This is a genomic window from Paraburkholderia sp. BL23I1N1 (assembly GCF_003610295.1).
Classification (GTDB): Bacteria; Pseudomonadota; Gammaproteobacteria; order Burkholderiales; family Burkholderiaceae; genus Paraburkholderia.
The window spans coordinates 1,374,991-1,429,129 of record NZ_RAPV01000001.1 but is presented as its reverse complement, the minus strand read 5'-3'; the positions used below and the strand labels follow the sequence as shown (position 1 = coordinate 1,429,129).

Below are 54,139 nucleotides of genomic sequence, written 5' to 3'. Positions count from 1 at the left end.
ATAGTGGCCGAGGTGCAGCGACCCGGTGGGCCGCATGCCAGAGAAGATACGGTCTGGGAACATGGTTATTTAGAAAAGCGAAACAAGAGGAGTCAGAATTGCGGTAATGGCACCGTAGCCGAGCGTCACGAGCGGGCTAAGCCAATAACGCGTGAGCGTGCCCGTCATGACCAGCGCCATCACGATGAAAAAGCCGTACGGCTCAAGGCGCGACAGCGCGATCGATTGCCGCGGCGGCAACAGCGCCATCAGCACACGGCCGCCGTCGAGCGGGGGCAGCGGAAACAGATTGAGCACGCCGAGCACGAGGTTCACGCCGACGCCGGCTGCCGCCATGCGCGTGAAGAAAGGCTCGTCGACGCTCAGCACCGCAAGCGCGACGCCGACCAGGCCCCACACCAACGCCTGCACGAAATTGCAGGCCGGCCCGGCGGCCGCGACCCACAGGCTGCCCCAACGCGGATTACGCAGATTGCCGAAGGCAACCGGCACCGGCTTCGCGTAGCCGAACATGAACGCGCCGCTGGTGGCGAAGTACAACAGCAGGGGAATCGCGATCGTGCCGAGCGGATCGATATGCCTCATCGGATTGATGGAAACGCGGCCGAGCACGTACGCGGTATTGTCGCCGAGCCAGCGCGCGACGTAGCCATGCGCGGCTTCATGCAGCGTGATCGCGAAAATCACCGGCAACGCGTAAACCGCAATGGTCTGTATCAGGGAAGAATCCATAACTCACTATTGTAACAACGCGATTGCGTGCGTCTGTCCGCTTTCGCTCATGCCGTCTCTTCGAGACCGAATGGCGCGAGAGAACCGCGCCCTGCCCGCACCAGCACCGGCTCCGCGCCGGTCAAATCGATCACGGTAGACGGCTCGCACACACATGGGCCGCCGTCGATCACCAGATCCAGTTGTTTTTCGAGCCGCTCGCGGATTTCTTCCGGGTCGTTCAGCGGCTGGGTTTCGCCCGGCATGATCAGCGTGGAGCCGAGCAGCGGCTGGCCGAGTTCTTCGAGAATCGCCAGCGTGATGGCGTGCTCCGGCACCCGCAGCCCGATGGTCTTGCGCGACGGATGCGACAGGCGCCGCGGCACCTCTTTGGTGGCCTGCAATACAAACACGTAAGGGCCCGGCGTGACCGACTTGATCAGGCGGTACTGCCGGTTGTCGACCATGGCGAAGTTCGCCAGCTCCGACAGATCGCGCACCAGCAGCGACAGCAATTGCTTCTCGTCGAGTCCGCGAATCCGCCGCAAGCGCTCGACCGCGTCCTTGTCGTCGAGATGACAGGCGACCGCATAGCTGGAATCCGTCGGCAGCGCGACGACGCCGCCATCATTGATGATCTGCACAGCCTGCTTGACGAGGCGCGGCTGTGGGTTATCCGGATGAAGCCGAAAGTATTGGGACATTTTTGACTATCGGTGGCTACGGGTGACGGTGCAGAAAAACTCGGATGGAAAGCCGGGTGGAAGATCGGGCGAATGCACGCACTCCGGGCAACGGTTGTCGCGCAAATCGTGCCGCTGCGGCACGGCGCGCGATCACAACCAGCGTTCCCAGACGGGCTTGAGATCGGAAGGAAGCGGCGGCAGCGTGCCGAGATCGACGCGGCCCTCGCCGGGTGCGTGGAAGTCGGAACCGCGCGAGGCCTCGAAGCCGAAGCGGCGCGCCACGTCCGCGTATTCGCGGTACTGATCCGGTGTGTGGCTGCCCGTCACCACTTCGATCGCCTTGCCGCCGAGGTCGATGAATTCAGCAAAAAAACGCGTCGAATTCGACTGGCGAGTATGCATAGCGACCTGGGTGCGCGATGACCGCCTCGCCGCCGGCCGCCTGGATCCAGCCCACCGCGTCCGCCAGTTTTGCCCAGCGATGCGACACATAGCCGGGCTTGCCGTCGCCGAGGAAGCGCGTGAACACGTCTTGCGTCGAGCTGGCGTAGCCGCTTTCGACCATGAAGCGCGCGAAGTGCGTGCGCGAAATCATGTCCGGGTTCGAGACGTATTTGAGCGCGCCTTGATAGGCGTCGGGAATGCCGAGCGCGGCCAGCTGTTCGCCCATTGCTTCGGCGCGCGCCGCGCGGCCGTTACGGGTGCGCGCAAGGCCATCGATCAGCGTCGCGCTCGTAGGATCGACGCCGAGTCCGACGATGTGCACCGTGCGCGAAGCCCATGTCACCGAGATTTCCACGCCGCTCAGGTAGTCCATGCCAAGCGCCTCGGCGGCGCTGCGCGCTTCGTGCTGGCCACCCAGTTCGTCGTGATCGGTCAACGCCCACAGCGTCACGCCGCCCGCGTGCGCGCGGCGCGCGACATCGGCCGGCGCGAACTGGCCGTCGGAAACGGTGGAGTGACAGTGGAGGTCGGCGTTCATCTTTGTCTTGAGAAGGTTCAGCACACATTTTACTGCAACGCAGTAAATGCCCGCAGCGCTATCTCACGATAGCGGATCTCGCACCGAAGCCTATTTGCAAGGTTCAGGCGCAGAAGCCCTCGATCAGCGCGGCGACCTGCTCCGGCTGGTCGTGATGAACCATGTGCCCCGCTTCGTCGATGATCTTCTCGCGCCAGTTCGGAAAAGCCTGGAAACGCGCCTTGAATTCGTCGAGCGGAATCTCGCCGGCGATCTGTGCGAGCGTGGGCGAGTTGGCGGCCTCGACGTGCAGCACTTTGGCGGTGACCTTGCGCCACACGGCCATCACTTCGTCGAGGCGGTATAGCGTCGGGCCGCGCAGTTTGTGCGCCGGATCGGCGAGCAGCATGAAGCGCCCTTCTCCGTCCGGCTTGGACCAATGCTGCGCGAGGAACTGGGCGTGCTGCAAAGCGAGACGCGGATTGGTCTTGATCAGGCGCCCGGCGACGTCATCCAGCGACGCGTAGTGCTTGAGCTGCGGCGGATCGCGCAACTCGTCGAGCCAATTGCGCAAACGCTTGGGCGCTTGCGCCGAGTGCGAAGGCGCGAGGCCGAAACCTTCCAGATCGACCACGCGCCGCACCCGTTCCGGCCGTACGCCCGCATACAGGCAGGCGATGTTCGCGCCCATGCTGTGGCCGACCAGATTGACTTCGCCGGTCGGGGCGTAGTGATCGACCAGTGCGTCGAGATCGGCGAGGTAGTCCTGGATCCAGTAGTTGCCGCCGCCGCGCTCTGCGACCGGCCAGTCCGACAGGCCGAAGCCGCGCATATCGGGCGCAATTACCTGCCAGTCGCCGCCCAATGAGTCGACGACGAACTGGAACGACGCCGCCACGTCCATCCAGCCGTGCAGCATGAACAGCATCGGCGCATCCGGATTGCCCCAGCGCCGCACGTGCAGACGGATGCCGCGCACGGCGACGAACTCAGACTTGGAGGTATTCATGAACGGCACGCCCAAAAAAAGAATGGTCGTTCGATTATAACGAGATAGCCGGACGATGCGTGGGCTCCGACCATGGAAGAAGGCTTCAGTCGCTCAGGGTCAACGGGGCCGGCCGGGGCGGTTGCTCAGCGTCGAGGCCGGCCAGGGCAACCAGCGCGGCCAGTTCGGCTTCGTCGAATCCGGCGTCGCGGCGCGCCTCGAAATTGAACGGACCACGTAATTTCGGTGCGTGATACTGGTCGGCGAGACGCGTGTAGGTGGCGTGCGGATCGAGCCCGTTCTCGTCGCACAGATGACGAAACCAGCGGTTGCCGGTCAGCACGTGGCCGATTTCGTCGCGCAGGATCACGTCGAGAATCGCCGCGGATGCATGGTCGCCTGCCTGCTGCAGGCGGGCGCGGATCGGCGGCGAAGCGTCGAGGCCGCGCGCTTCGAGGGTGCGCGGCACCAGCGCCATGCGCGCCAGCACGTCGGCGCGGGTGCGCTCGCACATGTCCCAGAGCCCGTCGTGGGCGGGGAAATCGCCGTAAGCATGGCCGAACTCCGCAAGCCGCGCGACCAGCAGCGAGAAGTGATGCGCTTCTTCGGCGGCAACTTTGAGCCAATCGGTGTAGAACCCGGCGGGCATGCCGGCAAAACGCCAGACGGCGTCGAGCGCGAGATTGATGGCGTTGAATTCGATGTGCGCAAGCGCGTGCAGCAAGACGGCCCGCCCTTCAGGCGATTGCATGCTGCGGCGCTTCAGCTTGCGCGGATCGACCAGTTCGGGGCGTGCGGGGCGGCCCGGCAAGTCTGCCGGCTCGGCGATTTCGAGGTTTGCGGGGCATGCGAGACTGCCGTCGAGCACGGCGGCGTATAACGCACGGGCCGCGACTGCCTTGGTTGCCGGGTCGACTTCACACAATGCGGCCAGCGCCGCAGTGCGCGCGCAGTTCGCGCGATCCGGACAAATCTCAGGATTCGATATCGGCGCAACGGGTGAAGTAGACGGAGCAGCGGAATTCATGGCAACGAGGTTGGCAAAGGGCACGGCACGAGGCGAGACGGAAGGCAGCAGACGGAAGACGCGGCGTTCGCCAAGGCTGGGCGCCGCACGGCTGGTGGCACCGCTTGTGGTACCGCTTGTGGTACCGCTTGTGGTACCGCTGGGGTACCACTTTAAGCACCGCCAGGCGGCCTAACCACACAACCGTTTACAATACTCGATTCGACCATCTCGCGTGCCAATCGCGCGGGGCCGGCCAGACAACCCAGTCCAGCGGGACGCTTTCGGGCATTTTGCAGCCTCTTTGCGGCCACTACTTTGCAGCCCGTTACCGCCCCAACCCGCCCTCGCAGCGCATAGCGACCGATCAAGAGGAGACACTGTGACAATTTATAAGCTTGGCGAGGCAGCCCCGACCATCCACGAAAGCGTGTTCGTCGCGGATTCGGCGAACATTATCGGCAATGTGACCCTCGAGGAAAATTCAAGCGTCTGGTTCGGCGCAACGCTGCGCGGCGACAACGAGCCGATCACCCTCGGCGCCGGCAGTAACGTTCAGGAAAACGCGGTGCTGCACACCGACCCGGGCTTCCCGCTGACGATCGAGCCGAACGTGACGATCGGCCACCAGGTCATGCTGCACGGCTGCACGATCAAGGAAGGCTCGCTGATCGGAATTCAGGCCGTGGTCTTGAATGGTGCGGTGATCGGCCGCAACTGTCTGGTCGGAGCGGGCGCCATCGTCACTGAAGGCAAAGTGTTTCCCGACAATTCGCTGATTCTCGGCGCGCCCGCCAAAGTGGTGCGGGAACTGACCGAGACGGACATCGCAAATATGCAGCGCGGCACGGCAAGCTATGCCGAGCGCCGCGATTATTTCAAGGCGCAGCTCGTGCGCATCGGCTAATCAGCCGGAGCGCGCGGCGCGCACGGCGCAGCCCAGGCTGCGTCATTCGACCGAGGAAAAGTTGTGAGCGACCAGTTGCAAAAATTCATGTTCAGCGCGGCGCCGGTGCGTGGCGAGATCGTTTCGCTGCGCAATACGTGGCAGGAAGTGCTGACGCGCCGGGACTATCCGGCCCCTGTCCGGACGATTCTCGGCGAGATGATGGCCGCGTGCGCGCTGCTTTCGGCGAATCTCAAGTTCGACGGCACGCTCGTCATGCAGATTTTCGGCGACGGCCCGGCCAAAATGCTGGTGGTGCAGTGCAGCTCCGACCTGTCGATGCGCGCCACCGCCAAGCTTTCCGGCGAAACGGGCAATACGATCGACGACACCGCCTCCATGATCGAACTGGTCAACGCGAGCGGCCATGGCCGTTGCGTGATTACGCTCGACCCGCGCGAAAAGAAGCCTGGCCAGCAACCGTATCAAAGTATCGTGCCGCTCTCGGGTGTGGACGGCCCGCTCAAGTCGATGTCCGAAGTGCTCGAACACTACATGCATCACTCCGAGCAGCTCGACACGCGTTTGTGGCTCGCGGCGAACACCGAACGCGCAGTCGGCATGCTGCTGCAAAAGCTGCCTGGCGACGGCGGCATTGTTCCGCATCCTGGCGATCTGGATGTGGACACGTGGGAGCGCGTCTGCACACTCGGCGGCACGATGTCGCAAGACGAGCTGCTGAAGGAAGAACCCGCAACGATTTTCCGCCGTCTGTTCTGGCAGGAAAATGTGCAGCATTTCGAACCGGCCACGGCGCGCTTCGAATGCAGCTGTTCGCGCGAAAAAGTCGGCGCGATGCTGAAGATGCTAGGCCGCGAAGAAGTGGACGGCGTGATCGAAGAGCGCGGTCACGTCGAAATTCATTGCGAATTCTGTAATCAACGGTACGAGTTCGATCCGGTCGACGTGGCGCAACTTTTCGTCGCCAATGCGCTTTCACATGGCGTGACGCCGGCTGCTGACCAGCGGCACTGAAGCGGCCCGGCGGCGAGCCCATTTCGCCTGTGTCAAAGCAGTAAAATGACACGTCGCCGGCTGCCTTTTTCGAGGCTCGGGCGGCGCGTTATCGTCGATCGTTGCGTTGGATCATTAGCGCTGCATGCTGTGCATGTTTTGCTTAGGTATCCGACTGATGGAGATCAAAATGAACATCCCTGCTTCGCTAACGCATTGCATGCGCTCGCTCACCGTGCTGACAGTCATCGCCGGCAGTGCTGCGCTTACGGGTTGCGTGATGGACCCGCCGGGCCCATCGCCGATTTATAGCCGCCTTCCGGCCGACCAGTCGGGCATGACGAGCACCGCCCGGCCGCTCACGCCGGAAGAACGCGAACGCTATGACGCGATCGACCGTCAGGTGTTATCCGATCAGAATCAGGCCATTGCCGCCGAGAACGCGGCTCAAGCGTATTCACGTTATTACTCGCCGCCCGTGAGCGTGTATGGCAGCTATTACGGTGGCGGTTGGGGGCACGGCTGGGGTACGGGTGTTGGCGTAGGCTATTCGCCGTACTGGGGCTGGTAAGTCGAAGCGGGCTCAGCCCGCCTGACTATGGCTACACTCAGTGTGTGGCCTTCTTGTCTTTGACCGTCTTGCCGCCATGCTTGCGATCCGGTTTCGCGCGCGACTCCGGGTTCGGCACCACATGCAGCGGTGCCGCCGAGACTTCACCACGCGTAGACGTGGTAACCGACGGCGTGTTCGTATTCGGCAACGGCGCATTCGGCGCCACGAACTGCACGAACACTTCGCCGTCCTTCACCATGCCCATTTCGTAGCGAGCCCGCTCTTCCACGGCGGCCGTACCGTTCTGCAAATCCTGCACTTCACCCTGAATGCGCTCATTGCGGAGCTTCGAATCGGCGTTCTTCTGCAGTTGCTGCGCCAGTTGCTGCTGCAACTCATGCACGCGCAACCAGCCGCCGTGCCCCCACCAGAGCGGGTACTGGATCAGCGCCAGTAGAACGATCAGGACAGCAGTGACAAGCCGCATGAAGTAAGCACAATAAATACACGCCGCCCTGCGCTATACGCAGGGCGGCGGGGTCAATCAGAAACGAAGGATAACCGGCTCATCGGTCGGCGCTTGCAGCCAGACCATCAGCGCAGATTGTAGAACGCCGACTTGCCCGGGTAGCTGGCGATATCACCGAGGTCTTCTTCGATGCGCAGCAACTGGTTGTACTTCGAGATGCGGTCCGAACGCGACAGCGAACCCGTCTTGATCTGACCGGCGTTCAGGCCAACCGCGATGTCCGCGATGGTCGAATCTTCGGTTTCGCCCGAGCGATGCGAGATCACAGCCGTGTAGCCGGCGCGCTTGGCCATTTCGATAGCCGCGAAGGTTTCCGTCAGCGTGCCGATCTGGTTGATCTTGATCAGGATCGAGTTGGCGATGCCCTTCTCGATGCCTTCCTTCAGGATGCGCGTGTTGGTGACGAACAGATCGTCGCCCACCAGTTGCACCTTCTTGCCGAGCTTGTCGGTCAGCGTCTTCCAGCCTGCCCAGTCGCTTTCGTGCATGCCGTCTTCGATCGAAACGATCGGGAACTTGTCGGCCAGGTTCGCCAGGTAGTCGGCAAATTCGGTCGACGACAGTTGCAGGCCTTCGCCGGCCAACTGGTACTTGCCGTCGTGGTAGAACTCGCTTGCCGCGCAGTCGAGCGCGAGCAGCACGTCTTCACCTGCGCGGTAGCCGGCCTTTTCAATCGCTTGCAGAATGGTGGACAGGCATTCGTCGTTGCTGCCGAAGTTCGGCGCGAAGCCGCCTTCGTCGCCCACGGCCGTGCTCATGCCGCGGTCGCTCAGAATCTTCTTCAGCGCGTGGAATACTTCGGCGCCGCAGCGCAGTGCTTCGCGGAAGGTCGGCTGGCTGACCGGCACGATCATGAATTCCTGGATGTCCAGGCTGTTGTTCGCGTGCGCGCCGCCGTTGACGATGTTCATCATCGGCACCGGCAGTTGCATGGCGCCCGAGCCGCCGAAGTAGCGGTACAGCGGCAGGCCGGCTTCTTCAGCAGCGGCCTTCGCGACCGCCATCGAAACGGCCAGCATCGCGTTCGCGCCGAGGCGCGACTTGTTGTCCGTGCCGTCGAGTTCCAGCAGGGTTTTGTCGAGGAAAGCCTGCTCGGAAGCGTCGAGGCCCATGATCGCTTCGGAGATTTCGGTGTTGATATGCTCGACAGCCTTCAGCACGCCCTTGCCGCCGTAGCGGCCGGCTTCGCCGTCGCGCAGTTCGATCGCTTCGCGCGAACCCGTCGACGCGCCCGACGGCACCGCGGCGCGGCCCATCGTGCCCGACTCGAGCAGCACGTCGCATTCGACGGTGGGGTTGCCTCGCGAATCGAGAATCTCTCGACCGATGATATCTACGATAGCACTCATGGTTTCCTCAAGAAATGACGTTGAATTCTCTACTGTGAAACGGCATCAGGAGCTGCTGGTCTCCCCAGCACACTACTCACCCTGATGCTTTCGACGACCATTACGTGCATTCGCCTCGCGCCGATCATAAAGCCCAATCGTGACACGCCGCGAATGCCTGAATCAGTTGAAATCGCTTTCGAGGAACGGCGCGCGCTTGACCGCCTGATCGAGCGTCACGAGCGTTTCGAGCAGATCGGCCATGCGATGGAGCGGCACGGCGTTCGGACCGTCCGACTTGGCTTCGGCCGGATTCGGGTGAGTCTCCATGAAGAGACCCGATACGCCGACGGCGACCGCGGCACGCGCCAATACCGGCACGAATTCGCGCTGACCGCCCGAGCTCGTGCCCTGCCCGCCCGGCAACTGCACCGAGTGGGTCGCGTCGAACACGATCGGCGCATTGGTTTCGCGCATGATCGCAAGCGATCGCATGTCCGACACGAGGTTGTTATAGCCGAACGACACGCCACGCTCGCACGCCATGAAACGGTCTTCCGAGAGACCGGCTTCGCGCGCCGCATCACGCGCCTTGTCGATCACGTTCTTCATGTCGTGCGGTGCGAGAAACTGGCCTTTCTTGATGTTGACCGGTTTGCCCGAACGCGCACAAGCGTGAATGAAGTCGGTTTGACGGCACAGGAAAGCAGGCGTTTGCAGGACGTCGACCACCGACGCAACCTGCTCGATCTCGTGCTCGGCGTGCACGTCGGTCAGCACCGGCAAGCCGAGCTGACGCTTCACTTCCGACAGGATGCGCAAGCCTTCGTCCATGCCCAGACCGCGGAACGACTTGCCGCTGCTGCGGTTGGCCTTGTCGAACGACGATTTGTAGATGAACGGAATGTTCAGCTTCGCGCAGATTTCCTTCAGCCGGCCAGCCGTGTCGATCGTCATCTGTTCCGATTCGACGACACAGGTGCCCGCGATCAGGAAAAACGGCTTGTCGAGCCCGATTTCGAAATCGCCCAGTTTCATGCTTTCTCCCCGACTTCGCTCGTCACGCGCGGCTGCTGATGCGCGAGCGCCGCTTCGACGAACGACTTGAACAGCGGATGCCCATCACGCGGCGTGGACGTGAATTCCGGGTGGAACTGCACGCCGACGAACCACGGGTGCATGCTGCGTGGCAATTCCATCATTTCCGGCAGATCTTCACTCGGGGTACGGGCGCTGATGATAAGGCCACCGGCTTCGAGCTGGGGCACGAAGCGGTTATTGACTTCATAACGGTGACGATGACGTTCATTCACATCCTTGCCATAGATCTCTTCGGCCATCGTGCCGGGCTTGATCGGGCAACGTTGCGAACCGAGGCGCATCGTGCCGCCCAGATCCGATTCTTCGGTGCGCTTCTCGACACGGCCTTCACGGTCGTACCACTCGGTGATCAGCGCGACCACGCGGTTCGGGGTGTCCTGATCGAACTCGGTGCTGTTCGCGTCTTTCAGGCCGACCACGTCGCGGGCGAATTCGATCACGGCGAGCTGCATGCCGAGGCAGATCCCGAGATACGGCACTTTCGCTTCGCGTGCATAGCGGATCGCGGCGATCTTGCCCTCGGTGCCGCGACGGCCGAAGCCACCCGGCACGAGCACGGCATCCAGATGCTTGAGGCTCTCGACGCCTTGCGTCTCGATCTCTTCCGAGTCGATGTACTCGATGTTGACCTTGGTCGACGTATGCATCGACGCATGGCGCAGCGCTTCGATCAGCGACTTGTACGATTCGGTCAGATCAACATACTTGCCGACCATGCCGATCGTGACTTCATGCTTCGGATGCTCGAGTTTTTCGACGAGATTCGACCACATGGACAGATCGGCCGGCTGCGGCGTGAGCTTGAGCTCTTCGCAGATGATCGCGTCCAGACCCTGGTCGTGCAGCATCTGCGGAATCTTGTAGATGCTGTCGGCGTCCCACACGGAAATCACCGCGTCTTCGGGCACGTTCGAGAACATCGAAATCTTCGCACGCTCGTCGTCCGGAATCGGGCGGTCGGCACGGCACAGCAATACATGCGGCGAGATACCGATTTCACGCAGCTTCTGCACGCTGTGCTGGGTAGGCTTGGTTTTCAGCTCGCCCGCGGTCGCGACCCAAGGCACCAGCGTGAGGTGCACGAAGCACGCGCTGTTGCGGCCCATGCGCAGGCTCATTTGACGGGCGGCCTCGAGGAACGGCAGCGATTCGATGTCGCCTACGGTGCCGCCCACTTCGACGATGGCGACGTCCGGCTCACCGCACGTCGCGGAAGCCGCGCCGCGTTCGATGAACGCCTGGATTTCATTCGTGATGTGCGGGATGACCTGCACCGTCTTGCCAAGATAATCGCCGCGGCGTTCCTTGCGGATCACCGATTCGTAAATCTGGCCCGTGGTGAAGTTGTTGGCCTTGCGCATCTTCGTGCTGATGAAGCGCTCATAGTGGCCGAGGTCGAGGTCAGTCTCCGCTCCGTCTTCCGTTACGAACACTTCGCCGTGTTGAAACGGGCTCATCGTGCCGGGGTCGACGTTGATGTAGGGATCGAGCTTGAGGAGGGTGACTTTAAGACCGCGCGATTCGAGGATCGCGGCGAGGGAAGCGGCGGCAATACCCTTGCCGAGGGAAGATACTACGCCGCCGGTGACGAAAACATATTTGGTCATCGCTGGATGCTCGCGGGAAAAACGGATTATACCGTAAAGCAGGGTCTCAACCCAGCGAATTCCTGGCGACATCGGTACGAAAGCGTGCCATGGCGATGGCAACCGCCGTTCGCCGATCACGCACCGTTTTTTTGCGGCGCCGGCCAACCGCATTGCGGGCCGCGCCGCCGCCACGGCCGGTGCGGCGCCTCCCGCATTACCTCTTATATAAGCAGGCTGCCGCACCGGTGAACGCGCGCGCCGCGTCGCGCATCGCCCTAAGCCTGCCGCTCCAGTTCGCGCAACATCCGCTGCACGGCGCGCGCGGTTTCGAGAGGCTTTTCCATCGGATACAGATGGCTGCCTTCGATCCATTCCACATGACCGCCTGTCGCGCGACGGGTGGCGTCCAGCCCCGCCTGGCGCACCTCCTTTGAATGCGTGCCGGCGATGAACCCCACCGGCACCGGCGCACCGCGCGCGAGGCGAGGCCCAAGTGTATGCGGCAAGGTCTTATAGATCTGATACTCGGTGCGCCGGTCGAATGCGAGCGAGCGGCCGCCGTCGGGCGAGCTCTGCGGGATGCCGAAGTCGATGTAGTCGGACAGCATGCGTTCGTCCCAACGCGCGAATGCCGGCTTCGAATGAAAGTGCCGCCACGCCTCGTCACGGCTTGCCCACTGCGTGCGGCGCGTGCGGGTGGCGGCCGCGGGCGACAGGCGTTCGTCGAGCCCGGTCCATTGCGACACCCTCAGCATGCTGCTGCGCCAACCGGCGATCACGGGCGAATCGAGCATCACCACGCCCCTCACCCACTGCGGCTTTTTCAGCGCTGCCATCAACGACAGATAGCCGCCAAGCGAATGACCAACCAGCCACACCGGCTGCTCGTACGACCGGCCCACGTCGTCGAGCAACTGCTCGACCAGATGCGGCCAATCCTGCGTGACCGGATAACGCACGTCGTGACCGATCCGCTCGATCGAGCGCAGTTCGTAGTCGTCGGCGAGTTCGGCGAAGATCGTCCGGTAGGTCGACGCCGGGAACCCGTTCGCATGCGAGAAGTGGATGACGTTTTTCAACTGCGGCTCTCTCCGTTCTGTTTTAGCGCGCGGGCTTCAGGCCTGACTTTTCACTCAAGCTCCGAGCCCGGCGGCGCATTTGTTCTGTCTGTGCGGGCGGCAATTCATCAGCGATCCATCCAGTAGCGGCGCTGCGTGTCGCGATAGCGCTCGAGTGTCAATGCGGCGCCGTTCAGGCCCGGAGCGCTTTGCGGCGCAACTTCCGCGTTGGCTTCGATACTTCCCACGGGCCCGAGGCCCGGGTTGAGACCTGGGCCGACATCCGGGTTGACGTCGACCCGCACCGCGCCGTCCGTATCGCTGCGTGCAAGCTCGATATGCCGCGCCTTGTAACGCTCGAACACCCCCGCATTCGGATGATGAAATCGGTTGCGATAGCCTACCTGAAATAGCGCGATGAGCGGGTCGATAGAGTCGAGGAACGGCTCGGTCGACGAGGTCTTGCTCCCATGATGCGGCACGACCAGTATCTGGGCGCGCAATACGTCGCGATCGCGCGCGAGCAGGATGCGTTCGACCGGCGCTTCGATGTCTGCCGCTAACAAGGCTGACATGCGTATAGGCGCGGTTTGAGCCTGTCCCGCCGACGTGCTCTCCACAGCCGCTCTGCCTTCCGCGAGCGACATGCTTTTCACAGCCGGCGGCCTTTCCGCTGCAAGCGGGCTCTCCGTGGCGGGCAGCTTCACCGCAGCCGCCATCGCACTCACCCGCAACACGCAGCAATGCGCATTCGGCTTGCCTTGCAGCGGCCCGGCGTCCGGCCAGAGCATGGCGAACTCGACGCCGTCCCACTGCCAGCGTTGCCCGGCCGCACAGGGCAGCGTATCCGCACCGCGTTGCCCGGCTTGCGCCCACAGCGGATTCGAAGGCGCCAAGGCGGCCCCCATTTGACGCACCTCGATCGCGTCCAGCACAGCGGGCGCGCCGCCCGAGTGGTCGGAATCGGCGTGGCTGATGATCAGCGTATCGAGCGCCGTGACGCCGTGCGCCTGCAAAAACGGAACGACAACCCGCTCACCCGCATGCGTCGATTCCGGCCCCGGCCCGGCGTCGAACAGCAGCGTGTGATGCGCCGTTTCGACCAGCACCGAGCTGCCTTGCCCGATATCCAGCGCCGTCAGCCGGAAACTGCCATGCGGCGGCCCGGGTGGCGCCGGCATCAGCAGCGGCAGCCACGTGAGCGGTGCGGCCCAGCGCAGCGGCCAGCCACGCGGCGCCAGACACCAGAGAACACCGACCGCCGCGGCGGCGAGCGTCCACGCGTCGGGCTGCGGCAACCGCCAGAGCGTCCACGCCGGACCGGACAGCATCTGCAAACCCTCGGCCAGCAGGTCGAGCAAGGTATGCGCGGCGCGAAAAGCGTAGGCATCGAAAGGCGTGGGCAACGCGACGCCCGCCAATACCGCCGGCGTCACCAGCAGACTCACCCACGGAATCGCGAAGGCATTGGCGAGCGGACCAATCAACGGAATCTGCGCGAACCAGTAGACGGTGAGCGGTGCAAGCGCGACGGTCACCGCGAACTGCACATGCGCGGCGCTCCGTAGGCGTTCACCGAAAGCACGAGCGCGGCGACAGAGCGCGGACCACAGGCTCAAGAACCTGGATGGCATCACACCGCGCTCACCCTCTTCGTCACGGCGCTGCTCGTGATCCTGCACGCGGGGCCGTCCCGACATCGCGAACAGAATCGCCGCCACCGCGCAGAACGACAGCCAGAATCCCGCCGACACCACCGCCCACGGATCGATCAGCAGCACCAGCCCCAACGCCCACGCCAGCACCACCGATCGTGGGAGGTTGCGCCCGCTGACAAACGCGAGCGCCACCACGCCCGCCATCCATAGTGCGCGCTGCGCCGGCACGTTGAACCCGGCCAGCGCGGCATGCAGCCCCGCGAACAGCGCGCCGCCGGTCACCGCGACGATCTGCGCGGGTACCAGCAACGGCCAGTTGCGACCGATGAACCCCGAGCGCCGCCACACTGCACCGGCAAGCCACGCCGCAAGGCCCGCGGCAAAGCCAATATGCAAACCCGAAATCGCGACCAGATGACTGGTGCCCGTGCCGCGCATCAGCAGCCAGTCGGCGGCGCTGACTTCGTCCTGCGCGCCGATGGCGAGCGCCACCACAATCCCACGGTGCGGTGCGTCGGCGAGCACCGTGTCGATGCGTGCGCGCAGCGCGGCACGCCAGCGATCGACTGTCACGCTGATGCCACGCGCGTTGCCTGGTAGACGCAATGCATGAGCCGGGGCGCTCACGTAGCCGGTAGCGCGCACGTTGCGCGCCAGCAAACTCGCTTCGGCATCGCGCACGCCGAAGTTCGCGTTGCCATGCGGGCGCTTGAGGCGCACGGTCAGACGCCAGCGCGCGCCCGGTTCAAGCAACGGCGGCGGCGCATCCTCGGCAATCCATGACAGTTGAATCACGCGTGGAAAAGCGGCGATCGGCGCATCGGCCGACTCGACTTCGAAGCGAAAGCGCGCGCCCTTGTCGTCGCGTGACGGCAGACCTTTGATGCTGCCGACGACGTCGATATCGCGGCCCTCCCAAGCGCTCGGCAAGCTCACCGCGAGCCGGGTTTCAGCGCGCCACGCGGCATAGCCAACGCCTGTACATAAGGCCGCGATCCACACCGCGCCCCAACCGACGTATGAGCGCACGCGCACGCTGAACAAGGTCCGGCACATGCGCGAAATTGCAGCTAACGCACGCGCGCCCTCGATTATCGGAGCAACGCACGATCCATCCGAAGCACCGCCGCACACTGCATCCGAAGTACCGCTGCGCAGCTCATTCCGCGCACCGCTACGCCATTCGCCCGAAGCACCGCCGCGTTCGCCCGGAGAACCGCCGTCCCTCTCGCCTCGAGCACCGCGCCGCACTCCCCACGCCGCCACAAGAATTGCAACGCTCCCAAGCAGCACCAGCCCACACCACCCACCCCAACCCGGCAATGCCGCCTGCCGCTGCAACCAGATCACCCCCAACGCAAACCCGCACCACCATGCCCGCATCCACCCTCCGCCGCTTCCACCCCTTTCGCCCCGCCATCGCCGGACGGCGCAACGCACAGCGAGCAGGCGTGAGCAAGCCCGCCGGGCGTGTGTTCCGCCCGGCGCGAACCACTCAAACCATCGGGATCAATTATGCAGAGGAAAGCGCGAGCCGCGGCAGCGCGGCGAGCGCGTTAGCCGTTGTGCCTAGGGCGGCTTCGTCGGCAGTCATGCCGCGCAGTTGCGCGAGGCCCGCGCCGATGCCCGGAATCTGCTCCGGCGAGTTGCGCTGCTTGTACATCCAGGAAGGCGCGATGTCCGGCGCGTCGGTCTCGACGACCAACGCCTCGAACGGCAATTGCCCGGCAAGGCGGCGGATTTGCCGCGCCCGCTCGAAGGTCAGATTGCCGCCGAAACCGAGATGCATGCCCTGGTCGATATACGCCTGAGCCTGCTGGAAACTGCCGTTGAAAGCGTGCGCGATGCCGCGATGAATCTGATGCCGCCGCAGCCCTTTGATCACCTGATCCTGCGATTTGCGGACGTGGCAAATCACCGGCAGATCGAATTCGCGCGCCAGTTGAAGTTGACCGTTATAGAAAAACTGCTGGCGCGCATCGTCGAGACCTTCGACGAAATAATCGAGGCCGATCTCGCCGATGCCGACGAACAGCGGATCGTCAAGACTCGCCTCGATTTCCATGCGCAGCAGGTCGAGATCGCTCTCCTGCGCCTCCGGCGTGAAGAGCGGATGGATGCCGAGCGCATACGCGCCGCCGTCGATGCGGTGCGCGAGTTCACGCACCGCCGTGAAGTTCTCGCGGCCGATCGCGGGAATCACGATACGCCCGACGCCGGCTCGACGCGCCGCATCGGCGACTTCATCGCGATCGGCGTCGAATTCGGAAGCGTCGAGATGACAGTGCGTATCGATCCACATGGCGCGCCTAGTTAGCGGCAGAGCAAGCCCGAGCACGGCAAAGCATCGCTCACGTTCCGCGCGGTGATTAAACCGGCACAGACGGCTCTTCGTGCAAGACGCCGTCGCGCAGCCGCATGATCCGGTCGCAACGTCCGGCCAGTTCCGGATCGTGCGTGACGATCACGAAGCTGGTGTCGAACGTTTGCGACAGTTCGAGCATCAGGTTGAACACCTTGTCGGCGGTGCCGCCGTCGAGATTGCCGGTGGGTTCGTCGGCGAGTACGCAAGCGGGCTTCGTCACCAGCGCCCGCGCGATGGCCACACGCTGACGCTCGCCGCCCGACAGCTCACCCGGACGATGCTTAGCCCGATGCCCCATGCCGACGCGTTCCAGCACCGCGAGCGCCTCGCGCCGCGCGGCTTCGGTCGTCATGCGGCGAATCCGCAGCGGCATCGCGACATTGTCGAGCGCGGTGAATTCCGGCAGCAGATGGTGGAACTGGTACACGAAACCGAGCGCGCGATTGCGCAGGTCGTTACGTTCGCGCTCAGAGAGCTTCGTAAAAGGCTTGCCCATGACTGAGACATGACCGGCACTCGGATCGTCGAGGCCGCCGAGCACGTGCAACAGCGTGCTCTTGCCTGAACCCGACGCGCCGACGATCGCCAGCTTTTCGCCGCGCGGCACGCTCAGTTGCGCGTTGTTGAGCACCTGCACATTGAGGCCGCCCTGCACGAATGATTTCGAAATGCCGGTTGCTTCCAGCACATAGGGATGCAGCGCGGTGTCTTCAGAAGCCATGGATACGCTAACGGAACGGTCATTCATAGCGCAGTGCCTCCGCAGGACGGACTTTCGCACCACGCCAGCTCGGATAAAGGGTCGCCAGCGCCGACATCGCAAACGCGATGACACCGATCCGCGCCACGTCGGCGGGAATCAGCTCAGACGGCAATTCGCTGATGAAATATACGGACGGCGGCAGGAACTGCACGCCGAGCATATGCTCGATCATCGGTACGAGCCACGGAATGCTCCACGCGATCAGGCAGCCGAGCGCGACGCCGGTCGCCGTGCCGATAAAGCCGATCGTCACGCCCTGCACGACGAAAATCTTCATGATCGAGCCGGGCTGCGCCCCGAGCGTGCGCAGAATCGCGATGTCAGCCTGCTTGTTGGTCACCGTCATGACGAGCGACGACACCAGATTGAACGCCGCCACCGCGATGATCAGCGTGAGGATGATGAACATCATGCGTTTTTCGATCTGCACCGCCGAGAACCAGGTCTTGTTCTGCTGGGTCCAGTCGCGGATGTACAAATCCCCGGACAGGCTGCGCGCCAGCTGATGCGCGACCTCCGGCGCCCGCTGCATGTCGGTCAGGCGCAGCCGCACCCCCGTCGGCGCGGGCAACCGGAACAGCGCCTGCGCGTCCTTGATATTGATCAGCGCGAGCGTGCTGTCGTATTCGTAATGCCCCGACTCGAAGATGCCCACCACCGTGAACTGTTTCAGCCGCGGCAGCATGCCGGCGGGCGTGATGGTGCCCTCGGGCGCGACCAGGGTGATCTTGTCATTGACCGTTACGCCGAGATTGGTCGCGAGGTCCGCACCCAGCACGATGCCGAAGTCGCCCGGCACGAGGTCGGTCAGCTTGCCGCCCTTCATTTCGCGGCCGATGTCGGACACTTCAGGCTCGAGCGACGGTTCGACGCCGCGCAGCGCCACGCCACTCACGGCATCCTGGCGTGTCAGCAGCGCCTGCGCTTCGACATACGGCGCGGCGCCAATCACTTCCTTGTTCTGGCGCGCTTCCTGGGCGGTCAATTGCCAGTTGGGCATCGAACCGGTCGGCGAAAAGATTTCGACGTGCGCGAGCACCGACAACATCCGGTCGCGCACCTCTTTCTGGAAACCGTTCATCACGGACAACACGACGATCAGCGCCGCGACGCCAAGCGCGATACCCGACATCGACACGAGCGCGATGAAGGAAATGAAGCCGTTACCGGTCGTGCGTTTGCCCGCGCGGGTGTAGCGCCAGCCAATCTGCCATTCGTAGGGAAATTTCAAGCGAATCCTTTTCTGCGTTCTTCGTCTGCTGCTGGCCTTTTGCCGCGCATGACGGCGGCAACTTGCAACTGTCGCGCCTGTCATGCGGCCTGAGCACCGTGATCATTGGTGTCGCGGCAACCCGGATGGTTCCGGTATGACATTCCGGGGCTCCCGGCAAACCCCCGCGCCACCGAAGCCGGCACCCCGTCATGGCTACCGCTGCCGCCACTGCCGTCAATCAAGCGCGAAGTTTGCCATACAATGCCGCGAACTCGCGAGAAAGGCATTGCGCGCGGGGCACAGCCCCCCGCGCCCTACCGCAGGTTGTAGCGGCCCCGCAGATCGTTGATGATCCCGGCCGCCTCACTGGTCGCCACTTCCCGCACGTTCGCGTCCTTGCGGTCGCGGTGCAGATGGGTGATATCCCAGTTGCAGCCCTCCTCGTCCTCGACGGTCTCGTGAAATCCGGTCGGAATCCAGCCGGCCGTGACCGGATTGGCGTCGAGCGCTTTCACGACCAGTGCCAGCAGTTCCTGCTCGGTTTTCAATTCACGCGACATGTCGGTCTCCCTCGTCATGGGCGCGGTGCCGCCGCGCTCGGCTGCTGCGATCGGCGGAGCTTGGGTGCTGCGCCTGGATCCGCCGATATGGTCTGAATACTCGCACTCTTTGCCCTTCAATCCTGTCTTTCCCCGCAAAAGCTTACGCAGCAAAGCGGGCAATTCAAAATGTTGTACCTCTATATGAGGATACTGCCGCACGTAAGCCTTTGATTTGTAGTGGTTTGGCTTTTCTTAATAGTACAGGCTGGCGCGTCAGAATGCTCGCGATATACTGTTTATTCATACAGTGTTTTGAGCATGCCTTGACTCTGCCCCCTTTTGCCCCGCCTACGCTCGCCGAACTGCGCGAGTGGTATCGACTGCGCAAGGATGACGAGGTCATCTGGCGACTGATCCTCGAGGTTCAGCACTCGCGAGAGACGCTAGTGCGCCTGAACACATTGCTCGAACAGACGACACGCGCCGCTCAGAGAGCTGAGTTTGGAAGACTGACCGGAGAGGACGCGCCACTGCGCGCCGCTTGCAAATACATCGAGGGAGAGCTGTTTCGCATCGGACCGGTCGGAGGAAAAGGCAAGCCGGGACGCGCGCCGCCGCGGCTGACGGGCGGTGCGGAAGGCTTCGACTACGATCCAGATGATCCAGCGGACCGCGCGGCGATGATGATCGCGCGGCGCCACCAGAAGAGACGTTAGGCAGTCACCGCCGCCATTTGCGCAAGCGCAGCTTTCGTTGCGGCGTACCCGTCGTCGAAGAGACGCTGCCGGAGCTCGAGCGGCATATTGCGATCGAGCGTCGACGCGTAGCCCGTCTCCACAAACGCCATTCGCGCGCCGGCGGCCTGCGCCGCGCTGACGTGCGTCGACTCGCACGCGGACAGCATGAGATCGATCAGCCGCATAGCGAACTGGAGAGGCCAGAGCCGCGCCTTCGGCTTCAGCGAGAGGTCCATGCTCACGAGCTGCACGCCAAGCCGAGGCACCTCGTCCACCTTCAGACGATCCACCGGAATGTTGTTCACCATGCCGCCGTCCGACAGCAGCGCGTCGGCGATGGACACCGGTTCGAAAACGAATGGGATCGACGTCGACGAGCGCACCGCGAGCGCAACCGGAACGTCGGGCGTCGCCGCGCGCGAAAAACTCGAATGGGCCTTCGTTGGCCACGTTCGACGCCACGGCCGTGAAGTCGATCGCCAGATCCGCGAACGTCTTGCCGCCGGTGTGCTCGAGCATCCACGCGAGCAGCGTTTTGCCGTCGCAGAACCCACGCATACGCAGCGCCGCGAGCGGGCTGAACGACATCATGTTCGACCAGTCGTGCGTCAGCGCCAGCGTCTTCATGTCGGAAAGCGACATGCCGGCGGCAAAGAGAGCCGCGCAAATGCTGCCGCCGGACGTCCCCGCCAGCTCGATCGGCCGGTAGCCCGCGTCGACGATCGCCTGCAAGGCGCCGGCGTGAGCCGGCACCTTGAAGCCCGAACCGCTAAAAGCGACACGGATCGGGTGGTTCACGATGCGATAGTCCCGCTCGCCGGCGTCGGCGCAGGCGTCGTGGTGATCGGTGCCGACTGCAGCGAAAGAGCCGTGTTGATGCCGGTCACCACGACGCCAACCGCGAGCGTCGCCTGCAGCTTCTGCTGATCGGTCAGGCTGGAATTACCGATCGCTGTCACCACAATCGGGAACGTGGCCTGCACCAGATTCCGAATGTTGACCACAGTCACCGTCGCGCCTTGGGCGCATACCGCATCAACGTCGGGCTGAACCTGATTGGTCAGCGTCGCCTGCGCGCCGCCGGTGAACACCCCGGACTGTTTCAGGGTACCAATCTCCGATTGCACACCCGGACAGATGTTCTGGGCAATCTGCGCCGGCGTTTGAGTCGAAAGCGCGGCACAACCTACGAGCGACGTGGCCGCGACAAGACCTGCCGCGAGCAGCATGGAAAAACGTTTCATGATGGGTTCCTTACTTGGGAGCGAACTTTGCGGCCGTGACGGCCGCACTGGTGACGGCGGCCGAGACGTCGGACGCGCCGATGGCGGCTGCTGCGATCGGCGCCGAGGCACTGACGCCGGTTTCAACGAAGTGAATGAGGTAGGTGCCTCCGGACTCCGTGGCAAAGAAGTTCACGGTCGCGATGTTCTTGCTGTTCGTCACCGTGGCGCGACAGCAGATCACGCGACCGGCACCGACGTCATAGAACGGCTCGACGCGATACGTCGCGCACGCCGCCAGCGAGAGCGCCAGCAGCGGCGCGAGTAACGCACGCATCACTGCACCGCGGCTGGTGCCGCGGCCTGAACCGTCGGTACCGGCGGCACGGCCGTCTGCGCCGACGTCGAAACGGCGGCTACCGGAAGTGGCCCGACGGCGGGCTCAACCGGTTCGAACGTCGAAGCGATCGCGGCGACGCTGCCGATGGAATTGTTGGTCGCGGCGTGATAAACGCCGAGGCCGATGAGCGTCTGGCCGAGCGCAAAGATGAACTCGTTCGCCGGCGCTTTCCCCATTAGCACGAGCGCGCCCCATGCCGCAAAGCACATGGCTGCCGCGACAAACCTTACCCAAAGTGATGCGTTCATCGTTGTTTCTCCAAAGGCAAAAAAACCGCTCTAGGCGGCGATTGTTGAAAATCGATTTAGGCAGCGACACCGAGCGCGGGCTTTGCAACTCGTCCAGATCTGTTCGCGGTCGTCCATGCCATTCGGTGTCGCGTTGCTATTGGGATTGCCGATGTTGATCGCGCGACTCAGCGTGAGAAATGCGCCCCGCATCCGCATATGCATTGAAATTGCGATCGGCCCAGAACTGCGCCGATGCTTGCGCCGCGACGCTCGGCTGCGAGATCTGATCCGGGTTGCCCTCGAGGTCGACGCCGATCTTCTGGCCCATCGTCCGGTAGTTGTATCGACCCGTGATCTGGATCAAGCCGCCACCGCGGTATCGAAAGCCATCGCCGGCGGTCGTATTGCCCAGCGCCTTCGATTTCGGCGTGAATGGCTCATAGAGCTTCTGCTCGGGCGTCGGGCCCCACAGCTCGCGCAGGAACAGGAAGCGGTTGCATTCGTGGCCGCACTGCGCCAGAAACGCGGCTTGGCGCGCGGGCGAGTCGATCGCGCAAAGCGCCATAGCGGCCGACAGCGGATCGGCCCACTGGGTGGCACGGGCGAGCGGAATCTGCAGCGCCGAGGCGAGCGTGTCAGGGGACATGGAGTTCTCCGGCGCGTGGACCCGCGCGCAAGTTAAAGGTGCGTCGACGAGCTGCTAGCGATTGCCGCCGGCCCAGGGTTTCGCGGGCAAGGCTGGATGCGTTGCGGTGTCGAGCTTTCTGTCGACAGCCTTTGCCGTGCTCGCCGCCTCGTCGGCCTTGTCAGCTGCGACGCTGACCTTCTGCTCGACCTGCACCGTGGTTTTCTGGGCAGCCGTCGCCGCGGCGGCTGCCTCGCGCGTCTGTTTCAGCATCGTGGCGCTGCGTTCGTCGTTCACGCGCGCGCGATCACCGAGAAATCGCAGCGTGTATGCGGCCAGGTCGTTCGTCGTCTTCATCAGCGACTTCATGTCGACCACGTCTGCCGCAGTCTGGCTGGCCATCGCGTCGCGCGCCGCCGCGGTCGCTTTGAGGCCTTCGATCTGAGCGGAGTACTCTCGCGTGCATGCAGCCCTCTCGTCTGCTCGAGCAATCGGAAAGCGCTTCATGAGTGCGCCACGTTCGTCGGCCCATTTCGCTCGCTCGACGGACATGCCCCACTGCCCCAGAAAATATCCGGCCGCCAGCATCCCGCCGAAGCCGCCCATCAAGCAGCCGATGAAGACCCACCAGCGCCAGTCACGAATTTGCGTCATCACGTGCCCTCCGGTTGCCGACGATCAGCTCGAGGCTCTCGATGCGGCGTTTCAGTTCCTCAACTTCCGCCTCCGCATGTCGGGCGCGCTGTTCTGCCTCGGCAGCCCTTTGCTCAGCGGCTCGCATCAGTTCCTCGGCGCGGTCCGCACGCTGAACGGCCAACAGTTCACGCGCTTCAGCACGTCCGGCCCTCTCTTCGGCAAGAGTGGCGAGTCGCTCAAATCGCGCGATGGACTCGACCTGCCCAGCTGAGTCTGCCTCGACGATCTTGGCCTCACCCTCGCTTTCGGCCTGGCGTCGACGATCGGCTTGCCGCCACATGCGCGCGCCGGCCCAGAACGTGCCCATCCCGCCGAGAGCCGCCGCGATTGACTTCACACCCTCGTTCCAAAAATCCGACATCGGCTCGATCTCCTGTTTGCCGGCGCTGCGGGTGTAAAAAAGCCGCCTCATGGGCGGCATGCGATCTTCGCTTGACGACTAGCCCTATTAGGGCTAATTTACTGTCCATAGGGAAACGCTGTCGCGAGTCCCGCTTATCCCGAAAGGACGAAAATCATGAAGTTCACGTTTCGCGCGCGCCGCGTGCCCGGCTATGCCAATTCATTACAAGCATCCTCCCGCGCAAAAGCTGGCCGACCTGAAGAAACGAGCTCGGGCTCACAGGCAAGCAGATGGCCGACTTATGCTGGCTTGCGGGCGATCAGCATTGGCGCAAGTACACCAATCCGCGAGACCCGCGGCCGATGAGCGCGCAAATGCTCTTCACGTTCATGGCCCAGCTCGAATTGGACGAGGCAACCCTCGCGCGCATCTACGAAAGGATGCGCCTGGCAGGGGCCGAGTTCCGGCCGCCGGCGGCCGATGGAGAGCCGCAGCCATAGCCATGTCGCTCGGGTGCGCCGCAGCGCTCAGCGCGTGCGGTGGTGGCAGCAGTGGGAATGCTCCCATGACTAATTCTGCGCGGACACCTACGGTCGACCCCCAAACTTTAAGGAAAGACAAGGTCGTTACAATCTACTATGACGGCGACAGCAAAACGTATGGCTGGTCGGCGCTCGGCGGAACGCTGACTTGCAACGACGGCGCGACAACTTCGGGCTGTACCATTGACAGCTACGGGCATAACGTCGCGGGCGCTAATTTCGTGCAAGCGCAGATCACCGAGCCCGGCCGCGTTCAATCCGTTATGGATGCCGCATTTGGATCTGGTGCGGTGACTGTCGAAAATCACGGAATCGGGGGCGCCACCGTCCTTGACTCGATCAACGGCTCTGCGGACCCTATCAGTCAGGCACCAGAATACGACTGCTCTGCCGTGACGAATGAATCGTCCACATGCGGATCGCTCATGGGCCGCCTGAAAGCCAGCCACGCACAAATCGTCGTCGGACAATTTCTCACGAACGACCAATATCGTATGACGCCGCAGCAGTACGGGCAGTACGTCGCGACCTGGATGGCTACGGTTCAGCAGAATCTGAATGCAGATGGCCAGCACATGACGGCGATTTGGGAGGAATCATCGCCCATATGTCGACTTGACGCCCCCGATGCCGGGCCATACCTTAAGTCGGGACGCGCTGCTGCTGCGGCGGCCAATCCTCCGGTCCTTGTGATCGACAATCACGATTACACGTATGCGAACTACAACTGGATACCGGGTCTTCTGGATTGCGTCCATCCCGACAGCGATTTATACAAGTTTCTTGGCGATCGGGCTGGCACGGCAATGGGGCGGACTGTTCAGATTCTGTTAGGGCGATGAGAGTTATAACTCATATCCGTACATCAAACCGGGCCATTTCAATGCAGCAACTGAAGCAGCGGATCGGGGCAGCATGGCGAACCGTTAAATGGTTCCTTGACCCTCACAAAGGGCCTGCCGTTGAACTCAATTCGACGGCCTTGCAAGCCGCATATGAAGAAGGTCTGGAAAATCAGGATGGCCTTCTGGACAACCCGTATTTAGAGGGCACAAAACTGTACATCGCATGGGAAATGGGATCCAGAAAGCGTCGCCGCCGCGACATGACTGTGTGGTGATCTACCTGCCGAGCAGCAATTGCACGGTCCGTCCCATTGTTGTCGCCGATCTATCGCCAAGCGTGGCATATAGCCCGTTATCAGGGTGCACGCAATCGGAGAGATGTGGCTTCCAATCATAATTGGCATAAATCCAATCATGATTGTCGATGACCAGAACTGGAGGCTGAGCCGCCGCAGCCGCCGCTCGCCCAGCATCTAGGTAGGGCCCGACGTTGGGCGCATCGAGGCGGCAGATCGGCGACGACTCTTCCCACACCGCAACCATCGGATTACCATCCGCGTTAGTGTTTCCCTGCACCGTGGAAATCCACGTCGCGACATACGTTTGAAATTGTGACGGACTCATTCGATACTGATCGTTGGTCAGAAATTTACCGACGACGATTTGTGCATGGGATGCATGCAATCGAGACCCCAGCGATCCACAAGTCGCCGACTCATTGGTCGTGACAGAGCAATCATATTCCGAAGCGCCGCTCACTGCGTCAGCCGATCCGTTGATTGAATCCAGAACCGTTGCACCACCGACACCGTGATTTTCGACAGTCACGGTCCCTGCGCCAAACGCTGCGGCCATATCCAGCAAGACTTCGGCCGGCTCATTATGTTGCTGCTGCGACATCGTGCCATTTGCCATGTTGTGACCGTAGTCGTTGGTCGTGCAGCCGCTCGTCGTCGTTCCATCGTTGCATGTCATAGTTCCACCGCTCATCGCCCAGCCAAACATCGTCGAATCGCCATCCATATAAATATCGACCGTCGAATAGGTCGTGGCATGCGCGAAACAGGCGAATAATGCCGTCGCGATAAACATCGCAAATGATTTCAATTTATCCCCGGAAATAAAAAAGCCGCCCGAAGGCGACTTGCATAAATGTTTGGAAAGTTGTGCGGGCGCTTGTTCCGCGTCAGCCCTGGATAGTCACGCTATTGATGACATTGAACGAGCCGGAGCCTGTAGAAACCTGTCCAAGCGGAGTCATGTATTGGGCTTGATTCTCAGTTGCAACGAACGGTGTGAATGTGGTTGACAAGCTAACCGCCGCGCCTGCAAAGGGCGCATTCGCTTGGTTGATCTGCCCTGACGTTGCGGTGATGCTGTTAAAACCAACACCCATAACAATTGCAGACTGCGAAATGGTATCGCTAGCGAAACCGCTGCAAGTACAGATGACCGACACCCCGAGCCAGGATATAAACGTCACTCGATTACCGGAGTTGATCTCCGTCGGCGATGTTGACGTCAGCGTGCCGGCAGCCGCAACCGGCTGCATACTGATACTTTGCTTGTTGAACCACGAAATAATGCCGTAGAAGTTATTGGTAGCACTGAACTGGCTTGACGAGTTCGTCAGGACGGCGCCCACAAGCGAGCGGGTCGCGTCACCACTCTTTTGTTCAACACCGTTTGTTCCTGTGACGTGCGTCGTCGCAACCGCTTCAAGCGTCATCACGCCTGCGTTCATGTATGCATAGACATAATAGAACGTTGATGCCGAGAGACCGCCATTCGAAAGCGACACACCTGCTGCCGGAATAGCTTGCGGGACTCCGTTGATGATTAGGTTTTGACCATTGAACTGGGTCAGTTTGATAGTCGTCGCGCTCGAATAGGTGAGCCGGCACTGTCCATGTCCCACCTGCCCCAACTGCACCGCATGCTGGCTTGCGGTGGCGGGGGGGATCTGCTGCGCTCCGCCTGCGCATTCCATCAATACACAGATCGGGTTTCCGCTATTCACGCCCGCGATCGTCGCATGCATGAGGATAGCGGTACCGTTGAGCAGCAGCTCGTTGCCTTGCAGGGGTTGCAGACCGAGTCCATAGATCGGAATCGCAGCCAGGCCATCAGGCGCATAAGTCGATGCGCCGGTGTTCGTGTGTGCAATCTTCACCGCCTGCACGACGCCGTCGACCCATGTTGCCGAAGCGCCGGTGATGAGCGGTGTGGGATTAGTCGCGGCATAGGCGTTCACGGCGCCAGTGTCCGATAGCACGAGCGTGCTCTGCCCCAAACGCCGGATAGCAGCGGCGAGCTGATTCGTTTTAGTCCGATCGGGCGTGATGCCGGCCGCAACCAGAATCGCGACGAGTTCTTCCTGAATCGCGTTGTATTGATATGCAGGCCATTGGGTAGCCGGGATATTAGCGGCGGGGTTGCCATCGGTTGCAAACTGCGGAGTTCCGGTTGCGGGTGCAACGTCGGCTTGCGCAGAAACGACCGAGTTCGGCGCGATCAATCGATCCATGGGTGCCTCAGGAGTAGGAAAAGAGTAGCGTCGTGTGAGCGGGCGCGAAACGCTGCAGTTCGCACTGAAGGACGTTGTTGCTCCAGGAGGCGAACGGCGTGCCGAACGATCCGCCGAACTGCAGGGTGTTTATCGTGAATGTCGGCGCATTGACTTGCCAGGCAAATGCCCACGCAGCTCCGCCAAACAGCGTTCCGAAACTCTTGCCAAATCGCGATGGCACAAACTGTGTGATCGTGATCGCGTAGCCGAGAGCGGCCGCGACGGCTGTGAAATACGCAACCGACTGGCCACCGGTAGCAGTCAGCCGGGCGACCACCTGCGCGACGCGTTGCTGGGTGGTAGGCGCCTCGCCGGCGCACGGATCCGGGAGCCCAAGCGTTGACTCCCACTCGGGCAACAGTTCGAAGGTCGACGGTGGAAAGGCGTCGACGAGCAGATAATTTGCCCGGCTCGTCAGCGCCGCGAAACACGGCGTGAACCCCGAGAGCACCGCAGTTTGAGTGGCGTCGGGATCGCGCGGCCATACCCGACCGCGGGGCAAATGCGCCTGAAGCGCTTGCAGGTAGTTAGCGGCGCTGTAGTTCGGTGCTGGCATCGGTCAAACCCAGTCGACGTTACCGAGCACCGGCAACTGGCCCGTGGCGTTCGTGATGTTGGTATTCGCGGGATACGTGGTTGTCACGCTGCCCACCGTGCTGGTGATCGCTTCGATCAAATACCCTGACGACCCTGGCACCGAGCCGATCGCAGAATTCACGTCGGACAAGTCGATCGTGATGGCAGGCGCTCCTTCCCTGATCATCAGATCTGCGAGCGCACCATCGATCGCGGTCTGCGTACTCGTCGAAGTCACCCCGGTTATGCGGAAACCAATCTGGTTCTCTATTGGCGCGCATGCGTAGACGAGAGCCGTTACCGGCTGTTGACTGACGATCGCGTCAGCGACCGTCAGTTGGTCGCCGGTGGCCACGACGTCTCGCGGCGTGCCGCCCGGACCTTCGTCGAACTGCGATACGCCGTTCGTGCCCTGCGGAAAGCCGGCGTGCTCCGATTCCGCGTTATCCATCATGAAGTAGACGACGACGGTACCCGCACCGAACCCGTTCGGCGAGCACCACGCTCGCGTGACACCCGCCACGTTTCGCGCCCACTTCACGTAGTCCGTTTGCGCACCGCCCTGCACCGGATCCTGGAACGCTAGCATTACCCTGTCGCGGAAATCGTCCTGTTCCTCGACATCCGTACCCGATCTGGCGGTCGCAGTTACGGTGCCACTCGACTGGATACCGGTGACGGCCGACGCCAGCGACACGGACGTGCCCACATCGCAGTTTCCAGCACTCCCTGCAGTGACGGCCTGAATATTGACCGTGACGGTCGTGCCGCTCACCACCGCATCGGACATCGTCACATAGGCAAACCCGTCGGCTGTCCGGTTCACGCCGGTCCCCGCTGGAAGGTCGGTCGGGGCTGTTCCGGTGAACTGCACCGTTAGCTGTGTCTGCGTCGCGGCCTCGAGATACACGCTCTTCAACGCGCCCCACCCTGCGAGGAACTCGTCGGTCGACGTGAACGGGACGGCCTGCTTAGCGATCCAGTCGAGGTAGCCATACAGACCAAAGACGAGCGCCGCAAGCGCGGACCCTACAATCTTCAGGACGGCCTTTTGAAGCAGCGAGACCGTCAGTCCGACCGCGCTCCTGATATCCGTCCAGATCTGGGTGCGCAACGCGCTTAACGTAGGACGTGAAAATGGCATCAGTTCACCATGGGCCAAGCCCAGTTATAGGTCTGCAATGCGGTGCCATCCGGCTGATACGCTGTGATGGATATCCCGAGCATGTCCGGCCGCACCCACTGGGTAGCAACGGCGAAGCTGCCGACAACGCCGGTGTCGATCAGCCACTGGATTGCCTCGACCACGTAGTCATAGGCATCCGTCAGCGTCTTGTTGGTAGGTGAGGTTCTACGGGAGAGCAGCCAAAGGCGTGAGCCGGTCGGCCCCGTTGTGTCGTCGGTGTCGTCATCGCCCCACCAGCCTCGGCGATCGTTCGAGCCGTCCGGAATAACATCGTCCGGCGCGGCTTCGCGATCGCTGAAAAAGCTGAAGAGAAGCGCGGTCTCGAGGTCGTCGCCCGTCGCGATATCGCCGGCCAGCATCTGCCAGTCGCCGCGTGCATTGGCAACGTCCCAGACAATCTTGAAGTCGCTCATTCGGGCTGATTAGGCGGTTGCGTTGTCGTACCAGGACCACCCAACTGAACGTTAGGAACCGGATGGGTGTGGCCGTTGGCCACTGAACGCATACCGGCCACAGTCCGCGAGTTCGTGTTGCAGTTGTCCAGAATGTCACCCGTGCACTTGAGAATCGGTGTGTCGGCGACAATTTCGGTGGAAGCCACAATGGTCACCGTCGTTGCATCGTTGACCTCGACCGGCTGGCCATTCGCCTTCACGATGATCCCGCCGCCTGCGGTGAGATAGATCTGCTTGCCGTCCTGCGTAAAAATCATCGTCTCGCCTGGATTGAGACCGGTCGGCCGCGAGGCTTGGTGGTTCGTGCCGATCACGAGGCCGCTGCCGCGATCACCGCCCACGAACACGATCGCAACATCGGAGCCCTGCGGTGGTACCGACGTGAAACCGAATTCAGCGATACGCCGAAGGTTGTCGATCGTCTCGAGCTCGTTGATCTGCGCCTGCAGCAACTGCACCGGCCCTGCATCGTTTACCGGCGCGCTGATTCGGCCGCGTCCGATAAGCAGCAGAACGCGCCGAGCAAGCCGGTCGGCGGTTGCCTGCGCACGGCCGATCGCACGGCTTACGTGACGGATCGCTGCATGGAAAGTTGCCATTACGCTCCCGGCAACGCGCTTGCGTCGACGAACAACGGTTGCAGCGCGACCGGTTCCGGTAGATAGGCCTCGGGGCGCATGATCGTGAGCTCCGCGATCGTGCCCTCTTCTTCGTTCCGTATATACGTAACCTCGCCGAGCAGCCAGACCTCGTCCACGATCTTCAGCTTGGGCAGCGTCACGGGCACGAGCGTGTTGGGCGTCCAGAGCGTGCCTGCCCCGTCGCGCCAGCTGTCGGTCGTCACCGTGATCTCCGCCGCGCGAGCGATGCGCCGGTTCATCTCCCACACGGCGCGGCGCTTCGCGAGATCCGTATAGCCTTGTACGGCCTCGGCCACGATATAGCGCTCGCGCGTGCGCCTCACACCGACGTCTTCCATAGTGACGATCACGTTCGCTCCAACGCCGGCGTCGTTGAATGTCTCGACCGACTGCGTGAAGACCGTGTACTTCGAAAAACGCTGCGAAGCCGAATACCGCACGCGGGCATGCTGCGCGTTGATGCCCTCGGCGATACCGCCGACGTGCTGGGTCTTCTGCGCCTGTGTCAGAAGCAGATTGCCGTCCGGCGTGTCATAGACGAGCAGCTGGCTATACCGGCTGATCCGCTCAATGATGTCGTACGCACTTTCGCCGATGAAAATGTTGAACTGGGGGATCGGCGGTAGTCCTGCGATGTCGCACACAACGCTGATGCCGTAATGCGCCGCAAGCTTCGACGCCACGTCGAGCGCCGACGTGCCGCTGATCTGACCGCTCGGCCACACTGCCGAACAGTCGATCAGATCCTGACACTTCCCGCGGCCGGAGGCCGATATCGAGTGGCTGTCAGCGTCGTACTCCGGCACGTACTCATCGATATAACCAGTGATGACCCGATCCGAGCCGATGTGCAGTTCAAACGGATCACCCGCTTGCACAATGACCTCTTCCGTTTCGCCCGGGAACGCTTCCGTCAGCCCGAGGCTGAAATCGGACGGGCAGCGCTCAATACCTCGCGTGACGCGCACGTCGGTCCAGCCGCTGATCGCCTGGGCGCCCGCGATCAAAATCAGATCGTCGTCCATGCGTCAGTTGGCCAGTGCCTGGAACGTCTGTGGCATGAACAACGGATGAACGGGTTGCACTTGCTGCACCAACTGGCCGGCACGCCCGGCATCGTCATAAATCCGGTGCGCGAGAACGAGCGCCGGCAGCGAGCCCGCGAACGTCATCGTCACCAGCGCCGCAAGATTGCCGCCGCGCGCCTGCAGATCTGCGACGACCGCACTACGCAGGGCGCGTAGCGCCGCGAAGCTTGCATCATCTTCTGCATCACCCGCCGTCTCGATCTCAGCGTCGAAGAGCATCGTCACGTTCTCGAGCACCGTCGTTGCATCGTTGTACGAGGAAGGCTGATAGACGGCGCAGGCCTGCGCCACGCCGGCGAGCGCAGCCCGCCGAAATAAGGCTCCGCAGGCCGTCTGCATCGACGACATCGCCGAGCCGATCGGCGAACTCGTGAAATTGCCGGTCGGCGAAAACGACGCCAGATCCGTCATCAGCCGAATTGCGTCGGCCGGGTCTGAGGCTGTGGCCGCGAGCGCTGTCACGAGCGTCTGTGCGGCCGTAGCGAACGTCGTCGTATCGCTCGCGTTCGCGGCCGCTGTCTGCAACGCACTGCCCGCGGCGACCACCGCCGCTACACCGACGGTGTCCTGCGCGAGCAGCTGCTCCGCGGTAGTTCCCGCCGGCGCTGTCTGGTTCGAGCCCGTATAGCCGCTATTGCCACCGCCGAAGAAGCGACTGAAATCGCCAGAGAGCGTCGAAACAGCATTGACCACGCGTTCCACATCGTGGATGTCGCTTACTGCGGTCTGGTACCACGAAAGGGCTGTATCGACGGCCGTATTCACGACCGCTGCGCCCTGCTGGACCGCGGTGGCTGCCTTCGTCGCGAAGTCGACCAACGAGCTGCCGAACATGTTTTGCGCCGCGCTATCAACCACGTTCTGGGTTGACTGCGTGACGTTCGGATAGATCTTCGTGCCGCCGCGCATCAACGACAGGCGGATCATGATCACGCGGCCGTGATCGAAGCTTTCGCTCGCCTCCGACTCCATGCAGTTGACGCTCTGCACGCTGCCAAACGTCGGATGCACGAGTGTCTGCGGGCCACCCTTCTCGCATGCCGCGACCAGCGCATCGCGCTGCGCGATCACCGGACCGCCGCCATAGACGCGGCTGTTCTCGATCAGGAACCCGATGAGCTCATACTGCCGCGGCAGCTTGCCGAGTGGCTCGATATATACGTCGTCGCGGTACGGGTAGCGGTGCACGGCGTTGCGGTTGCCGAAACGCGTGCGATTCTCGCGCACCGCGAATGGCACACCGCCGAACGATGCCTGCCGCAGCGAGCCCCACCATGTTCCAGCACCTGCGCCTGTCAGGATCGACGCAACCTGCTGCGCGGCCGACGCAAGGCCGCCAATGCTGCCGGCGAACGTCGTCAGGGTTGCTGCACTCATATTGCCGGTTCCATCAAATTCGACTCGCCGATGTTCGCCGAGGCGCTAGCCGCCCCGCTGCTACGAACCGTTGCACGCGTGCCCTTCGGCGCGTTGGGCATTTCGATTTGCACGTGCACTCGACCGTTGATCGCATCGGCATCACTGGCACGGATCGCGGCCTCGTTGTCAGCTTGTGCCGGACGCTCATAAAGCCGTGAGACGATCTCCCCAGCTTGCGCCGCAGAGGTCGTCTTCGCGAGCGCATCCCCCGCGCGACGCTCGTTGCCCTGACGCAGCTCATAGTCGACGAACTGCAGTTGCTCATCGAGGGAGGACTGCCGAATGTCTTTGCCAAACCGCTTGCGGAACTCTTCCTGTCGATCTTTGTGCCATTGCCCCAATCCGTAGGCCTGCCCGTTGTCCCCGCTCGCCGTCGGGTCGTATCCGCTCTCACGGAAGAGGTTCGATGCAATGCCCGCTGCCTGAGCCGGACTCCAGCCCAACTGCTGAAAACGACCGACGATTGGCGCCGTCTGGGCATTTTTCGCGGCGCTCGAACGGAACAGGCCTGAGGCCCATCTATAGATGTCACCGCCGAGACCTCCGCCCTTAGGACCTTGAACATCGGGAGTGACGACACCGCCCGCCATCGCGTCGGCGACGTACTGATCGTGATTCGGGCCGGCCGGAATAGCCTTGTCAAAAGCCGCCTGCCGCGTCTTTTCCGCTAGATATCCGGCTGCTCCCAGCGCAATTACGGCGCCAGGCGCCGTCGTCACCGCAATGGTGCCGAGCAGGCTGACGAGACGCACCGCCTGTGCGATCAGCGTGGTGATGCTCAAAATCGGGCCTGCGAAAGTGATCGCAGCCACCGCTGCGGCGATCGTCTTCACCCCGCCCAACTGATCCACAAATTTCGCTGTGTCATCAGCTGCCTTGTTCCAGTCGGTCGTCTCGATCCACGATGCGACCTTCGGGCCCCACTCCTGAGCGATTGGCTCGAGGCGATTCGCGACTGCAGTCAGCGCCGGCGCCACGGACTCACCAAGGGTGTTTTTGAGCTTCCCGAATGACGCATCGAGCGCCACCATGTTCTCGTTGAAGCGTTCGCCACGCGCGATCTGATCAGGCGTCATCGTCGCGTCCAGCTTCTCGTATTTCGCGACGTATTCGTCGATCGCCGCGCCGCCCTTCGAGAGCAGCGGCGCGAGAGAGCCAAGTCCGAAGATGTCGAGAAACTTCTCGCGCGCCTGCGCGTTGGTGATCTTCGAGGCGGCATTCGAAATGTCATGCAGCGCGCGGATCGTGTTGACCGAGCCATCTGCCATTCGATGGATGCCAATGTTCTTGCTTGACAGCACGCCAGCGACGAAGGTGTCGCGGCCCGCCGCCGCATCCTCGAATGCAGAGCCCACCGACTTCAGGCCTGACGTCATGTCGGAATCTGATAGGCCTGCCAGCCGCGCGGCACCGCGGTACTTCTGCAACTGATCGGTCGTCACGTCGATGACCGACGCCGTGTTCGAGATCTCGGTCGCCGTGCGTCCCCAGCTGTGGGCCATAGTCGCAAGGCCTGCGATCGAGCCCGCGGCCGAAATCGCCGCAAGCGGCGGCGCAATCGATCCGATCCGCCGCGCCGCCTCGCTCGCGACGCCGCCGACCTTGACGAGACGATCCCCGAGCTTGTCCAGGCCAGTTTCCTTCGAGAAGGCCTGTACGGAGGCCTTCACGTCGGAGATCGGCTTGGTAATCTTGCCGATCGACGCGTTGACGCCCTTGGCAACCGCGGTCGCGCGGTCGACCGCGCTGATCGTGATCTGGAAAACGTTGGGCATCGGAAGACCTCAGGTGCTCTGTCTCAGGCGCAGGGCCTGGTCATGCCAATACTGGAACCTGCTCAGCTTCATGCAGCCGACGGCGTCAGGTCCCCACCGGAAGAAGTGGGTAACGTCGGCGCACCGGTCTCCGAGGTCTCGCCAGACGGCGGGGGCGCCCATGTAAAACCCGAGAGGAACGCCGTCGCCTCCTCGTAGCTCGATTTGCCCATCTTCCGCACTACGGCGATCGGCACGCCAGAAACAAGCGAGATCAGTTCGGCATTGCACGCATAAGCTGTGCCGTCGACTTGCGCGCTCTGGTCGAGTTGCTCGACCGTCGGCTCGCTGAGATGGATCGAGTCGTACGTTCTGTTGTCGCCGTTCAGGGTGATCGGCTGCTTCAGCACCACGGTCTTTTCCGGCGCCTTCGGTTCATCTTTCGGGGACGTCCAGTCGAAGCCCTTCAGATACGCGACGGCCTCTTCGTACTTGGTCTTTCCCAGCTTTCGGATCAACGTCAGCGGAATACTCGAAACCATCGAGATCAGCGCAGCGTTCACCGCATAGATCGACCCGGCCGTCTGCGTGCTGCGGTCGAGCTCGTCGACCGTCGGCTCACGCAACATGATCGAGTCGTACTTCAATGCGTCACCCAGCGAAAGCGGGACGGCCAGGGTAATTACTTTTTCTTCGGATTGGCTCATGCTCAGCTCGTCGGAACTTCGGTCACGGAATTGTCAGTCCCTTCGAGACGGACGTCGAATTTCGCTTCGGTCGAGTCGACTTCCTGTTCCTCGACCGTCCACATGGCGCTGCCGATCACCGTCTTGCCGTTGGCGAGCTTGGCCACGCAGGTCACGTCGGTCCAGTTGTTGATGTCGGCCACGGTTAGCCCACCCCAGTCACGCAGGTTGAACGCGATGTACGGGGCCGAGGGCGTTTCCTTGAAACCGTGGATCCGGTCCATACCGCCGAGTGTCTCGCGCTTCTTGTTCCCGGGCTTGTATTTGAAATCGCCGGTGACCATGTATGTCGTGCCGTCGACCGACAGGTCGGCGGTGCCGGCGAGAAGTCCACCAGTCTGAGATGGCATTTGGAATGCTCCACGCGGAAATTAGAGAAGCCGCCTGAAGACGGCCTACTACGAGGTAGCGCAGTGACCGTCAGGTCGTCGACGCCGGGACGATGTTGGAGAATTGCATCAGCAGCGCGAAGATCCGCAGCTGGTCAATCAGGATGGCCGGATACAGCACGTCGACCCGGTTCGGATTCTGCGAGTTCTGCTGCACGATCAGGCCTTGCGCGAAGACGGCGCTGCCCTGCACATAACCGTTTTCCTCGAGCGTTCCGTACCGCGCGATCAGGTCCGCCTTGATCATGCTCGGCGTGACCACATTCGTTCCCGGCACAACGCGCGTGCCGTCGGCCGCCAGCTTCTTGCGCGCATACTTCGTCGTCACGAGCGACTTGAGATCTCGCAGCACGAAGGCCAGCGTGTTCATCGTCTCGACTTCGAGATAGCTGTTGTCCGCATTGCCGAAGCTGTTCTTCTGATACGTCGTGATCAGGTTTTCGATCGATACCGTGCCGTCGTCGGCTACGTCGAAAGTCGAGATCCCGTCGTACAGCAACGTATTGCGGTCGGTCAGCGCAAAGCGCATCTGGCGCGGCGGCGGCTGCATCGTCGCGAGCGTTACGGTCTGCAGCGGCTGCGCCGGATCGGCGCGAGCTGAAACTGCAACAGCGGCCGCGATATCGGCGGCAATCACCCATGCGGGGGTCGGCGAGCCGTTGAAACCCATAATCGACGCGTGCTCATCATTGCGCGTGACGCCGAAGGTCGTGAGGGTGCCGAGCGTGCCGCGATAGGCCGCGTACGCGCCGCCGTAGAGCTGCTCGCTCCAACTCCATCGCCCCGTCTGCGTGCTCAGAAACGACTGGATCGCGGCCAGCGACGTGCTATCCGTGTACGGGAACGCGATGAAGTCGAACTGCTGATCACCGAGATTAGCGAGCGCCGTCGGCAGCGTCGACGGATTCGTCGCGCCGCCGGCCATAGCGACGATCGTTGCTGCCAACCCTGCCGGTGTGGCTTCGCCGGCGAGCGTGCCGCCGTAGTTCAGTTGCAGGTCGATATCGTTACCTGCAAGCCCCTTGTTCTTCGCCGTCAGATCGACCTTACTCGTGGTCGTGCCGTCGACGGCGGCCGTCACCGGCAGATCCGGCAGCGTACCGATCTGCGCGACAAGCGCTGTCGCGAGCTGCGCGAGCGACATGGTCGGCGTCACGACGAGGGAGACGATCTGGCCACCGATGTACAGCGACAGGACTCCAGTCGCTGTCGGCACACTGGTGAAGTTGAGGCTGCCGGCGGCCGCGGTCGACGAGGGGTCGTCCTGCATCGGCAACAGCCACACTTCACCGAACGTGTCGCGTTTGCGATACGCCGCGGTCATCAGTGCGAGCATCGAGCCCTGGCCAGCGAGCGCTTTGGTTGCATCGACGCCCTGACAGATCACAGCGTTGCCGGGAACGGCAGCACTACCGGTCAGCACCTGGCCGAGGATCAGCGCGCGCAGCGTCTGCTGGCCGGTGTTCGCATTCGACGGGTCGATGTCCGCATAGAAGAGCGGCACGCGGACGTTCTGTGGAATGTTCGGAAACGAGATATCACCCATTTAATTTGCTCCGGTTTCCGCTTCACCGGCCGAGCCGCTCTGTGCGGTGCCAGCGTTGCTGGTGATGGAAGCCGGCTGCGCCACGGAAACGTCCGATACCTTCACGGCATCGCGGTCGTGGATGCGGCGCAGCCAGTACTTGTCGAAGTCGCTGACCTTCATGCCCTCGGCGGGCACCACAGTCGTCTTCAGCCCTTCAACCGGCGAATCCGACAGCAACTGCTTCGTGACCGGGTCGCGCAGGAGCACGCCCGGAGCAGGTTTCACAAACATGGGGATCCTCTACTGGGGAAGGTTGATCGTCAGGCCCGGCACCGTCGTGCCGTCGGGTACCTGGACCGTCAGATCGACGCCTGTGAGCGGCACCGTCGCCGCCTGATAAAAGTCGTACGGTCCCTGTACAAACTCGAGACCGACGTCGAGCGTCAGCGTGCCGATCGGCGATTGGCCTTCGCCGGAGGGCTGTATCGTCGACCTGAAAAATGGGTATTGCTGAAGCAACGACATCAGCGGCGGATAGTTGATGAGGGCCGCCTTGATCTGCTCGCGTAGCGTCTCGAGCTGCTCTTCGACGACTGCTGCAGCGAGGTCGCCTGTCTGCGCAGCGGCCTGCGCACGTGCCGTCACCCGAAGGGTTGTCGTTACAGTGAACGCCGGCGGACCGTGCGGGCCCCACGACTGACCGTCTTCGTCCGGCGTTTGAACGAGCAGCATCGGGTACGTCCCGTCCCACGTTGCCCAGGTGCGCGGCGAAAAGACATTCGTGCCGGCTGCTGTCGCGCCGGGCACGACGAGCCCCTGCACGGAGATCTCGCGCAGATCACGGGACGTCGTCATTGAGCACCCAGATCGAGATATGCCCACCCGAGGCCGTCGACCGCTATGTCCTTCACGACATAGCTAGCCCCGTTGATCTGGACAACGATGCCTTGCTGGGGGGGCGCCGGTAGCTGCGAGACCTGCAGGCCCAACGTCGCGACCGTGATATTCGCGGACGCCACGCCCTCTTCGCTGAAGATGTGATCCGTGATCAGCGAAAAGATGCCGAGCACGGGCGTGCTGACACCGGGAAACGCGATCGGCACTTCGTCGCCGAGCACCGTGCTGATCGCGGCGTTCAGCGTTCCGTCGAAGTCGATCACAATCAGGACTCGAGGCGACCGCTCTGCAGCATCTCCGGTCGGGTGCAGATATGGAGGGGATACGAGTAGCCCTCGACCTTCCACCACGAATTACGGTCGCGATCCATGATCGGGATCATGTACATCGGTTTGCCCGGTGTATTCACCCACTCGAAAGACTCGCCAGGCGCGAGCGCGCGTCGGAATACGCCGGGCGCGCCGACCGGGAAGAACTTGACCTTGTCGTCCGGGATCTTGATGGTCGTGTTGTCGTCCGAACCGCGGTAGTTCATCCAGTAGATGCCGGCGAACTTGAAGGTGTCGAACGCAGCACCCTGGCTATCGTCGCGGAGATCCGCGGCAGCTGACCAGTTGAGGAACGTGCGGATCACGTCCGGGTGATTCACAAAGTCGTCGTAAAACTGATCGCCGCACATTGCGTACACCTTCGTCGTCGGCAACCACGCACCTTGCGCCTTGCGCATCATCGCGCGGCGGATGCCATTGCAGATCGGACGGATGCTGTTGGGGGTGTCCGCAGCGAGATTGAAAGGCACCTCCGTTGCCGGCGTGATGCCAAACTCGTCGAAAAAGTTGTAAATCACCGAGCCGTTCGCGTCGAGCAATTGGCCTTGCACGGCAGCGAGACGGTGGAACTCCCACGTGTACTCGATATTGCGCAGAATGCCTGTCGGGCCGCTGACACGGCGCGCCAGTTCAGCCTGCAGTTGCATGAGCTCGGATTCCGTGCCGAACGCTCGGATATCCTGAATCTCGTTCGCGTAGATCGTGTCGTCGTGCATCAGACGCGGCACCTTGAAATAGCGGGCTCCACGCTGCTCAGTGACACGCTGGGTGCCTTCCGCGCCGCGCGGCGACGTCGGAATCAGAATCAACTGGCCTTGCCGCTGTTCGACGGCGAGCACGGTATTTCGGATCGGCTCATCTTCGAAGATATCGAGATCCCCGAGCCCCACCGGCTGGTACGGATATTTATCGACCGCAGCCGTGAGCTGGATGGTCGAGAAGGCATCCTGATGGAATACGTCCAAACTGGCCATTATCGGCTCCAGAAATAATAATGGCCGCGAACGCGGCCACAGGACAAAGGAAAGAACAACCCCAATGGGTAAGACTTAGCGGGTGATGATGCCCCGCGAGGCGAGTTGGCTTTGCGCCGTCGCAAGCTGCGCGGCGGTGATCCCCGTCGGCCAGATCAGCTCGCCGCCGTTCACTTCGACATCACGCATGACAGCGGCGCCCGGGACGTCGGCCAACGTCGCGTCATAAGTTCCGAAGCAAATGGCTGCAGCGACCTGCGTTCCGTCCGTAGCCGTCGGATTCAACGGTACGAAGGTTGTCGAGGTAACCGAAACGTCGACGTCGAACTCGTCGCCCACGACAAAGTCGCTCGCGCCGTCCGCGATCGCAAACTTGATCTGGTCGGCAAACGTCTGGCCGACGACGATATCGCCGACTACATCGCCAGCGGGGTCGAACACACGAAATGTGCCGCTGTTCGTCGCGGCGGCGGTGCATCGCACGACGTAGATGCCTGCTTTCGCATTCGGCAGCACGGGCGTCGTCGCGTCGAGTGTAAAGACACCATTGCCCGTATTGCCAGCCTTCGCCGCGGCCGTCGCTGTGCCGCCGGCCTTCTTCGCGATCACTTCGCCGGGAAGATGCCTTACGGCGCCGCTAAACGTAACCGCGTCGCGCGAACGGTGCCCGCGCGCTTCCGACACGAGGAAGCCACCGTCGTGCCGGTTTTCGATGAGGGGGGTTTGAGCCATGATCGGTTTCCAGAGTTAAGGGATGGACTACGCGCTCGCCGTTCAGCGGCTGCGGCGACGTTTGGCGCCGGCTTTCTCGAACGCTCGATCCCAGCTGGACTGGATCGATTGCTCGCTCGACACGCTGCGGTCGCTGTCGATGCCAAGGTTCGGATTCTCGCGACGCCCGCGACTGCCCTCCGGCGCCGGGGATCCGTTGAGAACCTCAATCGCCTCGTTGCGCGTCATCGACGTTGTGAATGCCAGCTTGCATGCGAGAACCGGGTTTCGCCCGGCGCCCTTGGCGGCAAAGATGGCGGCGCAACGGGCGCGCTCCCGACGGCGCGCACGAGCATTTGCGCTCTTGCCGCGCATCTCCTCTTCATCGTCGTCGTCCTCTTCGGCGCGCTCGTCGTTATCGTCGTCAGCGGCACGTTTGCCCTTCTTCCCCTTGCCGCTGTCGTCATCATCGTCGTCCGACGCGCGCTTCCCGCTTTTGCCGTTACCGCTGTCGTCGTCATCATCCGAATCGCCGCCGTCGGCCTTTCCGCGTTTGCCGTCGCCGTTTTCACGATCCTGCTGCTGATCGTCATCGTCGTCCGACGCGCGCTTGCTCTTCTTCCCTTTGTCGCTGTCGTCATCCCGACTATCGTCGGAAGCGCGGGAGCCGCGGCCAAGATGGGCGAAGCTCAACCCACCTCGTGACATGAGGTTGCGTAACGTATTGCTCATTGGATTTACCCTGATGGTGGGATGAGTTAGCCCAGCTCGGCGAGCAGGGAAGCGAAAGCTTCGTCCGGCGCCATGACGGCGTCGGCAAAGCCGATTTCGACGCCAGCGGCGCCGAGAAAGGTGCCGGCCTCCGTGTCGCGCACGACGGCCGTCTTGAGATCACGATTGCGAGCAACGGTCTTGACGAAGATCTCTCCCATCTTGTCGACGTCGGACTGGAAGCGGTTGAGCGCGTCTTTCGACAACGGATTGAACTCATTGCCGTCGGCTTTCTTCGCCCCATAGTGGATGAGCGTGACGTCGATCCCCGCCTTCGAAAGTGCCTGCGACATATCTACATGCATGCAGATGACACCCACGCTGCCGGTGCCGCCCGTGCGCGGGACGATGATCCTGTCGGCCGCACTTGCGATCGCATACGCAGCCGAATAGGCGCTTTCGGTCAGCACGGCCCAGATCGGCTTCCGTCCGCGGGCGTCGTATATCGCGTCGACCAGGTCGAAGCATCCCGCCACCTCGCCGCCAGGAGAATCAATATCGAGCATGATCGCGCGCACATCCGGATCTCCGAGCGCCATGCTCAGCAGCGCGCGTATCCCGTCGTAGCCGGTCATGCCCGAATACGGCTCGAGCGTCCCGAGCTTGTGCACTAGCGTGCCTTCGATCGGGATGCGCGCGACGCCTTGCGCTACGTCGTAGGGCTTGTACTGCGCTTCCTCGCTGTTGTCCTCTGAGTCGAGGAACGCGCGCGCGCCGCCGTTCGCCAGCTCGAGCGATGAGCCATCACCGCGAAAGAGATGCGAGATACCAAGCCGGTCTGCAAGTGCCGCCATCACGACTTCAGCCTTATGCGGCAGGATCGCGATCGGCACGTTGAAAAGCCGCGTGGCCAGATGGGGAAAGTTGATCATGCAGCCTTCGGCTGTTCGGGAGGTTCGTCGGTGCGCGAAGCAAGTTCCCCTCCGCCCCACTCGGGCAGAGGCATGCCGCGTTTCTTGAAAGCCTCGATTTCGATCTGACGCTGGTCGATCACTTCTTCCCAATCGAGGCCTTGCTCGGCGGCTTCCTGCTTGAGCGTTGTGAGCGCGGCGTCCATCTTGAGAATGGAACCCTGCGGTTCCTTGACCGGATCGACCCAGCCACGCGCGGGCCCGAGCCACGAACAGGCAGCGTAGGCGGTTGCAGCCTCCAGGAAGTCGGGCGCGCCCTTCGGCAACGGCAGTTCGTCGTTCTCCATCGACTCGCGAAGCCATACCGCATACATCGGCGTCGCGGTGCCCGCGGAAAAATCGAGCCGCCGGCGGATCAACGTCTTCCATCCCTCGAGCATTGAGCCGCGCATGTTCGAGTAGTTGCTGCGTGACCAGTCCTGCGTCACCTGTTCAATCGGGACGCCAAGCGCGGAAGCGACACATCCCTGCATCTCGTGCACGAACTCGGTGAAGCCGTTGTGCGGATGGTCGGACGCGACCGCCTCGATTTTTTCGCCGGGCGCCAGCGCTGGCACGCGCACGCCGTTGAACATCGCCGGACGCTCGTCGTTCCAGTCTTTTCGCAGACTCTGGTAGAACTTGAGCTCCTGGTCGCCGCCGAGCGCATCCTGCACTTCTGACGGGTCGTACGGGCTTGTGACGTATGTGCCGATCGATGCGGCGAGGGCCGCCGCCTGCAGCTCGATGCCGTAGTAACGCGCGAGCATCTTCGCGTGCGCGAGCACTGGAATGAATACGCCGATGCCGCGGTTCTGTCCTGCGCGATCCCGGTCATAGTCATGAATCACGCGCCGCCAGCCGTCATCGTCTTCCCGCTCGACGCGCTCCCACTCCATGCTCTCGACAGCGTTGTACCAGTCGTTCTGGTGCGCCTTGCGAATGTGATATGCGAGCGGTACGCCGTCGTCGTCGACCTCGACCCCACCACGCAGGTGCTTCGTGTCCAACATCTGCATGGGATTCGACAGGCGGTCCGGATCCACAACCAGAAAGCAGGTCGCGTAATGCGCGCCGCCGCGGCCAACGCGTTCGGGCTTCCAGTAGTTGACGACGAGATTCTCTCCGTCGATCAGCTTGTGACGCAGCGCGAGACGCAGCTGCTGCGACACGGTGAGCTGCCTCGACACGTCGTTGTAACGGTCCAGGTCGTTCGAGAACATGCGCCAGCGTGCCTCAACGGCGCTCGCGAATTCCTTCGCCCACTGGATATCGAAGTTCGCCCCGCTGATGAGGCGCAATGCGCGATAGTCAGGCGCAGCGGACAGGCGCAGCGAAGCGCCGATCGCACTGTCGAGGATCCGTGTGATACCGCCGCTCGAGCGACCGTCATTGCGAACCTGATCGCGCGAGCGCGCCACCATCCGATCGCGGAACTGGGTAATCTCGGCGTCGGGCGAGCGGATCCACGGCAGCCACGCCCCCATCTCCTGCGTCTGCCATTCCGCAGCCTGATACGGGAAAAACGAGGCACCAACCTGACTCCGTAGAGGCATCCCGTTCGGATAGTCGGCACGCGCGCGGCGGATCGGATTGCCGCCCGCGTCAACCAGCGTGATCTCTTTGGCCATCAAAACACCGGCGTGATGTAGCGGCGGCGATTAATGCACACGCCCGGGTTGAGTGCCTGCTGCAGTTCCGCGATCAGCATGCGCAGGTTCGCCATGTCGGTTTGCTGGAAGGTAGCGCTGCGCGCGCCGCCGCCCTGTGCGTACGAAACGGAGACGAGTTTCTTTCCCGTCCGCAGATCGATCAAGGCCTGCTGCGCCGAGACGAGCGCGGCCTGCAGCTGCGCATCGCTCATGCCGTAGTACGGCGAGCTGAGATCGGTAGTGGCCATAGGATTTAGCGGAAACGGTGAACTGCGGATTTCGACTTCTGCGGCGTGGCGCCGGAGCTCGGCGCCGACTGCGGCGCGCTCGGCGCCACAGCGGCTGATCCTGCGATGAGGGTTGAATTCGTATCCCATGGCCCCGCCCACGACGGCGGCTTGGCCCAGTCGATCTGTGCGAGACCGTGCAGGTGCGCCATCACGTGTGTGAGCACCATCAGGTCGAGCGCCTCGTTGCGCCGGCTTTTGATGGATTTTTCCCATCGCCCGTTCTTCATGCGCGTCTCAGCGGTCAGCTGTTCGAACCAGAGGTGAGGTTCTTCGGGAGACCGCAATGCATACGGGAAATGCACGTACCACTCGCCGACATCCGCTTTCTGCAGCTGGCCGGAAAGATCATCCTTGAAGCTGTTCGGGTTGAACTGGGCAACCGGGACCGTACCGCCGGCGGCCGCGCGATTCGATTTACGGGCCGTGTCCGGGTACGTCACGACAAGCCGCTGCGCGAGCAGCGCACTTGCGCCCTTCGTCGGTAACACGGTCCACGCATCGCGACCGGCGATCTTGCCGATCAGACGCACAACGCCATCCATCTTTCGCCAGCGGCGCCATGCGGAATACGCCTGCTGCGTCACGCCCGCTTCGCCGCCGCTGTCGAAACCGAAAGCACGAATCGGCATTCGCCGGCGGCTGCCATCCGAAAGCAGGTAGGTCCGCGTGACGATCTCGAGCAGCTGATCCCAGTCGTCAGCGTTCGTCGCGGGATCGCCCAGAACACGGCCTTTCTCGATCACCCAGCTCTCGCCGTTTACACCCCAGCCGCGCACCAACCACTCGAAGCGGCCGCCGTTCGCATCAACGCCGGCCGTCAGGAACCGCACACCCTCCGGAACTTCTGCCAGCTTGAGCGCCGCCTCGGCACGCTCCGCAAGCACACCCGCGTCGATCGAACCCGTGCCGCGCTTGGGCGAATACAGAAAGCCCCACTGCTTGGCGACCACCTGACGAAGTGTCTTGTCATCACCGTCGACCTCGTACTCGCGCTCCGCTTTCGCCTTCGCCCGGGCGAGACCGCCAATGCCGCCGAGGATGAATGGCGACATAGCGCCGACGATCCAGAAACCCGCGCTGTCGCGCGCGGCAAGCTCGCCAGTCACGACTCCGTCTTGAGAGATCTCCTGGCCGTCGCCGACCCACCCGCCGAACGGCGAGCGGTACGCAGCGAGGTTCATGGCTCGTCGCTCGCGGTCCTCGATCAGACAGCCGTTCACGGGACAGATGAGCCGCGCCTTCTCCTGAATCTCGTCGAGGCTCAAGTCGTCCTGATAGTGCAGCACCATATAACGCGCGGCGGTCGGCACCGGGCTCGACCAAGCGCCGCAGTGTGGGCACGGCCAGTACCACACGCGGCGATCGCTATCGCCGTACAGCGCCATGATGCCGGCGGTCCAGTCACGCTCCGGCACCATCCCGCGCGCGCGGTCCGGGTGGCTCATTGCGAGCAGCATCGACTGGCGGCCGAAGGTCTGCCGGCGCACGTCCAGCACAGCCTTGATGTCGCCGAGCGACTCCGGATACGCGTCGACCTCGTCGGCCACGATCCGCGGCGCCGACTTGTTGATCAGGTTGTTGTCGTTTGCCGACAGGAATTCGACGTGCATGCCGTCGAACATCTTGTAGTGCAACGAGTCGTCGACGGGCTTCGACCCGAGCCGCATGGCCATCTCGGGATGGCTATTGATCTGCGTGTTGATCCGACTCTTGACGAAGGCCTCGAGACCCGGATCCGTTTGCATGTACCAGAGCATGTCGCCCGGGTCGTTCGCGACCGACTTGAGCAACCAGTTCTGAGCAACCTCAGTTTTTCCTGACTGTCCAGGACCGACAATCACCGTCGTCAGGTAGTCGAGCCGGGTCAGCGTCTCCATCGGTGCGACGAGATATGGCGCTTTCTCGTGGTGCCAGCGTCCGACGAAGCCGCCGCCCTGGTTCGACAGTCGACGGTTCATCGCGGCGTACTGCGCAACCGTCTCGCGTTTCGGCGGGATGAATGCCGCTAGCGCCTCACGCGCGATCTGGTACGCGTCGGCGTAAGCGTTCTCAAGCATCGGGACCCAGCAACACGTTCAGCTCGTCGACCATCGTTGCCCGCAGGTCGTCAGTCAGATCCCGGATGTCGTCGGCATTCGACTCCGGCAGTCCCAGCTTGTCGACCACCTGATCTGCCAGACGGTCGAGACCCTTGCCGAGATGCACCAGCATCTTCGTGATGACCTGACGCATCACCTCGGCCTGCACCAGCTCGCCGCGATCGCGGCGCAGCTTGTCCTCGAGGATCTCGGCCTGCACCATGTCGCGCCGCTGGCGTGCGGTCTGCTCACCAGAGTGCACGACCGGCTCGACGCCGGCCGGCGGGACGACCGAGTACTTCGCCCCGGGATATGGATTGCGTGCAGCCTGCGGATCGAAGCGCTGATCAAAGTGTGCGGCCGCCGTCGGCGCCAATGCCGACGCCGTTGCGAGCGATCCGTTTTCCAGATAAGTGCGCACCGCGGCGAGATCGAAAGCCCAACCGCCGGCGCGGGTGCCGCGCTGCGCGATCGGAAAGTTCTCGTCGCTCTCGAGCCGACGATCCAGCTTCGGCCGCGTCCAGCCCAGCGCTTCGCAAAGCGCCGCCTTCCCGATCATCCCGTCGCTGCCCACCGGTGTAACGGCGACCGGTGTAACGACTTGCGCCTTCCCCCGAGTTTTTCCACCACCCTTCGTTACACCACGCTTCCCAGACGCCGCGTGGCTTTGCGCTGCGTTCGATGCCGCCATAGGTGTAACGTGTAACGGGTTTTTTTTACTCAATGGAACGGAAAGAACACGCGCGCGCAATGCCCGCGTATTCGGCGATCCCCGGGAAGGACCCGCCCGCCATGGAGCCGTCTCGGAGGGTGACCGGCCACCCTCCTGCGGCCCTCACCGGGCCGTCCTGCGGGCCGCTGCGAGGGCGTCGGCGAGGTCTCGGTCGATCCACTGGTCGACGATCTGCTTCGCGCGCTTGCCCCAGTTCAGCTGCTTCTTCACGGGCAGCGCATCGCCGAAACGAATGAGCAGCTTCAACGCACCGAGGTGCTTGTCGTACAGACCACCGTGTGCGACGCGCTTCTTTCGCACGCCACCATTGCGAGATACATCGAGACGCTGCCACACACCGTTGATGCTGCCCTTGGCTGTCTTGACCACGCCGATGTAGATGTCTTTGCGCCCGCGCAGCTTGCCCATGATGCCGCGCGGCAGCTGGCCGTACTGGTTGAGAGCGATGTCCTTCGGGTTCAGCAGCGCCGTGCCCGGCAGCTTGTGCACACCGCCGGTCTCGTATGGCTGCAGATAGCTGGCGGTGATGTCCTTCATGAACACGACCGCAGTGGGCGAGCCCTTCTTGGCACGTCGCACGCCGACCGACTTGCGCGTGAATGGCGTTGGATTCTTCAGCGTCTGAACGATGTTCTCGCTCTCGGCCTCCGCTACACGCTGGGCCGTCTTATTGATGCCTTGGGCGATCGCGAACGGCAGTTGCCGTTTTATGAAGTCGTCGAGGCTGCGCGCAAGCGCGTTGGCGTTCGACGAAACGCGGATCGTCATTACGCCAGCCACGTCGCCGACCGCACACTGACGTCGGGCTCCGCGTCGAAATACGGAATGGCCGGGATCTGCAGCGAATCGCGGCCGACCGGGAAGGCCTGCACGGCGATATCGTTCGTGTCTTCCTCATATAGGCCGATGACGATACCGACAGTCGGCTTCGGAAAGAACGGCGCGCGCACAATGACGCTCTCGCCGAGGCGTGGACGCGCCGCTTTAGGCGCTGCAGCCTTCTTCGATCTCTTCATGGCGGTCCGCGAAAACTAATGTTCCAGTTGCAAAAACTAATATTCGGCTTATAATTTCAGCCATGAACAAGATCAACTGGACCCAGAAAGCAGCGAAGCAGCTCCGGAAACTGGACTCTCAGCATCAGGTCCAGATCCGCAACGGCGTCGCAACCTTGTCGGCGATGCCCGACTGCCAGAACGTCAAGGCGCTGACGAACCACGAGTATGAATACAGACTGCGCGTCGGTAACTACCGGGTCCTGTTCAACTGGGACGGCGCAATCAAGGTCGTCGAGATCGAAGAAGTGAGGAAACGCGATGAACGCACCTACTAACATCCAAGTCATCAACGGGCCGGACGGAAAACCGGTCTTCGTGGTGATGCCCTATGCCGACTACGTGGCTCGTTATGGCGCCGAGCGCGGGTTGATCCCACACGAGGTCGTGAGTCGCACGGTCGATGGCGCGCCGCCTGCGCGCGCATGGCGCGAGCACCTCGGTCTGACCCAGGCCGATGTGGCTGCGAAGCTTGGAATCACGCAGTCCGCATACGCTCAACAGGAAAACGGTCAACGGCTGCGCAAGTCGACGCGCGAGAAGATCGCGGGTGCACTCGGCATCACTGCCGAGCAGCTCGACTTCTGAAACGAAAAAGCCCCGCTCAAACGAGTCGGGGCTTTGGAGACACTTATTCACAGTGTCAGATTGACGCGTAATTTACGGTCAAAAACCGAAACCGTCAAGAGCGACCGATCGGTTATCCGGCTTGGCAGGCCTTCCGCATGGCGTTTCCGACCCGCTTCGAGTCCATGGCACGAAGTGTTGGCTCCGTGTAAATGCGGTGATTTATCGTCGTCGCTATCGCTAACGCGTCGTCATCTTTGATCGAGGATCCCATGAGCTTGTTCGCCTGATCCTCTGAGGCGCCACTATCGCGTAAGGATGCCGAAATCTCAGCGAATTTCGCCCAACTGTCGCAGCCGCTAGCGAAGGCGATCCGAGGGGCGCCCACGGCACACACCGATATGGCCGCGCTCAGCCCGAGAATTAACGTACGCATTTTTTGCTTTCCCCATTTACGGCCACGGTCCAGCGCCGTGGCGCGCGCGATTATGGCACGCTAAGTGCGTCAAAATCCTGACGATTACCGACTAACCCTCGCCTATGAAGGTGAGAGTCGAGAGAAGAGAATCCGCCGCCTTTCGGGCGCGAGATTCGAGCCCATCGGCGGAGCTGGCCACATCAGGCTGCTCGACCGCTTCATCGTGCAGATGCGGCTCGTCCGTCACATCAGCTGCGCCGACACCGGCGGCCGTGCGCGTACGCTTCGACGGCTTAACCTTCTTCGGCTTCGCACGCCCCTGGAACCACAGTTTGATGAGCTGCCAATGCGCCTCGGCAGTCTTCTCCGACACCTCGCATTTGAGCGCCAGCGCCTTGATCTCGACTTTTGCGCCGGCCGCCTTCTCGACAAGTCCGCGGCGCAGTTGGTAATGAACGACGCGGCCCGCGAGCGCGCTCATCGCTGCCTGCGTCAGCAGGCTGATAGCCCCGAGGTACTCCGGGTTCGGCGTGTATCCGGAACAGCATGCGCGGCCGCACGCACAGGGCCATGAACGCGGCGCGAACCGAGCCACCAGCACGGCGCGCTCGATATCGGTCAACTCCTCGAGCTCGCGGCGGATCATCCCGGCCTGAGCGGCGCCGTCGTTGCCGCTCAGGCCTTTCCCCGTACGCGGCGATGGCGCGGCCATGCGATCGGTCAGCGAGCGGTCCCCTCGCTGCATGGAATAGTTGAACGCGAATATCAGCGCGTCCTGCGGCGTGCGGAACAGCTTCTCTGTGGTCTGGGTCATCCGTTGGTTTCCTTGTATTGCGCACAGCGCTTTCCGTACTTCCTGCCCTTTCTGCAAACCATCCGGACACCGCCGAATGGATCTTCCTTCGCGATCGCATGGATGCATCCCACGCAGCGTTCGCTCTCGCGCCGCTCGAGTACTTCGAGCGGATCGCGGTATTTCCACCATTCAAGCGGTTCGCTCACGCGTAGCGCGCCGCCGTCTTCGAGACTTCACGCTGCGGCAACGGCAAGCGGCCTGCGTAGCGGCGAATGAGGATCACGGTCAGCACGATCCCGCTGGCGAGCGCCGCGACCGCCAACGCGATCGCGAACAGCGCCAACGCGCCGCCACTGTCTTCGCTGTCGCCGTCGAACAGCCTTCCGACGCCACTCATCGCGTCGGCGATTCCGTCGATCGCGCCATACATGTTGTGCAGCTGCGCGAACGTGTTGTATGCGGCCGTGCCCATGTTGAGAAGGCTGCGCTCGCGGAACGCCGCGATCCACGACTGGATGGTGATGATCAGGCCCGTGCCGAGGAGAGGGACGATCACAAGCAGATACCAGAGCGACATCGCACCGGTTGCGACCTGCGGCGGAAGGTGCCCGGTCACGTGCAGCGCGTACCCCATGAGGAAGCCGAACACGCTGCTGAAGCCGATCGCAGCCTGAATGGCCCCGCACCATGCAAGGAGCCGCGGGAAGCCCCCGAGCGCCTTGGATTCGGTCCAGATGCCCCCGATCGAGTAACAGTTAAACCAGCTGACTGCGAAGTTGAGTGCAAGGATAAATAGCAGAGTCACATTGATCTCCTGTGATTGAAGGGAACTGCCTATTGCGCGCCGCCGGCGGTGCCGAATAGCGCAACAGCTGCTGGATCGCGGCGCATTAACTTGCCCTCGCGCTCCAGCCGCTTGAATGTGGTCCGCGCAATGCGCGCCGCCGCGAGATCCGGCCGCTCGCGCTTCATCCGCTTCCAGTAATCGCTGTAGATCTTGTCGCGTGGCTTGTTCGGCGGCTTTGGCTTGTCGACGCCCGCACCGGCTTTGTAAATCGGTGTGGTCGGGCCGTCCGCCGGGCGATACCAGTCGACGATGTGCATCTGCGCGCGGAAATGCTTGATGAAGTCACCGGCCGTCTGATTTGACACGCCAGCGCGCGTCGCCAACTCGATGCGTGTGCCTCGCCTCTTCAGAGCGCTCCACAGCGCAACGAACGCGGGACGCGTGTCGGATGTCCCGCGAGCCTGCCGGCGGCGCGGCAACTCAAGAGTCTCCGCGCGCATCTGTATGCCGCGAACAGACCTTCCGGGCAACCGCGCGGCCGAAACCTTCAACGGCGTGCGCAGCGTCCATATCTCGCGAAGGATCTCGTCTTCATCTTCCGACCAGCGCATTGCCGAACCACCTGGCCGCGTTGCATCAACCATCGATCTCTCCCACTGACTCGTCAGGCATGCCGTCACGCACCTCTGACCATTCCCTGTATGCGCGCCGCCACGTCGAGCACTTCAGCATCTGCGGCGCGCCGCCGAAGTCGAGCCAGTAGTGACATAGGCCGCATCCCGGCACCGTGTATTTGTCATCGGCCTTGCGCATCCCTGCTTTCCCGTGCTCGCTCTCGTTGCTGTGACACGGCACGATCGTGTCTTCGCGCTCGAGCTGGTGACAGACACCGGGCACGCGCAGATAGCAGATCTGGTCGCGGCACGCGTTGCGCATCTTCGCGTCGTGGCCGCTGCGCTTCTTCCGTGCTTTGCGCTTGATGCCGCCGCTGTGTAACTCGGTGCGCCAGTCCTTCGACTCGACAGGTGAGCTTTTCCAGGGGGTGCGGCGCAATGGCGTCTTACGGGTCAGCATGGCTCGTCCCGCAACTGGACGACGTCATCTAACCGAACGCGGTTGCTGTCAGGCGGGAAAGCCGGCAACGGGACACGCTGGTTGAAATGCAGCGGCACGCGCAGCTCAACCTCACCTGTCTCGAGGCGAGGCCAGTTCTCCGGCGGTGTGATCCAGGCAGGGATGCGGACATAAGCCGTGTAGCTGACGCGCAAGCCGCGGCGCAGGCTATTGCGGAACTTCCATGGCGAGTGGGCGAACGTGCGAACGAGCTCGACGACATCGCACTGGACGAGGCACGGCGGCCGCTCGCGCTGCGGCACGCCGTACACCGTGAATTGCGCCGGGACGATGAAGGTCATCTTCACTGCTGTTTCTCCCATGCCGCCGGCCGCATCGGGTGCTCACCCATCAGCGCGCGCTTGATGCGGATGTCGTTTGGCATCTCGGCGTGCAATGCGACGAGCAGCTCACGCCATCGCGCGAGGAAGTCGAGCGTGTGACGGTGGTTGTTCTGCGCCTGCTCGAGTCTTTGCGAGGTACCAGCCCTGTCTGCCACCACCACGGCGAATGCCTCGTCGTGCCCCTCGATCTCGGCCGCGGCCTGACGGATTGCTTCCCGTTGTTCGGCCTGCAAGCCCGCAAAGTCCGAACCGGCGATACCTCGGAGCACGCGGTGCAAGGGCTTTCTCACCATTCACCCTTAATGAAGTCGCGAAGCTTCGATCGCTTCACGTCGAGTTCCGTCTTCTCATCGAGAACGCGCTGCTGGTGCGGGACGTACGCGGTACTCATGTCCATTTTCTCCGTGTGATTTGAGGGGCGTTACCGCCTACGTTTATTCCATTCCCAGATCCACACCTTCCCTTGCTGCTCTGCGTCGCGAGGGAGCACGAGGCAGGTGACAGACTTCGGCGAGATCTTAAGAATCTGGTACCGCCGCCCGGTAGCCGTCCGCATCTCGTCGCCGGGTTCCGGAAGCGGTGCATCCGGATCGACACGGCTGACGCGAAACTTCACGACGTCCCAGGCGGCTTTCATGGTTCCGGCGGCTCGCTGGCGAAATGTCAGGCCGGTGTGAAGTCGACGTAGAACTTGTCGCCGACGTTGAACTTGCCCCAGAGCTCGGGGTTCGCGATGTTGATCTGCAGGGTTGCGCCAGGCGAGAACTTCGCAAACGTGTTGTCCTCGTCGAGGCCGTCATCGCCGTACGGGGTCGATTTCGCCACCGCATGCATCGTCAGCGTCTCCATCGACTTTTCAGGTGTCTTGCCCGAGGCAGGATCGACCCAGCCCATGTGTGCCTGCACGAAACCAACTTGTAACTTCGCTCGCATCTTCGACATTTGTTGCTCCATGTTGAGGTTGTCACCAGCTGCGGCTGGTGAGGTCTTCTACGCGCTGGCTATCGGCAGCCGTCACGTTGAATGGTGAGAAACACGCTTCGTCAGGTCCGTGCCAAATGCGTGATCAGTTCGATCTGCGCACGCGCGTCGTTGATCCGGCGAATTAGCACCGCAAGCTCGGCGGATGCGGGTGAGAAATCGGGTTCCTTCCGCTCATCCCGATCGTCGTCTTCGCTCGACTTCAGCGAGTGGCTCGGCAGGAGGATCGGCGTCACGCGCCGGCGCAGATCCACGATGCTGGTTTCGAGACGTTCAGCAGCTGAATGCGCGCGATCGATCGCTGGCATCAGGTTGTTCTCGTCGACGCTGTCGTCTTCGTCTCTTGCGGGGTTGCTTGCCTTCATGGGAATCTCCGTTGCGATGTCACCAGCCATTGCTGGTCAGGCTTTCGATGCGCCAGCCGTGACGGCCGTCGCGTTGAATGGCAAAAAATCGGAATGGGAACTGCGCGGCCGCGACCTTCGTCTTAGCACGCGCGTCGTCTGTCCATCGGCCCTTCACCTCGCGAAACTCGAGTTGGCCGGCAGCTGTGATGACGGGGAAATCGATGGTGATAAACGTGTTGTCGGCGAGGCGCAGCTTGATTGCCTCGAAGCGGTACCAAAGGATCTCGCCGGCGTGCAGTTGCGGCTTAAGTACTTCGTTCTCGTACGCGGTCTCGGTCTTGTTCTGCTTGCCGCGCGACATTCGGCCGAGCTGCTGCATGCGCTCAACGGGCGAAAGGTCAGGCGCGTTACGCCAATCGTCGAGCACGCGTTCAGCATCCACACCCAGACCAAGCGCCGCGACCGATGCATGAATGCGCGCCGCCGCCTCCTCCGTGTTTTCGTATTGCATCAGGCGTTTCATCGCTGCATCCAGCGGGGCCGGATCCGTCGACGTAAGACACGCCGCCGCGCTCGCGATCTGTTCGCGAACCCGTGCGGTACCGACGCGACCATCAGTAATCGCGCTTACCGGGAAACGGACGGTGCCCTTGCTCATATCGGTTTCGAGACAAGCGATTCAAGCGTTTCGCTTCCATTCGCGATCGACAGACCGTGATAAACGATCATCTTCGGTAGGCACACACGCGCGTCGTTAAAAGGCAGGTTGTCTCTTCCCCAGCGATCGAGCGCATATGCTTCAAGCGCCGTCTCTGCGGCGACATAGAGAGTGCCGTCAGCTTGGATCGTCGCTTTCACGCGGGCACCTCGTCGAGCTGCTCGTCGTGCACCGGCACGCCGCGGACAGGTTGGAGCACGGAATCCTCAATTCCAAACAGGTCAATGATCATCGTCCCCGTTCCGCGACCCGCGGGCAGCGTGATCCTGACCGGTTCGAGAATTTTCCAAGCGTCCAATGCGCCTTCGGAACCGACGGTAAGGCGAACGACGCGAACGAACTTTCCTATCAGTTGCTCGCGAAGGATTGCCTCGATGTGAGGCTCAGATTGGGGCACACGAACCACGCATGCCAGATCTCCGGGTTTGCAGTTCATACTTCACCTCGCTTGGCGGCGCGCCGCCGTTCATACAACGCCTTGTTGATCATCGTTCCGCCGAAGTCATCCCGCGCACCAATGCCTTCGCCGCAATGTGGGCATGCCGGAACCATCGTGCGCGAGCGCCATGCGCGCTCGATCCGGCGCGCCGCCAACAGATGAACGCCCTCTTCCTGTGCCGTCGCCAACGTGTTTTGCGCGCGGGTAAGTTTCGCGATCGCGCGCTGGTAGTGCTCGACGAAATGGCCGAGCGCCCAGTGCGCGTCCAGCTGCACACCGCAGTCGTCGCACTTCACGATGTTTCCG

General features: G+C 62.5%; 68 protein-coding genes and 2 pseudogenes (2 of these 70 running past the window's edge). 9 read left to right on the top strand and 61 right to left on the bottom strand.

Annotation, left to right across the window (positions count from 1 at the left end; all coding sequences use genetic code 11):
- The 6 genes and pseudogenes from B0G76_RS06835 to B0G76_RS06810 form a co-directional block, all read right to left on the bottom strand.
- A protein-coding gene (locus tag B0G76_RS06835; RefSeq protein ID WP_093633534.1) for a tryptophan--tRNA ligase crosses the window boundary here: on the bottom strand, window positions 1–63 show its 5' portion. The gene continues 1,140 nt to the left of window position 1, outside the view; 63 of the gene's 1,203 nt are visible here — the first part of the coding sequence; the start codon lies at window positions 61–63; its stop codon lies beyond the left edge, outside the window.
- 6 nt (window positions 64–69) lie between these two features.
- Window positions 70–732 carry a site-2 protease family protein gene (locus B0G76_RS06830; RefSeq protein WP_120291150.1) on the bottom strand — a complete coding sequence of 221 codons (663 nt, stop codon included), beginning with the start codon at window positions 730–732 and terminating at the stop codon, window positions 70–72.
- A 47-nt stretch (window positions 733–779) separates the two neighbouring features.
- Complete coding sequence (locus B0G76_RS06825; RefSeq protein WP_120291148.1) at window positions 780–1,415, bottom strand: L-threonylcarbamoyladenylate synthase; 636 nt, start codon at window positions 1,413–1,415, stop codon at window positions 780–782.
- A 132-nt stretch (window positions 1,416–1,547) separates the two neighbouring features.
- Window positions 1,548–2,379, bottom strand: a pseudogene (locus B0G76_RS06820) (3',5'-nucleoside bisphosphate phosphatase).
- A 103-nt stretch (window positions 2,380–2,482) separates the two neighbouring features.
- On the bottom strand, window positions 2,483–3,367 hold the full coding sequence (locus B0G76_RS06815) for an alpha/beta fold hydrolase (protein WP_120296241.1): 885 nt from the start codon (window positions 3,365–3,367) through the stop codon (window positions 2,483–2,485).
- Window positions 3,368–3,452: 85 nt separating this feature from the next.
- Window positions 3,453–4,373 carry a ferritin-like domain-containing protein gene (locus tag B0G76_RS06810; RefSeq protein WP_120291146.1) on the bottom strand — a complete coding sequence of 307 codons (921 nt, stop codon included), beginning with the start codon at window positions 4,371–4,373 and terminating at the stop codon, window positions 3,453–3,455.
- 361 nt (window positions 4,374–4,734) lie between these two features.
- Here B0G76_RS06810 and B0G76_RS06805 point away from each other — a divergent pair, with 361 nt between their 5' ends.
- The 3 genes from B0G76_RS06805 to B0G76_RS06795 all read left to right on the top strand — a co-directional run bounded on the left by B0G76_RS06805 (window position 4,735) and on the right by B0G76_RS06795 (window position 6,823).
- Window positions 4,735–5,259 (top strand): gamma carbonic anhydrase family protein, encoded by a 525-nt coding sequence (locus tag B0G76_RS06805; RefSeq protein WP_120291144.1) that lies wholly within the window; start codon window positions 4,735–4,737, stop codon window positions 5,257–5,259.
- Window positions 5,260–5,322: 63 nt separating this feature from the next.
- A complete protein-coding gene (gene hslO, locus B0G76_RS06800; RefSeq protein ID WP_120291142.1) occupies window positions 5,323–6,273 on the top strand; it encodes an Hsp33 family molecular chaperone HslO in 951 nt (316 codons plus the stop codon).
- Window positions 6,274–6,442: 169 nt separating this feature from the next.
- Complete coding sequence (locus B0G76_RS06795; RefSeq protein WP_120296240.1) at window positions 6,443–6,823, top strand: hypothetical protein; 381 nt, start codon at window positions 6,443–6,445, stop codon at window positions 6,821–6,823.
- A 37-nt stretch (window positions 6,824–6,860) separates the two neighbouring features.
- Here the strand turns inward: B0G76_RS06795 and ftsB are convergent, their stop codons facing one another.
- The 10 genes from ftsB to B0G76_RS06745 all read right to left on the bottom strand — a co-directional run bounded on the left by ftsB (window position 6,861) and on the right by B0G76_RS06745 (window position 19,089).
- Window positions 6,861–7,292 carry a cell division protein FtsB gene (ftsB, locus tag B0G76_RS06790; RefSeq protein WP_120291140.1) on the bottom strand — a complete coding sequence of 144 codons (432 nt, stop codon included), beginning with the start codon at window positions 7,290–7,292 and terminating at the stop codon, window positions 6,861–6,863.
- 107 nt (window positions 7,293–7,399) lie between these two features.
- Window positions 7,400–8,683: a phosphopyruvate hydratase gene (eno, locus tag B0G76_RS06785; protein ID WP_042322785.1), complete on the bottom strand. Its 1,284-nt coding sequence runs from the start codon at window positions 8,681–8,683 to the stop codon at window positions 7,400–7,402.
- Between the two features lie 162 nt (window positions 8,684–8,845).
- Window positions 8,846–9,700: a 3-deoxy-8-phosphooctulonate synthase gene (kdsA, locus tag B0G76_RS06780; RefSeq protein ID WP_120291139.1), complete on the bottom strand. Its 855-nt coding sequence runs from the start codon at window positions 9,698–9,700 to the stop codon at window positions 8,846–8,848.
- The gene (locus B0G76_RS06775) at window positions 9,697–11,370 is read right to left on the bottom strand and encodes a CTP synthase (RefSeq protein WP_120291137.1); all 1,674 of its coding nucleotides are present in this window, start codon (window positions 11,368–11,370) and stop codon (window positions 9,697–9,699) included. Before B0G76_RS06775 ends, kdsA begins: the two co-directional genes overlap by 4 nt.
- Before the next feature lie 257 nt (window positions 11,371–11,627).
- On the bottom strand, window positions 11,628–12,431 hold the full coding sequence (locus tag B0G76_RS06770; protein WP_120291135.1) for an alpha/beta fold hydrolase: 804 nt from the start codon (window positions 12,429–12,431) through the stop codon (window positions 11,628–11,630).
- Window positions 12,432–12,538: 107 nt separating this feature from the next.
- Entirely contained in the window at window positions 12,539–15,451 is a 2,913-nt protein-coding gene (locus B0G76_RS06765; RefSeq protein WP_120291133.1) for a DNA internalization-related competence protein ComEC/Rec2, read from the bottom strand.
- Window positions 15,452–15,581: 130 nt separating this feature from the next.
- Complete coding sequence (locus B0G76_RS06760; protein WP_120291131.1) at window positions 15,582–16,370, bottom strand: TatD family hydrolase; 789 nt, start codon at window positions 16,368–16,370, stop codon at window positions 15,582–15,584.
- 67 nt (window positions 16,371–16,437) lie between these two features.
- Window positions 16,438–17,181 carry a lipoprotein-releasing ABC transporter ATP-binding protein LolD gene (gene lolD / locus B0G76_RS06755; protein WP_120291129.1) on the bottom strand — a complete coding sequence of 248 codons (744 nt, stop codon included), beginning with the start codon at window positions 17,179–17,181 and terminating at the stop codon, window positions 16,438–16,440.
- Complete coding sequence (locus B0G76_RS06750) at window positions 17,174–18,427, bottom strand: lipoprotein-releasing ABC transporter permease subunit (RefSeq protein WP_120291127.1); 1,254 nt, start codon at window positions 18,425–18,427, stop codon at window positions 17,174–17,176. Before B0G76_RS06750 ends, lolD begins: the two co-directional genes overlap by 8 nt.
- A 296-nt stretch (window positions 18,428–18,723) precedes the next feature.
- A complete protein-coding gene (locus B0G76_RS06745; RefSeq protein ID WP_120291125.1) occupies window positions 18,724–19,089 on the bottom strand; it encodes a hypothetical protein in 366 nt (121 codons plus the stop codon).
- Window positions 19,090–19,229: 140 nt separating this feature from the next.
- Between B0G76_RS06745 and B0G76_RS06740 the strand changes: the two genes are divergently transcribed.
- A complete protein-coding gene (locus B0G76_RS06740) occupies window positions 19,230–19,667 on the top strand; it encodes a hypothetical protein (protein ID WP_120291123.1) in 438 nt (145 codons plus the stop codon).
- On the opposite strand, the pseudogene B0G76_RS44690 reads toward B0G76_RS06740, so the two are convergent.
- The 7 genes and pseudogenes from B0G76_RS44690 to B0G76_RS06705 form a co-directional block, all read right to left on the bottom strand.
- A pseudogene (locus B0G76_RS44690) lies at window positions 19,664–20,441 on the bottom strand (patatin-like phospholipase family protein). The gene B0G76_RS06740 and the pseudogene B0G76_RS44690 sit on opposite strands and share 4 nt — an antisense overlap.
- Before the next feature lie 41 nt (window positions 20,442–20,482).
- On the bottom strand, window positions 20,483–20,932 hold the full coding sequence (locus tag B0G76_RS06730) for a hypothetical protein (protein ID WP_120291121.1): 450 nt from the start codon (window positions 20,930–20,932) through the stop codon (window positions 20,483–20,485).
- 10 nt (window positions 20,933–20,942) lie between these two features.
- Complete coding sequence (locus B0G76_RS06725) at window positions 20,943–21,248, bottom strand: hypothetical protein (RefSeq protein ID WP_120291119.1); 306 nt, start codon at window positions 21,246–21,248, stop codon at window positions 20,943–20,945.
- Window positions 21,248–21,559, bottom strand: coding sequence for a hypothetical protein (locus B0G76_RS06720; RefSeq protein ID WP_147394023.1), 312 nt, complete (start codon window positions 21,557–21,559; stop codon window positions 21,248–21,250). The genes B0G76_RS06725 and B0G76_RS06720 overlap by 1 nt, the downstream gene beginning before the upstream one ends.
- A gap of 136 nt (window positions 21,560–21,695) precedes the next feature.
- On the bottom strand, window positions 21,696–22,187 hold the full coding sequence (locus tag B0G76_RS06715) for a glycoside hydrolase family 19 protein (RefSeq protein ID WP_259460522.1): 492 nt from the start codon (window positions 22,185–22,187) through the stop codon (window positions 21,696–21,698).
- Between the two features lie 54 nt (window positions 22,188–22,241).
- Window positions 22,242–22,820, bottom strand: a complete 579-nt coding sequence (locus tag B0G76_RS06710) for a hypothetical protein (protein WP_120291115.1) — start codon at window positions 22,818–22,820, stop codon at window positions 22,242–22,244.
- Entirely contained in the window at window positions 22,804–23,283 is a 480-nt protein-coding gene (locus B0G76_RS06705) for a hypothetical protein (protein WP_147394022.1), read from the bottom strand. The genes B0G76_RS06710 and B0G76_RS06705 overlap by 17 nt, the downstream gene beginning before the upstream one ends.
- A 212-nt stretch (window positions 23,284–23,495) precedes the next feature.
- Here B0G76_RS06705 and B0G76_RS06700 point away from each other — a divergent pair, with 212 nt between their 5' ends.
- The 3 genes from B0G76_RS06700 to B0G76_RS06690 all read left to right on the top strand — a co-directional run bounded on the left by B0G76_RS06700 (window position 23,496) and on the right by B0G76_RS06690 (window position 24,867).
- Window positions 23,496–23,705, top strand: a complete 210-nt coding sequence (locus tag B0G76_RS06700; RefSeq protein WP_310793927.1) for an XRE family transcriptional regulator — start codon at window positions 23,496–23,498, stop codon at window positions 23,703–23,705.
- 65 nt (window positions 23,706–23,770) lie between these two features.
- Window positions 23,771–24,589 carry a hypothetical protein gene (locus B0G76_RS06695; protein ID WP_120291111.1) on the top strand — a complete coding sequence of 273 codons (819 nt, stop codon included), beginning with the start codon at window positions 23,771–23,773 and terminating at the stop codon, window positions 24,587–24,589.
- A gap of 41 nt (window positions 24,590–24,630) precedes the next feature.
- Entirely contained in the window at window positions 24,631–24,867 is a 237-nt protein-coding gene (locus B0G76_RS06690) for a hypothetical protein (protein ID WP_120291109.1), read from the top strand.
- A gap of 1 nt (window position 24,868) precedes the next feature.
- Here B0G76_RS06690 and B0G76_RS06685 read toward each other — a convergent pair whose 3' ends face one another.
- From B0G76_RS06685 to B0G76_RS06565, 25 genes are all read right to left on the bottom strand, one after another.
- Window positions 24,869–25,699, bottom strand: coding sequence for a hypothetical protein (locus B0G76_RS06685; protein ID WP_147394021.1), 831 nt, complete (start codon window positions 25,697–25,699; stop codon window positions 24,869–24,871).
- Window positions 25,700–25,778: 79 nt separating this feature from the next.
- Window positions 25,779–27,119 carry a hypothetical protein gene (locus B0G76_RS06680; RefSeq protein ID WP_120291105.1) on the bottom strand — a complete coding sequence of 447 codons (1,341 nt, stop codon included), beginning with the start codon at window positions 27,117–27,119 and terminating at the stop codon, window positions 25,779–25,781.
- Window positions 27,120–27,126: 7 nt separating this feature from the next.
- A complete protein-coding gene (locus B0G76_RS06675; RefSeq protein WP_120291103.1) occupies window positions 27,127–27,717 on the bottom strand; it encodes a YmfQ family protein in 591 nt (196 codons plus the stop codon).
- A gap of 3 nt (window positions 27,718–27,720) precedes the next feature.
- Window positions 27,721–28,881, bottom strand: a complete 1,161-nt coding sequence (locus B0G76_RS06670) for a baseplate J/gp47 family protein (protein ID WP_120291101.1) — start codon at window positions 28,879–28,881, stop codon at window positions 27,721–27,723.
- Complete coding sequence (locus tag B0G76_RS06665; RefSeq protein WP_120291099.1) at window positions 28,881–29,336, bottom strand: phage GP46 family protein; 456 nt, start codon at window positions 29,334–29,336, stop codon at window positions 28,881–28,883. The genes B0G76_RS06670 and B0G76_RS06665 overlap by 1 nt, the downstream gene beginning before the upstream one ends.
- Window positions 29,333–29,977, bottom strand: coding sequence for a phage baseplate assembly protein V (locus B0G76_RS06660; protein WP_120291097.1), 645 nt, complete (start codon window positions 29,975–29,977; stop codon window positions 29,333–29,335). Before B0G76_RS06660 ends, B0G76_RS06665 begins: the two co-directional genes overlap by 4 nt.
- Window positions 29,977–31,044, bottom strand: a complete 1,068-nt coding sequence (locus B0G76_RS06655) for a phage baseplate assembly protein (RefSeq protein WP_120291095.1) — start codon at window positions 31,042–31,044, stop codon at window positions 29,977–29,979. The genes B0G76_RS06660 and B0G76_RS06655 overlap by 1 nt, the downstream gene beginning before the upstream one ends.
- A gap of 3 nt (window positions 31,045–31,047) precedes the next feature.
- On the bottom strand, window positions 31,048–32,484 hold the full coding sequence (locus tag B0G76_RS06650) for a DNA circularization protein (RefSeq protein ID WP_120291093.1): 1,437 nt from the start codon (window positions 32,482–32,484) through the stop codon (window positions 31,048–31,050).
- Window positions 32,481–34,301 (bottom strand): phage tail tip lysozyme, encoded by a 1,821-nt coding sequence (locus tag B0G76_RS06645; protein WP_120291091.1) that lies wholly within the window; start codon window positions 34,299–34,301, stop codon window positions 32,481–32,483. The genes B0G76_RS06650 and B0G76_RS06645 overlap by 4 nt, the downstream gene beginning before the upstream one ends.
- Before the next feature lie 68 nt (window positions 34,302–34,369).
- Complete coding sequence (locus B0G76_RS06640) at window positions 34,370–34,987, bottom strand: phage tail assembly protein (RefSeq protein WP_120291089.1); 618 nt, start codon at window positions 34,985–34,987, stop codon at window positions 34,370–34,372.
- A gap of 2 nt (window positions 34,988–34,989) precedes the next feature.
- The gene (locus B0G76_RS06635) at window positions 34,990–35,376 is read right to left on the bottom strand and encodes a phage tail tube protein (protein WP_120291087.1); all 387 of its coding nucleotides are present in this window, start codon (window positions 35,374–35,376) and stop codon (window positions 34,990–34,992) included.
- Between the two features lie 70 nt (window positions 35,377–35,446).
- Complete coding sequence (locus tag B0G76_RS06630) at window positions 35,447–36,961, bottom strand: phage tail sheath subtilisin-like domain-containing protein (protein WP_120291085.1); 1,515 nt, start codon at window positions 36,959–36,961, stop codon at window positions 35,447–35,449.
- Window positions 36,962–37,234, bottom strand: coding sequence for a DUF2635 domain-containing protein (locus tag B0G76_RS06625; protein ID WP_120291083.1), 273 nt, complete (start codon window positions 37,232–37,234; stop codon window positions 36,962–36,964).
- A gap of 9 nt (window positions 37,235–37,243) precedes the next feature.
- The gene (locus B0G76_RS06620) at window positions 37,244–37,798 is read right to left on the bottom strand and encodes an ATP-binding protein (RefSeq protein ID WP_120291081.1); all 555 of its coding nucleotides are present in this window, start codon (window positions 37,796–37,798) and stop codon (window positions 37,244–37,246) included.
- Complete coding sequence (locus B0G76_RS06615) at window positions 37,795–38,103, bottom strand: hypothetical protein (protein ID WP_120291079.1); 309 nt, start codon at window positions 38,101–38,103, stop codon at window positions 37,795–37,797. The genes B0G76_RS06620 and B0G76_RS06615 overlap by 4 nt, the downstream gene beginning before the upstream one ends.
- A gap of 2 nt (window positions 38,104–38,105) precedes the next feature.
- Complete coding sequence (locus B0G76_RS06610; protein ID WP_120291077.1) at window positions 38,106–39,143, bottom strand: major capsid protein; 1,038 nt, start codon at window positions 39,141–39,143, stop codon at window positions 38,106–38,108.
- 75 nt (window positions 39,144–39,218) lie between these two features.
- On the bottom strand, window positions 39,219–39,875 hold the full coding sequence (locus B0G76_RS06605; protein ID WP_120291075.1) for a head decoration protein: 657 nt from the start codon (window positions 39,873–39,875) through the stop codon (window positions 39,219–39,221).
- Window positions 39,876–39,917: 42 nt separating this feature from the next.
- Window positions 39,918–40,547, bottom strand: coding sequence for a hypothetical protein (locus B0G76_RS06600; RefSeq protein ID WP_147394020.1), 630 nt, complete (start codon window positions 40,545–40,547; stop codon window positions 39,918–39,920).
- A gap of 65 nt (window positions 40,548–40,612) precedes the next feature.
- Window positions 40,613–41,497 carry a S49 family peptidase gene (locus B0G76_RS06595; RefSeq protein WP_120291071.1) on the bottom strand — a complete coding sequence of 295 codons (885 nt, stop codon included), beginning with the start codon at window positions 41,495–41,497 and terminating at the stop codon, window positions 40,613–40,615.
- Window positions 41,494–43,146, bottom strand: a complete 1,653-nt coding sequence (locus B0G76_RS06590; RefSeq protein WP_120291069.1) for a phage portal protein — start codon at window positions 43,144–43,146, stop codon at window positions 41,494–41,496. The genes B0G76_RS06595 and B0G76_RS06590 overlap by 4 nt, the downstream gene beginning before the upstream one ends.
- Entirely contained in the window at window positions 43,146–43,415 is a 270-nt protein-coding gene (gene gpW / locus B0G76_RS06585; RefSeq protein WP_120291067.1) for a gpW family head-tail joining protein, read from the bottom strand. The genes B0G76_RS06590 and gpW overlap by 1 nt, the downstream gene beginning before the upstream one ends.
- Window positions 43,416–43,420: 5 nt before the next feature.
- Window positions 43,421–45,514, bottom strand: a complete 2,094-nt coding sequence (locus B0G76_RS06580; protein ID WP_120291065.1) for a terminase gpA endonuclease subunit — start codon at window positions 45,512–45,514, stop codon at window positions 43,421–43,423.
- On the bottom strand, window positions 45,507–46,109 hold the full coding sequence (locus B0G76_RS06575; RefSeq protein ID WP_147394019.1) for a hypothetical protein: 603 nt from the start codon (window positions 46,107–46,109) through the stop codon (window positions 45,507–45,509). Before B0G76_RS06575 ends, B0G76_RS06580 begins: the two co-directional genes overlap by 8 nt.
- Window positions 46,110–46,370: 261 nt before the next feature.
- Window positions 46,371–47,036 (bottom strand): hypothetical protein, encoded by a 666-nt coding sequence (locus B0G76_RS06570; protein ID WP_120291061.1) that lies wholly within the window; start codon window positions 47,034–47,036, stop codon window positions 46,371–46,373.
- On the bottom strand, window positions 47,036–47,284 hold the full coding sequence (locus B0G76_RS06565) for a hypothetical protein (RefSeq protein WP_120291059.1): 249 nt from the start codon (window positions 47,282–47,284) through the stop codon (window positions 47,036–47,038). The genes B0G76_RS06570 and B0G76_RS06565 overlap by 1 nt, the downstream gene beginning before the upstream one ends.
- Window positions 47,285–47,346: 62 nt before the next feature.
- Between B0G76_RS06565 and B0G76_RS06560 the strand changes: the two genes are divergently transcribed.
- A complete protein-coding gene (locus tag B0G76_RS06560; protein WP_120291057.1) occupies window positions 47,347–47,601 on the top strand; it encodes a type II toxin-antitoxin system RelE/ParE family toxin in 255 nt (84 codons plus the stop codon).
- The gene (locus B0G76_RS06555) at window positions 47,585–47,911 is read left to right on the top strand and encodes a helix-turn-helix domain-containing protein (RefSeq protein ID WP_120291055.1); all 327 of its coding nucleotides are present in this window, start codon (window positions 47,585–47,587) and stop codon (window positions 47,909–47,911) included. Before B0G76_RS06560 ends, B0G76_RS06555 begins: the two co-directional genes overlap by 17 nt.
- A gap of 506 nt (window positions 47,912–48,417) precedes the next feature.
- Here the strand turns inward: B0G76_RS06555 and B0G76_RS06545 are convergent.
- From B0G76_RS06545 to B0G76_RS06480, 13 genes are all read right to left on the bottom strand, one after another.
- Window positions 48,418–49,122 (bottom strand): DNA-binding protein, encoded by a 705-nt coding sequence (locus tag B0G76_RS06545; RefSeq protein WP_120291051.1) that lies wholly within the window; start codon window positions 49,120–49,122, stop codon window positions 48,418–48,420.
- Window positions 49,119–49,310 carry a hypothetical protein gene (locus B0G76_RS06540; protein ID WP_120291049.1) on the bottom strand — a complete coding sequence of 64 codons (192 nt, stop codon included), beginning with the start codon at window positions 49,308–49,310 and terminating at the stop codon, window positions 49,119–49,121. Before B0G76_RS06540 ends, B0G76_RS06545 begins: the two co-directional genes overlap by 4 nt.
- On the bottom strand, window positions 49,307–49,909 hold the full coding sequence (locus B0G76_RS06535) for a hypothetical protein (protein ID WP_120291047.1): 603 nt from the start codon (window positions 49,907–49,909) through the stop codon (window positions 49,307–49,309). Before B0G76_RS06535 ends, B0G76_RS06540 begins: the two co-directional genes overlap by 4 nt.
- A 29-nt stretch (window positions 49,910–49,938) precedes the next feature.
- Window positions 49,939–50,535, bottom strand: coding sequence for a hypothetical protein (locus tag B0G76_RS06530; protein ID WP_147394018.1), 597 nt, complete (start codon window positions 50,533–50,535; stop codon window positions 49,939–49,941).
- Entirely contained in the window at window positions 50,528–50,965 is a 438-nt protein-coding gene (locus B0G76_RS06525; protein ID WP_120291043.1) for a DUF1364 family protein, read from the bottom strand. Before B0G76_RS06525 ends, B0G76_RS06530 begins: the two co-directional genes overlap by 8 nt.
- Complete coding sequence (locus B0G76_RS06520; RefSeq protein WP_120291041.1) at window positions 50,959–51,306, bottom strand: hypothetical protein; 348 nt, start codon at window positions 51,304–51,306, stop codon at window positions 50,959–50,961. The genes B0G76_RS06525 and B0G76_RS06520 overlap by 7 nt, the downstream gene beginning before the upstream one ends.
- A gap of 2 nt (window positions 51,307–51,308) precedes the next feature.
- Window positions 51,309–51,626: a hypothetical protein gene (locus B0G76_RS06515; RefSeq protein ID WP_147394017.1), complete on the bottom strand. Its 318-nt coding sequence runs from the start codon at window positions 51,624–51,626 to the stop codon at window positions 51,309–51,311.
- Window positions 51,627–52,011: 385 nt separating this feature from the next.
- Complete coding sequence (locus B0G76_RS06505) at window positions 52,012–52,290, bottom strand: hypothetical protein (protein WP_259460521.1); 279 nt, start codon at window positions 52,288–52,290, stop codon at window positions 52,012–52,014.
- Between the two features lie 101 nt (window positions 52,291–52,391).
- Window positions 52,392–52,694, bottom strand: coding sequence for a hypothetical protein (locus B0G76_RS06500; RefSeq protein WP_147394016.1), 303 nt, complete (start codon window positions 52,692–52,694; stop codon window positions 52,392–52,394).
- A 19-nt stretch (window positions 52,695–52,713) separates the two neighbouring features.
- A complete protein-coding gene (locus B0G76_RS43525) occupies window positions 52,714–53,334 on the bottom strand; it encodes a hypothetical protein (RefSeq protein WP_259460520.1) in 621 nt (206 codons plus the stop codon).
- Window positions 53,331–53,534: a hypothetical protein gene (locus tag B0G76_RS06490; protein ID WP_120291033.1), complete on the bottom strand. Its 204-nt coding sequence runs from the start codon at window positions 53,532–53,534 to the stop codon at window positions 53,331–53,333. Before B0G76_RS06490 ends, B0G76_RS43525 begins: the two co-directional genes overlap by 4 nt.
- Window positions 53,531–53,830 carry a hypothetical protein gene (locus B0G76_RS06485; protein WP_120291031.1) on the bottom strand — a complete coding sequence of 100 codons (300 nt, stop codon included), beginning with the start codon at window positions 53,828–53,830 and terminating at the stop codon, window positions 53,531–53,533. Before B0G76_RS06485 ends, B0G76_RS06490 begins: the two co-directional genes overlap by 4 nt.
- Window positions 53,827–54,139: the 3' portion of a hypothetical protein gene (locus tag B0G76_RS06480; protein ID WP_147394015.1), read on the bottom strand. Its footprint extends 233 nt past the window's final position; the window shows 313 of its 546 coding nt (coding positions 234–546); its start codon lies off the right edge, out of view; it ends in the stop codon at window positions 53,827–53,829. The genes B0G76_RS06485 and B0G76_RS06480 overlap by 4 nt, the downstream gene beginning before the upstream one ends.

Coding starts and splice junctions, on each gene's coding strand:
- B0G76_RS06830 (WP_120291150.1), bottom strand. CDS start 732: ATGGATTCTTCCCTGATACAGACCATTGCGGTTTACGCGTTGCCGGTG.
- B0G76_RS06825 (WP_120291148.1), bottom strand. CDS start 1,415: ATGTCCCAATACTTTCGGCTTCATCCGGATAACCCACAGCCGCGCCTC.
- B0G76_RS06815 (WP_120296241.1), bottom strand. CDS start 3,367: ATGAATACCTCCAAGTCTGAGTTCGTCGCCGTGCGCGGCATCCGTCTG.
- B0G76_RS06810 (WP_120291146.1), bottom strand. CDS start 4,373: ATGAATTCCGCTGCTCCGTCTACTTCACCCGTTGCGCCGATATCGAAT.
- B0G76_RS06795 (WP_120296240.1), top strand. CDS start 6,443: ATGAACATCCCTGCTTCGCTAACGCATTGCATGCGCTCGCTCACCGTG.
- ftsB (WP_120291140.1), bottom strand. CDS start 7,292: ATGCGGCTTGTCACTGCTGTCCTGATCGTTCTACTGGCGCTGATCCAG.
- eno (WP_042322785.1), bottom strand. CDS start 8,683: ATGAGTGCTATCGTAGATATCATCGGTCGAGAGATTCTCGATTCGCGA.
- kdsA (WP_120291139.1), bottom strand. CDS start 9,700: ATGAAACTGGGCGATTTCGAAATCGGGCTCGACAAGCCGTTTTTCCTG.
- B0G76_RS06775 (WP_120291137.1), bottom strand. CDS start 11,370: ATGACCAAATATGTTTTCGTCACCGGCGGCGTAGTATCTTCCCTCGGC.
- B0G76_RS06765 (WP_120291133.1), bottom strand. CDS start 15,451: ATGCGGGCATGGTGGTGCGGGTTTGCGTTGGGGGTGATCTGGTTGCAG.
- B0G76_RS06760 (WP_120291131.1), bottom strand. CDS start 16,370: ATGTGGATCGATACGCACTGTCATCTCGACGCTTCCGAATTCGACGCC.
- lolD (WP_120291129.1), bottom strand. CDS start 17,181: ATGAATGACCGTTCCGTTAGCGTATCCATGGCTTCTGAAGACACCGCG.
- B0G76_RS06740 (WP_120291123.1), top strand. CDS start 19,230: ATGCTCGCGATATACTGTTTATTCATACAGTGTTTTGAGCATGCCTTG.
- B0G76_RS06730 (WP_120291121.1), bottom strand. CDS start 20,932: ATGAAACGTTTTTCCATGCTGCTCGCGGCAGGTCTTGTCGCGGCCACG.
- B0G76_RS06725 (WP_120291119.1), bottom strand. CDS start 21,248: ATGCGTGCGTTACTCGCGCCGCTGCTGGCGCTCTCGCTGGCGGCGTGC.
- B0G76_RS06720 (WP_147394023.1), bottom strand. CDS start 21,559: ATGAACGCATCACTTTGGGTAAGGTTTGTCGCGGCAGCCATGTGCTTT.
- B0G76_RS06715 (WP_259460522.1), bottom strand. CDS start 22,187: ATGTCCCCTGACACGCTCGCCTCGGCGCTGCAGATTCCGCTCGCCCGT.
- B0G76_RS06710 (WP_120291115.1), bottom strand. CDS start 22,820: ATGACGCAAATTCGTGACTGGCGCTGGTGGGTCTTCATCGGCTGCTTG.
- B0G76_RS06705 (WP_147394022.1), bottom strand. CDS start 23,283: ATGCCGCCCATGAGGCGGCTTTTTTACACCCGCAGCGCCGGCAAACAG.
- B0G76_RS06700 (WP_310793927.1), top strand. CDS start 23,496: ATGGCCGACTTATGCTGGCTTGCGGGCGATCAGCATTGGCGCAAGTAC.
- B0G76_RS06695 (WP_120291111.1), top strand. CDS start 23,771: ATGACTAATTCTGCGCGGACACCTACGGTCGACCCCCAAACTTTAAGG.
- B0G76_RS06690 (WP_120291109.1), top strand. CDS start 24,631: ATGCAGCAACTGAAGCAGCGGATCGGGGCAGCATGGCGAACCGTTAAA.
- B0G76_RS06680 (WP_120291105.1), bottom strand. CDS start 27,119: ATGGATCGATTGATCGCGCCGAACTCGGTCGTTTCTGCGCAAGCCGAC.
- B0G76_RS06675 (WP_120291103.1), bottom strand. CDS start 27,717: ATGCCAGCACCGAACTACAGCGCCGCTAACTACCTGCAAGCGCTTCAG.
- B0G76_RS06670 (WP_120291101.1), bottom strand. CDS start 28,881: ATGCCATTTTCACGTCCTACGTTAAGCGCGTTGCGCACCCAGATCTGG.
- B0G76_RS06665 (WP_120291099.1), bottom strand. CDS start 29,336: ATGAGCGACTTCAAGATTGTCTGGGACGTTGCCAATGCACGCGGCGAC.
- B0G76_RS06660 (WP_120291097.1), bottom strand. CDS start 29,977: ATGGCAACTTTCCATGCAGCGATCCGTCACGTAAGCCGTGCGATCGGC.
- B0G76_RS06655 (WP_120291095.1), bottom strand. CDS start 31,044: ATGGACGACGATCTGATTTTGATCGCGGGCGCCCAGGCGATCAGCGGC.
- B0G76_RS06650 (WP_120291093.1), bottom strand. CDS start 32,484: ATGAGTGCAGCAACCCTGACGACGTTCGCCGGCAGCATTGGCGGCCTT.
- B0G76_RS06645 (WP_120291091.1), bottom strand. CDS start 34,301: ATGCCCAACGTTTTCCAGATCACGATCAGCGCGGTCGACCGCGCGACC.
- B0G76_RS06640 (WP_120291089.1), bottom strand. CDS start 34,987: ATGAGCCAATCCGAAGAAAAAGTAATTACCCTGGCCGTCCCGCTTTCG.
- B0G76_RS06635 (WP_120291087.1), bottom strand. CDS start 35,376: ATGCCATCTCAGACTGGTGGACTTCTCGCCGGCACCGCCGACCTGTCG.
- B0G76_RS06630 (WP_120291085.1), bottom strand. CDS start 36,961: ATGGGTGATATCTCGTTTCCGAACATTCCACAGAACGTCCGCGTGCCG.
- B0G76_RS06625 (WP_120291083.1), bottom strand. CDS start 37,234: ATGTTTGTGAAACCTGCTCCGGGCGTGCTCCTGCGCGACCCGGTCACG.
- B0G76_RS06620 (WP_120291081.1), bottom strand. CDS start 37,798: ATGACGACGTCCCGTGATCTGCGCGAGATCTCCGTGCAGGGGCTCGTC.
- B0G76_RS06610 (WP_120291077.1), bottom strand. CDS start 39,143: ATGGCCAGTTTGGACGTATTCCATCAGGATGCCTTCTCGACCATCCAG.
- B0G76_RS06605 (WP_120291075.1), bottom strand. CDS start 39,875: ATGGCTCAAACCCCCCTCATCGAAAACCGGCACGACGGTGGCTTCCTC.
- B0G76_RS06595 (WP_120291071.1), bottom strand. CDS start 41,497: ATGATCAACTTTCCCCATCTGGCCACGCGGCTTTTCAACGTGCCGATC.
- B0G76_RS06590 (WP_120291069.1), bottom strand. CDS start 43,146: ATGGCCAAAGAGATCACGCTGGTTGACGCGGGCGGCAATCCGATCCGC.
- gpW (WP_120291067.1), bottom strand. CDS start 43,415: ATGGCCACTACCGATCTCAGCTCGCCGTACTACGGCATGAGCGATGCG.
- B0G76_RS06580 (WP_120291065.1), bottom strand. CDS start 45,514: ATGCTTGAGAACGCTTACGCCGACGCGTACCAGATCGCGCGTGAGGCG.
- B0G76_RS06570 (WP_120291061.1), bottom strand. CDS start 47,036: ATGACGATCCGCGTTTCGTCGAACGCCAACGCGCTTGCGCGCAGCCTC.
- B0G76_RS06565 (WP_120291059.1), bottom strand. CDS start 47,284: ATGAAGAGATCGAAGAAGGCTGCAGCGCCTAAAGCGGCGCGTCCACGC.
- B0G76_RS06560 (WP_120291057.1), top strand. CDS start 47,347: ATGAACAAGATCAACTGGACCCAGAAAGCAGCGAAGCAGCTCCGGAAA.
- B0G76_RS06555 (WP_120291055.1), top strand. CDS start 47,585: ATGAACGCACCTACTAACATCCAAGTCATCAACGGGCCGGACGGAAAA.
- B0G76_RS06545 (WP_120291051.1), bottom strand. CDS start 49,122: ATGACCCAGACCACAGAGAAGCTGTTCCGCACGCCGCAGGACGCGCTG.
- B0G76_RS06530 (WP_147394018.1), bottom strand. CDS start 50,535: ATGGTTGATGCAACGCGGCCAGGTGGTTCGGCAATGCGCTGGTCGGAA.
- B0G76_RS06525 (WP_120291043.1), bottom strand. CDS start 50,965: ATGCTGACCCGTAAGACGCCATTGCGCCGCACCCCCTGGAAAAGCTCA.
- B0G76_RS06520 (WP_120291041.1), bottom strand. CDS start 51,306: ATGACCTTCATCGTCCCGGCGCAATTCACGGTGTACGGCGTGCCGCAG.
- B0G76_RS06505 (WP_259460521.1), bottom strand. CDS start 52,290: ATGTCGAAGATGCGAGCGAAGTTACAAGTTGGTTTCGTGCAGGCACAC.
- B0G76_RS06500 (WP_147394016.1), bottom strand. CDS start 52,694: ATGAAGGCAAGCAACCCCGCAAGAGACGAAGACGACAGCGTCGACGAG.
- B0G76_RS43525 (WP_259460520.1), bottom strand. CDS start 53,334: ATGAGCAAGGGCACCGTCCGTTTCCCGGTAAGCGCGATTACTGATGGT.
- B0G76_RS06485 (WP_120291031.1), bottom strand. CDS start 53,830: ATGAACTGCAAACCCGGAGATCTGGCATGCGTGGTTCGTGTGCCCCAA.